Below are 55,160 nucleotides of genomic sequence, written 5' to 3' on the forward strand. Positions count from 1 at the left end.
ATTCCGAAACCCCAATTGCGAAAGCAGTTGGGGTTTTGTTTTGGGCGCTCGAAAATCTCGATCCAGACTGATATCCAGCCTTTCTATGCAATGACCCTGCGCATGGCTATCATGCGTGCCTCATTCTGAGGCGATATGTGCATGCTGACGTTGTTGAAACTTCTGAAAGATGGTCAGTTCCATTCTGGAGAAGCGCTTGGCGCTGCCTTGGGCGTTAGTCGCAGTGCCGTGTGGAAGCAGCTTCAGCATCTTGAGGCAGAATTGAATCTCCCCATTCATAAGGTGCGGGGCCGCGGATATAGATTGGCTGCGCCATTGGTGTTTTTGAATGCGCAGGAGATTTCTCTGGGCGCGGCTTCCTTGGCTTGGCCCGTTCACATTTTCGACTCCATTGATTCCACTAATGCTGAGGCTTTACGTCTTATCGGTGCGGGCAGTGCGGCTCCTTTTGTTGTGCTGGCGGAGCAGCAGACGGCTGGTAGGGGGCGACGAGGCCGCAAATGGGTCAGCCCATTTGCGCAAAACGTTTACTACAGCCTTGTATTGCGTATTGAGGGCGGTCTGCGGCAACTGGAAGGGCTGAGTCTGGTGGTGGGGCTGGCAGTCCTGCAGGCTCTGCGTGAGTCGGGTGTGCGGGGCGCAGCTTTGAAGTGGCCAAACGACGTCCTGGTTGGGCAAAAGAAAATCTCAGGCATCTTGCTGGAGTTGGTGGGAGATCCCGCAGATATCTGTCACGTTGTGCTAGGTATAGGTATCAATGTGAATATGCAGAAGGCTGTAGAGGTTGATCAGCAATGGACTTCGATGCAGCTCGAGGCTGGCTCTCCTGTGGATCGTAATCACCTGGTGGCGCGTCTGGGTTTGCAACTACAAGCCTACCTAGATCAACACAAGGCTGCGGGTTTTGCAGGGTTGCAAGACGAATGGGAGCAGCATCACGCCTGGCAGGGGAAGTCCGTGTCGCTTATCGCGGGCGTCAATCAGATTGATGGGGTTGTGCTGGGTGTGGATCGTCAGGGCGCCTTGCGTTTGGATGTCGGTGGCGTTGAGAAAATATACAGCGGTGGTGAGTTAAGCCTGAGGTTGCGTGATGATTCTTGAGCTCGACTGTGGAAATAGCTTTATCAAATGGCGTGTTCTTGAGTTGAGTGAGGCAACTGTTCGCGCGGAAGGCATCGCAGGTTCGGATATCGCGCTGATCGAGAGTTTGGTGGCTTTGCCTGGTCTATTGCTCACGCGTTGTCGGTTGGTGAGTGTTCGCGCGCTTGAGGAGACCGATAAGCTGATAGCTGCCTTGGTAGCGGCATTTGGCGTTGCTGTTTCCTGCGCCGCCTCTGCTAAAGAAATGGGCGGAGTGCGCAATGGCTACGACGACTTCCAGCGCCTGGGGATGGATCGATGGCTAGCCATGCTAGGCGCGTTCAAGTTGGCGTCAGGTGCATGCTTGGTACTCGACTTTGGTACAGCGGCGACAGCAGATTTTATTGGTCCGGACGGTGGCCACCTGGGTGGGTTTATTTGCCCGGGTATGCCGCTTATGCGTAATCAACTGCGAACCCATACCCGCAAGATACGCTATGACGACGCGGCCGCTGAGCGGGCGCTGGAGCGTCTCTCTCCTGGTCGAACAACCGTAGAGGCTGTCGAGCGTGGTTGTACGCTCATGCTTAGAGGGTTCGTGCTGACCCAGCTCGAGTTGGCGCGAGGCTATTGGGGGGAGGATTTCACGGTCTTCCTCACTGGAGGCGATGCCGACCTGGTCAGGGATGCTGCGCCTCAGGCTCGGTTGGTCCCGGACCTGGTGTTTGTTGGTTTGGCGATGGCGTGTCCTTTGTCTTGAGGTGATTATGCGCTGGCTGTTTTTACTTTTACTGGTTCTCAATGTTTTCTATTACGTCTGGCATCAGCAAGAGGCGCCATTGCGGGCCAAGGATGTCACGCCCTTGAGTCTCCATCGGGGAACGCAGCAAGACATTCGCCTCTTGAGTGAGTCGGCAGACACTGTGGCTCGGCGCGATCGGGCGAGGCCGGCCGAGGCGCAAAATACCTGCTTATACATCGGTGGTTTCTCGGATCGACGCCAAGCCTCCTCTCTCGAGCAGAGGCTTACGAGCCTGGATATCAAGGTCAAGGTCCAGTTGCTGAACGCACCGGACGCCTCGGGTTATTGGTTGCGCGTAGCCCCTGAGAGCCGTCGCCTGGCTGACGATCTGCCCTTTGAAAGCCTTGCTAATGAATTCAATGAGTTAAAACATAAAATAATGCTGTGCGAAGGCATTGCAACTCTCGAATAGTTTGCATAGAATGGCGCCCGCTTCGCAGTGAAGACCTTTAAGGGCTACAGTGCAAAGCTACCGTCAATGCAGCTAACCTCATAATTTAAATGAGAAAATGCTTGACAGAAGGTCGGCGTGATGTAAAATGCCGGCTCGCTTAGGAGGGGTTCCCGAGCGGCCAAAGGGATCAGACTGTAAATCTGACGTCTACGACTTCGAAGGTTCGAATCCTTCCCCCTCCACCATTTTTAGCGTGAGCTGCAAGCTCCGCGGGTATAGTTTAGTGGTAGAACCTCAGCCTTCCAAGCTGATGATGCGGGTTCGATTCCCGCTACCCGCTCCAAGTTTGCAGGTTGTGCAAGGTGTTTCGCTCTTGTAGCTCAGTTGGTAGAGCACACCCTTGGTAAGGGTGAGGTCAGCGGTTCAAATCCGCTCAAGAGCTCCATATAACAAGGCAGATATGAAAATATCTGCCTTTGTTTTAACAGCTGCCTCGGCTTGAATGTTGTTCGATGTTTCAGGTCTTGTGGGGTTGGTTGTTGTAAAGTCTTTTTCAGGCCTGCATAATGGTCGGCCTGATTTTGTTTTAGGTCAGTAGCTCAATTGGCAGAGCGACGGTCTCCAAAACCGTAGGTTGGGGGTTCGATTCCCTCCTGACCTGCCAGATTCACGTGGTGTGTCTGGCTTTCTTTTCACAGGATCTTCATAGATGACTCCTAAGGCTGAAGCTCAAAGCTCTCGTTTCGATCTGGTAAAGTGGCTCGCTGTAGTCGCCTTGGTGGTCGTAGGCGTTGTTGGCAATCAGTACTATTCTGCTTCGCCGATCCTGTACCGTGTACTCGCTTTGCTTGCCCTTGCTGCTGTAGCTGCCTTTGTAGGCCTGCAGACTGCCAAAGGCAAGTCCTTCGCGGTACTGGTTAAGGAAGCACGCACCGAAATCCGTAAAGTCGTTTGGCCGACTCGCCAAGAAACCACGCAGACCACATTGATTGTCGTGGCTGTTGTTCTGGTTATGGCGTTGCTGTTGTGGGGGCTTGATTCCCTGCTCGGCTGGCTTGTTTCCTTGATTGTTGGCTAAGGGTGTCCCGTGGCTAAGCGTTGGTACGTTGTGCATGCTTACTCGGGTTACGAGAAGCATGTTATGCGCTCTTTGCTGGAGCGCGTAAAGCTGGCAGGCATGGAAGATGGCTTCGGCGAAATTCTGGTTCCCACTGAAGAAGTGGTTGAAATGCGGAATGGGCAGAAGCGCAAAAGCGAACGCAAGTTCTTCCCTGGCTACGTGCTGGTACAGATGGACATGAACGAAGGTACTTGGCACTTGGTCAAGGATACCCCTCGCGTCATGGGCTTCATTGGCGGTACTGCCGATAAGCCTGCTCCGATCACCGACAAAGAGGCGGAAGCAATTCTGCGTCGTGTTGCTGACGGTAGCGACAAGCCCAAGCCGAAGACGTTGTTCGAGCCGGGTGAGGTTGTTCGCGTTACAGACGGTCCGTTCGCTGATTTCAATGGTACGGTCGAAGAAGTTAACTACGAAAAGAGCCGGATCCAAGTGGCGGTGCTCATTTTCGGTCGCTCTACTCCGGTAGAGTTGGAGTTCAGCCAGGTCGAGAAGGTCTAGCTGGGCAAGCATCCCAACCCCGCAGCCTTGGCTGTGGGGTTTTGTCGTCACTGGGATAAACGCGCAAGTAACCGGGGAGCCTTTCGAGGCGTTTGAACCCGTAATTGGAGTGCCTCATGGCCAAGAAGATTACCGCTTACATCAAGCTGCAAGTGAAGGCCGCTCAGGCCAACCCTAGCCCACCCGTCGGTCCAGCTCTGGGTCAGCACGGCGTGAATATCATGGAATTCTGCAAGGCCTTCAACGCCCGTACTCAGGGTCTTGAGCCAGGTCTGCCGACTCCAGTGATCATCACTGTATACAGCGACCGTAGCTTCACCTTCGAAACCAAGTCGACCCCGGCTTCGGTTTTGCTGAAGAAAGCTGCCGGTCTGACTAGCGGTTCCGCTCGTCCTAACACCGTTAAGGTTGGCACTGTAACCCGTGCTCAGCTGGAAGAAATCGCGAAAACCAAAAACGCGGATCTGACTGCAGCTGATATGGATGCAGCCGTGCGTACCATCGCCGGTTCTGCTCGTAGCATGGGCCTTAACGTGGAGGGTGTGTAATGGCTAAGCTGACCAAGCGCCAAAAGGCTATCGCCGGCAAAATCGAAGCAGGCAAGTCCTACAACTTCGTAGACGCTGCTGCCCTGCTGACCGAGCTGTCGACTGTCAAGTTCAGCGAGTCTGTTGACGTTGCTGTAAACCTGGGTGTTGACCCACGTAAATCCGACCAGGTCGTTCGTAGCGCTACTGTGCTGCCACACGGCACTGGCAAGACTGTACGTGTTGCTGTCTTCACCCAGGGCCCAGCTGCTGAAGCTGCTCTGGCCGCTGGTGCTGATCGCGTTGGCATGGACGACCTGGCTGCCGAAATGAAAGGCGGCGACCTGAACTATGACGTCGTAATTGCTTCCCCGGATGCAATGCGCGTTGTAGGTCAGTTGGGTCAGATCCTCGGTCCACGTGGTCTGATGCCTAACCCTAAAGTCGGCACCGTAACGCCAGACGTAGCTACCGCGGTTAAAAACGCCAAGGCTGGTCAGGTTCGTTATCGCACCGACAAAAACGGCATCATTCACACCTCCGTTGGCAAAGTCGGCTTCGATGCCGTCAAGCTGAAGGAAAACGTTGAAGCCCTGATCGCTGATCTGAAGCGTATCAAGCCTGCTTCCTCGAAAGGTATCTACGTCAAGCGCGTTACCCTGAGCACCACTATGGGCCCAGGTCTGGTCATCGACCAAGGCTCGCTGGACGTATAAGACATAAATTGGCGCAAGTAATTGCGCCAATTGAAAGATTGGGGTCCCTGCCTGGCGGGGGCTATCCAAGACCGTAGGCGACGCAAGTCTTAAACCAACAAGCCTACGCAGATGGTGCTCCCGGTTCCTTACCGAATCAGACACCAAAACGACATCAGGCCTAGGCCAGATGAAACGGTAACAAGCAGGAGTTAAACCCGTGGCAATTAATCTCGAAGACAAGAAGGCCATCGTCGCTGAAGTCAACGAGGCTGCCAAAGCTGCTCTGTCCGCTGTCGTGGCTGATGCCCGTGGTGTGACAGTAGGCGCTATGACCGGACTCCGTAAAGAGGCTCGTGAAGCTGGCGTATACGTACGTGTTGTACGTAACACCCTGCTCAAGCGCGCCGTTGCTGACACTGAATACAGTGTTCTCAACGACGTGTTCACCGGCCCGACTCTGATCGCGTTCTCTAAAGATCATCCAGGCGCTGCTGCCCGTTTGTTCAAAGAATTCGCCAAGAGTCAGGATAAGTTCGAGATCAAGGCAGCTGCGTTCGAGGGCAAGTTCCTCGCAGCTAACCAAATCGACGTACTGGCAACACTGCCGACCCGTAACGAAGCTATTTCGCAGCTGATGAGCGTGATTCAAGGCGCTACCAGCAAGCTGGCTCGTACTCTGGCTGCAGTTCGCGAGCAAAAAGAAGCTGCCGCAGCCTAAGGCTGAGCAAATTCTCTCGCGTATTTTTGTTTATTTCGATGGCCGCGTAGGCCGTCCCCCAATTCAGGAAATACAGCAATGTCTATCTCCCAAGACGATATCCTCAACGCCGTAGCTGAAATGTCGGTTCTGCAGGTTGTTGAGCTGATCAAAGCTTTCGAAGAAAAATTCGGCGTTTCCGCTGCCGCTGCTTCCGCTGGCCCAGCTGTTGCTGCTGTCGCTGCTGAAGAGCAAACCGAATTCAACGTCATGCTGCTGGAAGCTGGCGAGAAGAAAGTAAACGTGATCAAGGCAGTACGTGAACTGACCGGTCTGGGCCTGAAAGAAGCCAAGGCTGTAGTTGACGGCGCTCCTGCCCAGGTTCTGGAAGCTGTGTCGAAAGACGCCGCTGACAAAGCCAAAGCTACTCTGGAAGAAGCAGGCGCTAAAGTCGAGCTGAAGTAAGCATCGACCTTGCGTCTCCAGCCCAAGCGTTAAGCTGAAGGCTGATGGCTGGTGGCTCTTGCCACCGGCCTTTTTCCGTTCTTGGCTGTCGACTCGGTCGCCGCCATTAACGCGCTGTAGCCACCCGAAGCGGTGGTGCAAACCATGGGGTTTGCAAGATTTTCTGGCTGCTCCCGTCGGAGGGGCCAAACAAGCAGGTGACCAAGCTGGGGAACGCTGATGGCTTACTCATATACTGAGAAAAAACGTATCCGCAAGGACTTTAGCAAGTTGCCGGACGTCATGGATGTCCCGTACCTTCTGGCTATCCAGCTGGATTCGTATCGTGAATTCTTGCAGGCGGGAGCGACCAAAGATCAGTTCCGCGACGTGGGCCTGCATGCGGCCTTCAAATCCGTTTTCCCGATCATCAGCTACTCCGGCAATGCTGCGCTGGAGTACGTCGGTTATCGCCTGGGCGAACCGGCATTTGATGTCAAAGAATGCGTGTTGCGTGGCGTTACGTACGCCGTACCTTTGCGGGTAAAAGTCCGTCTGATCATTTTCGACAAAGAATCGTCGAACAAAGCGATCAAGGACATCAAAGAGCAAGAAGTCTACATGGGCGAAATCCCACTGATGACTGAAAACGGTACCTTCGTAATCAACGGTACCGAGCGTGTAATCGTTTCCCAGCTGCACCGTTCCCCGGGCGTGTTCTTCGACCACGACCGCGGCAAGACGCACAGCTCCGGCAAACTCCTGTACTCCGCGCGGATCATTCCGTACCGCGGTTCGTGGTTGGACTTCGAGTTCGACCCGAAAGACTGCGTGTTCGTGCGTATCGACCGTCGTCGCAAGCTGCCGGCCTCGGTATTGCTGCGCGCGCTCGGTTACACCACTGAGCAAGTGCTGGATGCTTTCTATACCACCAACGTATTCAGCCTGAAGGATGAAACCCTCAAGCTGGAACTGATCGCTTCGCGTCTGCGTGGTGAAATTGCTGTCCTGGACATCCAGGACGAAAAAGGCAAGGTCATCGTTGAGGCTGGCCGTCGTATCACTGCGCGCCACATCAACCAGATCGAAAAAGCCGGTATCAAAGAGCTGGAAGTGCCACTGGACTACGTCCTGGGTCGCACTACCGCCAAGGTCATCGTTCACCCGGCTACAGGCGAAATCCTGGCTGAGTGCAACACCGAGCTGAACACCGAGATCCTGGCCAAGATCGCCAAGGCCCAGGTTGTTCGCATCGAGACCCTGTACACCAACGATATCGACTGCGGTCCGTTCATCTCCGACACACTGAAGATCGACTCCACCAGCAACCAATTGGAAGCGCTGGTCGAGATCTATCGCATGATGCGTCCTGGTGAGCCACCAACCAAAGACGCTGCCGAAACCCTGTTCAACAACCTGTTCTTCAGCCCTGAGCGCTATGACCTGTCTGCGGTCGGCCGGATGAAGTTCAACCGTCGTATCGGTCGTACCGAGATCGAAGGTTCGGGCGTGCTGTGCAAGGAAGACATCGTCGCGGTATTGAAGACCCTGGTCGACATCCGTAACGGCAAAGGCATCGTCGATGACATCGACCACCTGGGTAACCGCCGTGTTCGCTGCGTAGGCGAAATGGCCGAGAACCAGTTCCGCGTTGGCCTGGTACGTGTTGAGCGTGCGGTCAAAGAGCGTCTGTCGATGGCTGAAAGCGAAGGCCTGATGCCGCAAGACTTGATCAACGCCAAGCCAGTGGCTGCGGCGGTGAAAGAGTTCTTCGGTTCCAGCCAGCTTTCGCAGTTCATGGACCAGAACAACCCGCTCTCCGAGATCACCCACAAGCGCCGTGTTTCTGCACTGGGCCCGGGCGGTCTGACCCGTGAGCGTGCTGGCTTTGAAGTTCGTGACGTACACCCGACGCACTACGGTCGTGTTTGCCCGATCGAAACGCCGGAAGGTCCGAACATCGGTCTGATCAACTCCCTGGCTGCCTATGCGCGCACCAACCAGTACGGCTTCCTCGAAAGCCCGTACCGTGTGGTGAAAGACGCCCTGGTTACCGACGAGATCGTATTCCTGTCCGCCATCGAAGAAGCTGATCACGTGATCGCTCAGGCTTCGGCCACGATGAACGACAAGAAAGTCCTGGTCGACGAGCTGGTAGCTGTTCGTCACTTGAACGAGTTCACCGTCAAGGCGCCGGAAGACGTTACCTTGATGGACGTATCGCCCAAGCAGGTAGTTTCTGTTGCAGCGTCGCTGATCCCGTTCCTGGAACACGATGACGCCAACCGTGCGTTGATGGGTTCCAACATGCAGCGTCAAGCTGTACCGACCCTGCGTGCTGACAAGCCGCTGGTAGGTACCGGCATGGAGCGCAACGTGGCGCGTGACTCCGGCGTTTGCGTCGTGGCTCGTCGTGGCGGTGTGATCGACTCCGTTGATGCCAGCCGTATCGTGGTTCGTGTTGCCGATGACGAAGTAGAAACTGGCGAAGCCGGTGTCGACATCTACAACCTGACCAAATACACCCGCTCGAACCAGAACACCTGCATCAACCAGCGTCCGCTGGTGAGCAAGGGTGATCGCGTTCAGCGTAGCGACATCATGGCCGACGGCCCGTCCACCGACATGGGTGAACTGGCTCTGGGTCAGAACATGCGCATCGCGTTCATGGCATGGAACGGCTTCAACTTCGAAGACTCCATCTGCCTGTCCGAGCGTGTGGTTCAAGAAGACCGCTTCACCACGATCCACATTCAGGAACTGACCTGTGTGGCACGTGATACCAAGCTTGGGCCTGAGGAAATCACTGCAGACATCCCGAACGTGGGTGAAGCTGCACTGAACAAGCTGGACGAAGCCGGTATCGTTTATGTAGGTGCTGAAGTTGGCGCTGGCGACATCCTGGTCGGTAAGGTCACTCCGAAAGGCGAGACCCAACTGACGCCGGAAGAGAAGCTGCTGCGTGCCATCTTCGGTGAAAAAGCCAGCGACGTTAAAGACACCTCCCTGCGTGTACCTACCGGTACCAAGGGTACTGTCATCGACGTACAGGTCTTCACCCGTGACGGCGTTGAGCGTGATGCTCGTGCACTGTCCATCGAGAAGACCCAGCTCGACGAGATCCGCAAGGATCTGAACGAAGAGTTCCGTATCGTTGAAGGCGCGACCTTCGAACGTCTGCGTTCCGCTTTGGTAGGCCACAAGGCTGAAGGCGGCGCAGGCCTGAAGAAAGGTCAGGACATCACCGACGAAATCCTCGACGGTCTTGAGCACGGCCAGTGGTTCAAACTGCGCATGGCTGAAGATGCTCTGAACGAGCAGCTCGAGAAGGCCCAGGCCTATATCGTTGATCGCCGCCGTCTGCTGGACGACAAGTTCGAAGACAAGAAGCGCAAACTGCAGCAGGGCGATGACCTGGCTCCAGGTGTGCTGAAAATCGTCAAGGTTTACCTGGCAATCCGTCGCCGCATCCAGCCGGGCGACAAGATGGCCGGTCGTCACGGTAACAAGGGTGTGGTCTCCGTGATCATGCCGGTTGAAGACATGCCGCACGATGCCAATGGCACCCCGGTCGACGTCGTCCTCAACCCGTTGGGCGTACCTTCGCGTATGAACGTTGGCCAGATCCTTGAAACCCACCTGGGCCTCGCGGCCAAAGGTCTGGGCGAGAAGATCAACCGTATGATCGAAGAGCAGCGCAAGGTCGCAGACCTGCGTAAGTTCCTGCACGAGATCTACAACGAGATCGGCGGTCGCAACGAAGAGCTGGACACCTTCTCCGACCAGGAAATCCTGGATCTGGCGAAGAACCTGCGCGGCGGCGTTCCAATGGCTACCCCGGTGTTCGACGGTGCCAAGGAAAGCGAAATCAAGGCCATGCTGAAACTGGCAGACCTGCCAGAAAGCGGCCAGATGCAGCTGTTCGACGGCCGTACCGGCAACAAGTTCGAGCGCCCGGTTACTGTTGGCTACATGTACATGCTGAAGCTGAACCACTTGGTAGACGACAAGATGCACGCTCGTTCTACCGGTTCGTACAGCCTGGTTACCCAGCAGCCGCTGGGTGGTAAGGCTCAGTTCGGTGGTCAGCGTTTCGGGGAGATGGAGGTCTGGGCACTGGAAGCATACGGTGCTGCATACACTCTGCAAGAAATGCTCACAGTGAAGTCGGACGATGTGAACGGTCGTACCAAGATGTACAAAAACATCGTGGACGGCGATCACCGTATGGAGCCGGGCATGCCCGAGTCCTTCAACGTGTTGATCAAAGAAATTCGTTCCCTCGGCATCGATATCGATCTGGAAACCGAATAACACGTGACGCGAATCGAGAGCGGGGCTGCTTAGCCCGCTCTCTGCTCCGCCAGGAGGAAAGGCCTTGAAAGACCTACTGAATTTGCTGAAAAACCAGGGTCAAGTCGAAGAGTTCGACGCCATCCGTATTGGATTGGCATCGCCTGAGATGATCCGTTCGTGGTCGTTCGGTGAAGTTAAAAAGCCGGAAACCATCAACTACCGTACGTTCAAACCTGAGCGTGACGGCCTGTTCTGCGCCAAGATCTTTGGCCCGGTAAAGGATTACGAGTGCCTGTGCGGTAAGTACAAGCGCTTGAAGCACCGTGGTGTGATCTGCGAGAAGTGTGGCGTTGAAGTCGCACTGGCCAAGGTTCGTCGTGAGCGCATGGCGCACATCGAACTGGCTTCGCCGGTTGCCCACATCTGGTTCCTGAAATCGCTGCCGTCCCGTATCGGCTTGCTGATGGACATGACCCTGCGTGATATCGAACGTGTTCTCTACTTCGAGAGCTATGTCGTTATCGACCCAGGCATGACCACCCTTGAAAAAGGTCAGCTGCTGAACGACGAGCAGTACTTCGAAGCGCTGGAAGAGTTCGGCGACGATTTCGATGCCCGCATGGGTGCCGAAGCTGTCCGCGAACTGCTGCACGCTATCGACCTGGAGCACGAGATTGGTCGTCTGCGCGAAGAGATTCCGCAAACCAACTCCGAAACCAAGATCAAGAAGCTGTCCAAGCGTCTGAAGTTGATGGAAGCCTTCCAGGGTTCCGGCAACTTGCCAGAGTGGATGGTGCTGACCGTTCTGCCGGTTCTGCCGCCAGACCTGCGTCCGCTGGTACCGTTGGACGGTGGTCGTTTCGCGACGTCCGACCTCAACGACCTGTACCGCCGCGTGATCAACCGTAACAACCGCTTGAAGCGCCTGCTTGATCTGTCCGCTCCGGACATCATCGTGCGCAACGAAAAGCGTATGTTGCAAGAAGCGGTCGATGCCCTGCTCGACAACGGTCGTCGTGGCCGCGCTATCACCGGTTCCAACAAGCGTCCTCTGAAATCCCTGGCTGACATGATCAAGGGTAAGCAAGGTCGTTTCCGTCAGAACTTGCTCGGTAAGCGTGTTGACTACTCCGGTCGTTCGGTAATTACCGTAGGCCCGACCCTGCGTCTGCACCAGTGCGGTCTGCCTAAGAAGATGGCACTCGAGCTGTTCAAGCCGTTCATCTTCGGTAAGCTGGAAATGCGCGGTCTCGCGACCACCATCAAAGCGGCCAAGAAAATGGTCGAGCGCGAACTGCCAGAGGTTTGGGACGTTCTCGCTGAAGTGATTCGCGAACACCCGGTTCTCCTCAACCGTGCACCGACCCTTCACCGTCTGGGTATCCAGGCGTTTGAACCTGTACTGATCGAAGGTAAGGCTATCCAGCTGCACCCTCTGGTCTGTGCTGCGTACAACGCCGACTTCGACGGCGACCAAATGGCCGTGCACGTACCGCTGACACTGGAAGCCCAGTTGGAAGCGCGTGCGTTGATGATGTCGACCAACAACATCCTGTCGCCAGCCAACGGTGAGCCAATCATCGTTCCGTCGCAGGACGTTGTATTGGGTCTGTACTACATGACCCGTGAAGCGATCAACGCCAAGGGCGAAGGTCGTGTGTTCGCTGACCTGCAAGAAGTTGACCGTGTGTTCCGTGCCGGCGAAGCCGCACTGCACGCCAAGGTCAAGGTGCGGATCCACGAAACCGTCAACGACCGTGACGGCGGCAGCGTGAGCAACACCCGTATCGTCGACACCACTGTCGGCCGTGCGCTGTTGTACCAGGTTGTGCCAAAAGGTCTGTCTTACGACGTCGTCAACCTGCCGATGAAGAAAAAGGCGATCTCCAAGCTGATCAACCAGTGCTACCGCGTGGTTGGTTTGAAAGAGACCGTTATCTTCGCTGACCAGTTGATGTACACAGGTTTCGCTTACTCGACTATCTCCGGCGTTTCCATCGGCGTTAACGACTTCGTTATCCCGGATGAAAAAGCTCGCATCATCAGTGCTGCCACTGACGAAGTGAAAGAGATCGAGAGCCAGTACGCCTCCGGCCTGGTAACCCAGGGCGAGAAGTACAACAAGGTGATCGACCTTTGGTCCAAGGCGAACGACGAAGTTTCCAAGGCGATGATGGCAAACCTCTCGAAAGAGAAAGTCATCGACCGTCACGGCGACGAAGTTGACCAGGAATCCTTCAACTCGATGTACATGATGGCCGACTCGGGCGCACGGGGTTCTGCTGCGCAGATCCGTCAGCTCGCCGGTATGCGTGGCCTGATGGCCAAGCCGGACGGCTCCATCATCGAAACGCCGATTACTGCGAACTTCCGTGAAGGTTTGAGCGTACTCCAGTACTTCATCTCCACTCACGGTGCTCGTAAGGGTCTTGCGGATACCGCGTTGAAAACCGCTAACTCCGGTTACCTGACTCGTCGTCTGGTAGACGTTGCACAAGATCTGGTTGTAACCGAGATCGATTGCGGCACCGAGCACGGCCTGCTGATGACTCCGCACATTGAAGGCGGTGACGTTGTAGAGCCACTGGGTGAGCGCGTATTGGGTCGTGTGATTGCCCGTGACGTGTTCAAGCCAGGTACCGAGGAAGTTATCGTTCCTGCCGGCACCCTGGTTGACGAGAAGTGGGTCGAGTTCATCGAACTCAACAGCATCGACGAAGTGATCGTTCGCTCGCCGATCAGCTGCGAAACCCGCTACGGCATCTGCGCCAAGTGCTACGGCCGTGACTTGGCTCGTGGTCACCAGGTGAACATCGGTGAAGCGGTCGGCGTTATCGCTGCCCAGTCCATCGGTGAGCCGGGTACCCAGCTGACCATGCGTACGTTCCACATCGGTGGTGCGGCAAGCCGGACCTCCGCAGCCGACAGTGTTCAGGTTAAGAATGGCGGTACCGTCCGCCTGCACAACCTCAAGCACGTTGAGCGAGTGGATGGTCACCTGGTTGCTGTGTCCCGTTCCGGTGAGCTGGCCATCGCTGATGACTACGGTCGTGAGCGCGAGCGTTACAAGCTGCCGTACGGTGCTGTGATTTCGGTTAAAGAAGGTGACAAGGTCGACGCTGGCGCAATCGTGGCCAAGTGGGATCCGCACACTCACCCGATCGTTACCGAAATGAAAGGTACCGTGACCTACGTGGGCATGGAAGAAGGCATCACGATCAAGCGTCAGACTGACGAATTGACCGGTATGACCAACATTGAAGTACTCGACGCCAAAGATCGTCCAGCTGCCGGTAAGGACATCCGTCCTGCCGTGAAGATGGTCGATGACAACGGCAAGGATCTGTTGCTGCCAGGCACTGACGTAATCGCTCAGTACTTCCTGCCAGCCAACGCCCTGGTCGGTGTAGCGGATGGTGCGAAGATCGCGATCGGTGATGTTATCGCGCGTATCCCGCAAGAAACTTCGAAGACCCGTGACATCACCGGTGGTCTGCCGCGTGTTGCCGACTTGTTTGAAGCTCGTCGTCCGAAAGAAGCGTCGATTCTGGCTGAAGTCAGCGGTACCATCGCGTTCGGTAAAGAGACCAAGGGCAAGCGCCGTCTGGTCATTACTCCGAACGACGGTAGCGATCCGTACGAAGAGCTGATTCCGAAGTGGCGTCACCTGAACGTGTTCGAAGGCGAACAGGTAAACCGCGGCGAAGTTATCTCCGACGGTCCGAGCGATCCACACGACATCCTGCGTCTGCTGGGTGTAAGTGCGCTGGCCAAGTACATCGTTAACGAGATCCAGGACGTTTACCGTCTGCAAGGCGTGAAGATCAACGACAAGCACATCGAGACCATCCTGCGTCAGATGCTGCGTAAAGTTGAAATCGCTGAATCCGGCGATTCCAGTTTCATCAAGGGCGACCAGATGGAACTGACTCACGTACTGGTAGAAAACGAGCGCCTGGCGAACGAAGAGAAATTTGTCTCCAAGTTCACTCGCGTGCTGCTGGGTATCACCAAGGCGTCGTTGTCCACTGAGTCGTTCATCTCGGCGGCCTCCTTCCAGGAGACCACTCGCGTACTGACCGAAGCAGCGGTAACCGGCAAGCGCGATTACCTGCGCGGCCTGAAAGAAAACGTAGTCGTGGGTCGTCTGATCCCGGCAGGTACCGGTTTGGCTTACCACAGCGAGCGTAAGCGTCGCCGTGATGCTGACAAGCCGTTGCGCGTAAGCGCCAGTGAAGTGGAAGCTGCACTGACCGAAGCGCTGAACTCAAGCGGTAACTGAGTTCTGCGATAGATGAGTCTGGGCCCTGACACTCCCATTCGTCGGATCGAGGCATTTTTGCCCCGGTTCGACGCGAGGGGAGGTCGGGGCCTTGCCTTGACTGGGGACAAGATCCTCTTTAGACTCTTGTACCCCTAAATTTGGCGGGAATTCGTTCCTGCCATTTTGCTTTTCTTGCAAGACAATAGCGTCGCAAGACAACAGTGGAGCTAGTAGATGGCAACTATCAACCAGCTGGTACGTCAGCCGCGTAAGCGTATCGTCGAGAAATCCGACGTACCTGCGCTGCAGAACTGCCCGCAACGTCGTGGCGTATGCACCCGTGTGTATACCACCACGCCGAAAAAACCTAACTCGGCACTGCGTAAAGTATGCCGTGTGCGTCTGACCAACGGTTTCGAGGTTTCCTCGTACATCGGCGGTGAAGGCCACAACCTGCAAGAGCACAGCGTGGTACTGATCCGCGGCGGTCGTGTAAAAGACTTGCCAGGTGTTCGTTATCACACCGTACGCGGTTCTTTGGATACTTCCGGCGTTAAAGGTCGTAACCAGGGTCGTTCGAAGTACGGTACCAAGAAGCCTAAGTAGTAGCGGCTTTTTGTAAACCTGAATCATCTTATTTTCTGAGTCGATAAGAGTAAGGTCGGAGGCGTCCCGAAAGGGCACCGATTCCGAGCGAACCTGAAGACCGTTTGAGGGCTTATCCATGCCAAGAAGACGCGTAGCAGCCAAGCGCGAAGTGCTTGACGATCCAAAATACGGAAGCCAAATCCTGGCCAAGTTCATGAACCACGTGATGGAAAGCGGCAAGAAAGCCGTTGCCGAGCGTATCGTTTATGGCGCGCTGGAAAAGGTTAAAGAACGCAAGAACAGCGACCCCCTGGAAATCTTCGAGAAAGCTCTCGACGCCATCGCTCCGCTGGTCGAAGTGAAGTCGCGCCGTGTAGGCGGTGCTACTTACCAGGTTCCGGTTGAAGTTCGCCCGTCCCGTCGTAACGCTCTGGCAATGCGCTGGTTGGTAGACTTCGCCCGTAAGCGTGGCGAGAAGTCTATGGCTCTGCGTTTGGCCGGCGAACTGTTGGACGCTGCTGAAGGTAAAGGTGCTGCTGTTAAGAAGCGTGAAGACGTGCACCGTATGGCTGAAGCCAACAAAGCTTTCTCGCACTACCGCTTCTAATTTTAGCTTCACTAATTTTGCGAGGGCTTTATGGCTCGTACTACTCCGATTAGCCGCTACCGTAACATCGGTATCGTCGCTCACGTGGATGCTGGTAAAACCACCACCACCGAGCGCGTACTGTTTTACACCGGCAAAAGTCACAAAATGGGCGAGGTGCATGACGGCGCCGCGACCACAGACTGGATGGTTCAGGAGCAGGAGCGTGGTATTACCATTACTTCTGCTGCTATTACCGCCTTCTGGAAAGGTTCCGAGAAGCAGTACAAAGACGAGCATCGCTTCAACGTAATCGATACCCCGGGCCACGTAGACTTCACCATTGAAGTTGAACGTTCCCTGCGCGTACTCGATGGCGCTGTCGTTGTGTTCTGCGGTACCTCGGGCGTTGAGCCTCAGTCGGAAACCGTATGGCGTCAAGCCAACAAGTACGGCGTTCCACGTCTTGTTTATGTAAACAAGATGGACCGTGCTGGTGCCAACTTCCTGCGCGTGATCGGTCAGATCAAGCAGCGTCTGGGTCACACTCCGGTGCCTATCCAGTTGGCTATCGGTTCCGAAGACAACTTCCAGGGTCAGATCGATCTGATCAACATGGAAGCTGTTTACTGGAATGATTCCGACAAAGGTATGGTTCCTGTTCGTAAGCCTATCCCTGAAGAGCTTCAGGAGCTGGCTGACGAGTGGCGCAACAACATGGTTGAGGCTGCCGCCGAAGCCAGCGAAGAGCTGATGAACAAGTACCTCGAAGGTGAAGAACTCACCAACGTGGAAATCAAGGCCGCTCTGCGTCAGCGTACTATCGCTGGTGAGATCGTCTTGGCTGTTTGCGGTTCCTCGTTCAAGAACAAGGGTGTTCCCCTGGTTCTCGACGCCGTTATCGACTACCTGCCTGCTCCAACCGACATTCCTGCTATCAAGGGTTCCAACCCTGATAACGAGGAAGAAGAAATGGAGCGTCACGCCGATGACAACGAGCCGTTCTCGGCTCTGGCGTTCAAGATCGCTACCGACCCATTCGTGGGTACTTTGACCTTCGTCCGCGTTTACTCGGGCGTGTTGGCCTCCGGCGACGGCGTGATCAACTCGGTTAAAGGCAAGAAAGAGCGCGTGGGTCGTATGGTGCAAATGCACGCAAACGCCCGTGAAGAGATCAAGGAAGTACGCGCTGGTGACATCGCGGCCCTGATCGGCATGAAGGACGTCACCACTGGTGAGACTTTGTGCGACGCTGCCAAGCCAATCATCCTGGTTCGCATGGACTTCCCGGAGCCGGTTATTTCGGTTGCCGTAGAGCCTAAGACCAAGGATGACCAGGAAAAAATGGGTATCGCTCTGGGCAAGCTTGCTCAGGAAGATCCATCTTTCCGCGTCAAGACTGATGAAGAGACTGGTCAAACGATCATCTCCGGCATGGGCGAGCTGCACCTGGACATCCTGGTTGACCGGATGCGCCGTGAGTTCAACGTCGAAGCCAACATCGGTAAGCCTCAGGTTTCCTATCGTGAGCGCATCACGAAGAACTGTGAAATCGAAGGCAAGTTCGTTCGTCAGTCCGGCGGTCGTGGTCAGTTCGGTCACTGCTGGATCCGTTTTGCTCCTGCTGACGAAGGTCAGGAAGGTCTGCAATTCGTGAACGAAGTAGTAGGCGGTGTTGTTCCTAAGGAATACATCCCTGCTATCCAGAAGGGTATCGAAGAGCAGATGAAGAACGGTGTTGTTGCCGGCTATCCGCTGATCGGCCTGAAAGCAACCGTTTTTGACGGTTCTTACCACGACGTCGACTCCAACGAGATGGCGTTTAAGGTGGCTGCTTCCATGGCAACCAAGCAACTGGCCCAGAAGGGCGGTGGTGAGTTGCTTGAGCCAATCATGGCGGTAGAAGTTGTTACACCTGAAGACTATATGGGTGATGTCATGGGCGACCTTAACCGTCGTCGCGGCATGATCTTGGGTATGGAAGACACGGTTTCCGGCAAAGTGATTCGCGCCGAGGTTCCGTTGGGCGAGATGTTCGGTTATGCGACCGACGTTCGTTCCATGTCTCAGGGTCGCGCAAGCTACTCTATGGAATTCAAAAAATACAACACAGCTCCGGCGCACATCGCTGAAACTGTATCCAAAAAACAAGGCTGATTCAGTCCTTTAGGCAAGGAGTTAATTGTCGTGGCTAAAGAAAAATTTGATCGTTCCCTACCGCACGTCAACGTTGGCACCATCGGTCACGTTGACCACGGTAAAACCACTCTGACTGCTGCTCTGACTCGCGTTTGCTCCGAAGTATTCGGTTCCGCAATCGTTGATTTCGATAAAATCGACAGCGCGCCAGAAGAGAAAGCTCGTGGTATCACCATCAACACCGCGCACGTTGAATACAACTCGCTGATCCGTCACTACGCTCACGTTGACTGCCCAGGTCACGCTGACTATGTGAAGAACATGATCACCGGTGCTGCCCAGATGGACGGCGCAATCCTGGTTTGCTCGGCCGCTGATGGTCCGATGCCACAAACCCGTGAGCACATCCTGCTGTCCCGTCAGGTAGGCGTTCCGTACATCGTGGTTTACCTGAACAAGGCTGACCTGGTAGACGACGCTGAGCTGCTGGAACTGGTTGAGATGGAAGTGCGCGATCTGCTGAGCACTTACGACTTCCCAGGCGACGACACTCCGATCATCATCGGTTCTGCTCGTATGGCTCTGGAAGGCAAAGACGACAACGAAATGGGCACCACGTCCGTTCGTAAACTGGTTGAGACTCTGGACAGCTACATCCCAGATCCAGTCCGTGTTATCGACAAGCCGTTCCTGATGCCAATCGAAGACGTATTCTCGATCTCTGGTCGCGGTACTGTTGTAACTGGTCGTATCGAGCGCGGTATCGTCAAGGTTCAAGATCCACTGGAAATCGTTGGTCTGCGTGACACTACCGTCACCACCTGCACCGGTGTTGAAATGTTCCGTAAGCTGCTCGACGAAGGTCGTGCTGGCGAGAACTGCGGCGTTCTGCTTCGTGGTACCAAGCGTGACGACGTTGAGCGTGGCCAGGTTCTGGTCAAGCCAGGTTCGGTTAAGCCGCACACCAAGTTCGAAGCTGAAGTGTACGTGCTGAGCAAAGAAGAAGGCGGTCGTCACACTCCGTTCTTCAAAGGCTACCGTCCACAGTTCTACTTCCGTACTACTGACGTGACTGGTAACTGCGAACTGCCGGAAGGCGTAGAAATGGTAATGCCAGGCGACAACATCAAAATGGTTGTCACCCTGATCAAAACCATCGCTATGGAAGACGGTCTGCGTTTCGCAATCCGTGAAGGCGGCCGTACCGTTGGTGCTGGCGTTGTAGCTAAAATCATCGAGTAATCTCTCTTTTGAGTGAGCTTTGATGTTTTGAGAAAGCCCCCGCTTAGCGGGGGCTTTTTTATTGGGTTGACACCTATCTAGGGCGTCTATAGAATTGCGCCTCCTTTTAACGGGCGTATTGCGCCCGGTGGGAATAGCAGCCGGAGTCTGAAATCCAATGCAAAATCAGCAAATCCGTATCAGGTTGAAGGCTTTTGACCATCGCCTGATCGACCAATCCACCCAGGAAATCGTGGAAACCGCGAAACGTACTGGTGCTCAAGTGCGTGGTCCAATTCCACTGCCTACCCGTAAAGAGCGGTTCACCGTTCTGGTCTCCCCGCACGTCAACAAAGACGCGCGTGACCAGTACGAGATCCGTACTCATAAGCGCGTACTGGACATCGTCCAGCCAACGGATAAAACCGTTGATGCACTTATGAAGCTCGATCTGGCGGCCGGTGTGGAAGTACAGATCAGCCTCGGCTAAGACTTGGGTCTTAGTCGTGTAACGCTCTGAAATGGGCGGCCATAGCGGGTGAAAGCCCCGTACACTCATGAGGTTTACAACATGACTATTGGTGTAGTCGGTCGTAAATGCGGTATGACCCGTATTTTCACCGAAGAAGGTGTCTCCATTCCGGTCACGGTCATTGAGATCGAACCGAATCGCGTCACCCAGTTCAAAACTGAAGAGACCGATGGCTATCGTGCAGTGCAAGTCACTGTCGGCGAGCGTCGTGCTTCGCGCGTGACTGCTGCTCAAGCAGGTCACTTCGCTAAAGCAAACGTTGCAGCTGGTCGTACTGTCATGGAGTTCCGTCTTGAAGACGGCGACTACCAGGCTGGCGATCTGATCAACGCTGAAATCTTCGCCGCTGGTCAACTGGTCGATGTGACCGGTCAGTCCAAAGGTAAAGGCTTCCAGGGTACGATCAAGCGTTGGAATTTCCGTGGTCAAGACAACACTCACGGTAACTCCGTTTCCCACCGCGTCCCGGGCTCTATTGGCCAGTGCCAGACTCCTGGTCGTGTATTCAAGGGCAAAAAAATGTCCGGTCATATGGGCGCTGAGCGCGTGACCGTGCAGTCCCTCGAAGTAGTGCGCGTCGACGCTGAACGCAATCTGTTGTTGGTCAAGGGTGCTGTTCCTGGCGCTACTGGCGGCAACCTGGTTGTACGTCCAGCGGCCAAGGCTCGCGGTTAAGGGGAAGCTGACATGCAATTAAATGTAAATGACGCTCAAGCGATCGAAGTTTCCGAACTGACATTTGGCGGCGAATTCAACGAGACGCTCGTTCACCAAGCAGTCGTGGCCTACATGGCCGGCGGCCGTCAAGGTAGCAAGCAGCAAAAGACCCGTTCCGACGTACGTGGTGGCGGTAAGCGCCCTTGGCGTCAGAAAGGCACTGGCCGTGCTCGTGCCGGTACTATCCGTAGCCCAATCTGGCGTGGCGGCGGTACCACTTTCGCAGCTCGTCCACAGGATCACTCTCAGAAGCTCAACAAGAAGATGTACCGCGCAGCACTGCGCTCCATCCTTGCTGAACTCGTGCGTACTGATCGTCTGGTCGTGGTTCAGGACTTCGCTGTTGAAAGTCCAAAAACCAAAGATCTGCTGGGCAAACTGAACAACATGAGCCTGACCGACGTTTTGATCGTGTCCGAAGCTGTTGATCAGAACCTGTACCTGGCTGCTCGCAACCTGCCACACGTTGATGTACGTGACGTGCAAGGTTCCGATCCAGTTAGTCTGATCGCATACGACAAGGTGTTGATCACCGTGTCGGCCGTGAAGAAATTCGAGGAGCTGCTGGGATGAACCAGGAACGCGTATTTAAAGTTCTGCTTGGCCCGCACGTTTCCGAAAAGGCTACGGTTCTGGCTGACAAGAAAGGCCAGTTCGTTTTCAAGGTTGCAACTGACGCAACCAAGCTGGAAATCAAGAAGGCCGTCGAAAGCCTGTTCAGCGTGAAAGTAGAGCGTGTTACTACCCTGAATGTTCTGGGTAAGAGCAAGCGCACTGCTCGCGGTCTGGGCAAGCGTAATGACTGGAAGAAGGCAGTTATCTCCCTTCAGCCAGGCCAAGATCTCGATTTCAGCAGCAGTGCTGAGTAAGGAAGGGGTGCATCATGGCAATCGTTAAATGCAAACCGACTTCCCCTGGCCGCCGTTTTGTGGTCAAGGTGGTCAACCAGGAGCTGCATAAAGGCGCTCCTCACGCACCGCTGCTCGAGAAAAAATCGAAGTCTGGTGGTCGTAACAACAATGGTCGCATTACCACTCGTCACATCGGTGGTGGCCATAAGCAGCATTATCGTCTGGTCGACTTCCGTCGCAACGACAAAGATGGCATCGCTGCCACTGTCGAGCGTATCGAATACGATCCAAACCGTACTGCTCACATCGCTCTGCTGCTGTACGCAGATGGCGAGCGTCGCTACATCATCGCCCCTAAAGGCGTGAGTGCTGGCGACCAGCTGATCGCAGGTGCTCTGGCACCGATCAAGCCGGGCAACGCTCTGCAACTGCGTAACATTCCAGTTGGTAGCACCGTACACGGCATCGAATTGAAGCCAGGTAAAGGCGCACAGATCGCTCGTTCCGCTGGTGCTTCGGCTCAGCTGATCGCTCGTGAAGGTGTCTACGTGACCCTGCGTCTGCGTTCTGGTGAGATGCGTAAAGTACTGGCTGAATGCCGTGCGACCCTGGGCGAAGTCTCGAACTCCGAGCACAGCCTGCGTTCGTTGGGTAAAGCTGGTGCCAAACGCTGGCGTGGCGTTCGCCCAACCGTTCGTGGTGTTGCCATGAACCCGGTTGACCACCCACACGGTGGTGGTGAAGGTCGTACCTCTGGTGGTCGTCATCCGGTATCGCCATGGGGCTTCCCGACTAAGGGCGCGAAGACTCGTGGTAATAAGCGTACCGACAAAATGATCGTCCGTCGTCGCAAGTAAATAGAGGGATACGACAGTGCCACGTTCTCTGAAAAAAGGTCCTTTTATTGATCTTCACCTACTGAAGAAGATCGAAGTGGCGGCGGAAAAGAACGATCGCAAACCAGTTAAAACCTGGTCGCGTCGTTCGATGATCCTGCCACAAATGGTCGGTTTGACCATCGCAGTACACAACGGTCGTCAACACGTCCCAGTTCTCGTTAACGAAGACATGGTCGGCCACAAACTGGGCGAGTTTGCCGGTACCCGCACTTATCGTGGGCACGTGGCAGACAAGAAAGCCAAGCGTTAAGGGGTTAGGAAATGGAAGTAGCCGCTAAGTTGTCGGGCGCTCGAATCTCCGCCCAGAAAGCCCGCTTGGTCGCCGACCAGATCCGCGGGAAGAAGGTGGGCGAAGCGCTCAACCTGTTGGCTTTCAGCAGTAAGAAAGCCGCCGAGATCATGAAGAAAGTGCTGGAGTCGGCCGTAGCCAACGCCGAGCATAACGAAGGCGCAGACGTTGATGACCTGAAGGTCAGCACCGTTTTCGTCAACGAAGGGCGTTCGCTGAAGCGCATCATGCCACGTGCCAAAGGCCGTGCTGATCGCATCGTCAAGCGGTCTTGCCATATCACTGTCAAGGTTGCTGACAAGTAACGGAGTCGAAGAGATGGGTCAGAAAGTACATCCCATTGGCATTCGCCTGGGAATCGTCAAGGAGCACACCTCCGTCTGGTACGCAGACGGTCGGACTTATGCGGACTATTTGTTCGCTGATCTGAAGGTGCGTGAGTATCTCCAAGACAAACTAAAAAGCGCGTCCGTAAGCCGTATCGATATCCATCGTCCGGCCCAAACTGCACGTATCACCATCCACACCGCTCGTCCAGGTATCGTTATCGGGAAGAAAGGTGAAGATGTTGAGAAACTGCGTCAGGACCTGACCAAGCAAATGGGTGTGCCTGTGCACATCAATATCGAAGAGATCCGCAAGCCGGAGCTCGACGGTATGCTGGTTGCGCAGAGCGTAGCTCAGCAGCTGGAGCGTCGCGTAATGTTCCGTCGCGCTATGAAGCGCGCCGTACAGAACGCCATGCGCATTGGTGCCAAAGGCATCAAAATCCAAGTGAGCGGTCGTCTCGGCGGTGCTGAAATCGCACGTACTGAATGGTATCGCGAAGGTCGTGTGCCACTGCACACCCTGCGTGCCGACATCGACTATGCCAACTACGAAGCTCACACCACTTACGGTGTGATCGGTGTAAAGGTTTGGATCTTCAAAGGCGAAGTAATTGGTGGTCGCCAAGAAGAACTGAAACCACAAGCACCAGCGCCTCGTAAAAAAGCTGCTAAGTAAGGGGTACGCCAAATGTTGCAACCTAAGCGTACGAAGTTCCGCAAGCAGATGACAGGCCACAACCGTGGTCTGGCTCAGCGCGGTAGCAAAGTCAGCTTCGGCGAGTTCGCGTTGAAGTCTGTAGCTCGTGGTCGTCTCACCGCTCGTCAGATCGAGTCAGCGCGTCGTGCTCTGACCCGTCACGTAAAACGTGGCGGCAAGATCTGGATCCGTGTATTCCCGGACAAGCCGATCTCCAAAAAACCTCTCGAGGTTCGGATGGGTAAAGGTAAGGGTAACGTGGAATACTGGGTAGCCCAGATTCAGCCAGGCAAAGTCCTGTATGAAATCGAGGGTGTTTCTGAAGAGCTGGCGCGTGAGGCTTTCGCCCTGGCTGCTGCAAAGCTGCCGCTCGCCACCTCCTTTGTTAAACGGACGGTGATGTGATGAAAGCGAATGAACTTCGTGAAAAATCCGCACAGCAGCTGAACGAGCAACTGCTCGGCCTGCTGCGCGACCAGTTCAATCTGCGTATGCAGAAAGCAACTGGCCAGTTGGGGCAGTCTCATCTGCTCTCGCAAGTTAAGCGTGACATCGCTCGCGTGAAGACTGTGCTCAACCAGCAGGCAGGTAAGTGATCATGGCTGAAGCCGAAAAGACTGTCCGTACGCTGACTGGCCGTGTTGTCAGCGACAAGATGGACAAAACCATCACCGTTTTGATCGAGCGTCGCGTTAAGCACCCGATCTACGGTAAATACGTTAAGCGTTCGACTAAGCTGCACGCGCACGACGAAACCAATCAGTGCCACATCGGCGACAAAGTCACTATTCGTGAAACTCGTCCGATGGCCAAGACCAAGTCTTGGGCACTGGTTGATGTTCTCGAACGCGCTGTGGAAGTCTAAGGACTAGGGGTCGGAGAAATTATATGATTCAGACTCAATCCATGCTCGATGTGGCCGATAACAGCGGCGCTCGCCGTGTTATGTGCATCAAGGTGCTGGGTGGCTCCCATCGTCGTTACGCTGGTATCGGTGACATCATCAAAGTTACCGTGAAGGAAGCAATTCCTCGCGGTAAGGTGAAAAAAGGCCAAGTGATGACTGCTGTTGTAGTCCGCACTCGTCACGGCGTACGTCGTGCTGATGGCTCCATTATCCGCTTTGATGGCAACGCTGCTGTTCTTCTGAACAACAAGCAAGAGCCGATCGGCACCCGTATCTTTGGGCCAGTGACCCGTGAACTTCGTACTGAGAAGTTCATGAAGATCGTCTCGCTCGCCCCAGAAGTGCTGTAAGGAGATCCGACATGCAAAAGATTCGTCGTGACGACGAGATCATCGTGATCGCCGGCAAAGACAAAGGTAAGCGCGGTAAGGTGCTTAAGGTTCTCGCTAATAACCGTCTGGTTATCGGTGGTCTGAACCTGGTCAAGCGTCATACCAAGCCTAACCCGATGTCGGGCGTGCAGGGCGGTATCGTCGAGAAAGAAGCTCCGCTGGATGCTTCTAACGTCGCCATCTTCAACGGCGAAACCAACAAGGCTGACCGCGTTGGTTTCAAAGTAGAAGACGGTAAGAAAATTCGTGTCTTCAAGTCGACCCAAAAAGCGGTTGATGCTTGAACACTGCTAGGTAGATTAGACCATGGCACGACTACAAGAGATTTACCGGAAGGAAATCGCCCCTAAGCTTAAGGAAGAACTTAAGCTCGGGAACGTGATGGAAGTTCCGCGCGTTACCAAAATCACCCTGAACATGGGTCTGGGCGAAGCGATCGGCGACAAAAAAGTCATCGAGCACGCTGTTGCCGACCTGGAAAAGATCACCGGTCAAAAAGTCGTTGTGACTTACGCTCGGAAATCCATCGCTGGCTTTAAAGTCCGTGAAGGTTGGCCGATCGGCGTCAAAGTGACTCTGCGCCGTGAGCGTATGTACGAATTCCTGGATCGTCTGCTGTCGATCTCCCTGCCTCGGGTTCGCGACTTCCGCGGCCTGAATGCCAAGTCCTTCGATGGTCGTGGTAACTACAGCATGGGCGTGAAAGAGCAGATCATCTTCCCGGAAATCGACTACGACAAGATCGATGCTCTCCGCGGTCTGGACATCACCCTGACCACCACTGCCAAGAACGATGATGAAGGTCGCGCCCTGCTGCGTGCTTTCAAATTCCCGTTCCGCAACTGATTGGAGTAGGACCATGGCCAAGATGAGCATGAAAAACCGCGAGCTGAAGCGTCAGCTCACGGTTGCCAAGTACGCCAAGAAGCGTGCAGCACTGAAAGCAATCATCGTTGATCTGAACGCAAGTCCAGAAGCACGTTGGGAAGCTACAGTTGCTCTGCAGAAGCAGCCACGTGACGCAAGCGCTTCGCGCATGCGTAACCGCTGCCGCCTGACCGGTCGTCCACACGGCGTTTACCGCAAGTTCGGCCTCGGCCGTAACAAACTGCGTGAAGCGGCAATGCGTGGTGACGTACCAGGTCTGGTTAAAGCCAGCTGGTAAGTACTTTCAACGTCCAGGTGGTCGGAATCGCAAGATACTGACCGCCGGTGACCTTGAATCTGGATCAAGCCCCTTTTGGGGCTTGTTTCATTTCTGGAGTATGTCTAAAATACGCGGCTCGCCTGAGCCCGTGTTTTTTGTGCTCGGAGATTCTCGGCGACATATGTAGCCGCAAGGCTAATTTTTTTGTATTAGGAGCGTCTAGCCCATGAGTATGCAGGACCCGTTAGCGGACATGCTAACTCGTATCCGTAATGCCCAGATGGCTGAAAAGTCCGTCGTAAGCATGCCATCTTCCAAGTTGAAGGTAGCTGTTGCCAAAGTCCTGAAAGACGAAGGCTACATTGCGGGTTATCAGATCAGCAGCGAAATCAAACCACTGCTGTCCATCGAGCTGAAGTACTTCGAAGGCCGTTCGGTCATCGAGGAAGTGAAGCGCGTTAGCCGTCCAGGCCTGCGTCAGTACAAGTCCGCTGAAGATCTGCCGAAAGTTCGTGGCGGTCTGGGCGTGTCTATCGTCTCCACCAACAAAGGTGTGATGACGGATCGTGCTGCGCGCGCTGCCGGTGTCGGCGGCGAAGTTCTTTGCACTGTGTTCTAAGGGGGGATAAGCATGTCTCGCGTCGCTAAGAACCCCGTTAAGCTGCCAGCCGGTGTCGAAGTCAAATTCGCAGGCCAACAGCTTTCGGTGAAGGGTGCCAAGGGTACTCTTGAACTGAACATCCATTCGTCCGTTGAGATCGTTGAGGAAGCTGGTGAGCTGCGTTTCGCTGCTCGCAATGGCGATCAACAAACTCGCGCAATGGCCGGTACCACGCGTGCGTTGGTAAACAACATGGTCCAAGGCGTAAGCCAAGGCTTCGAGCGTAAGCTCCAGCTGGTCGGTGTTGGTTACAAAGCGCAAGCAAAAGGCACGGTTTTGAACCTTGCCCTTGGCTTCTCGCACCCAGTGGATTACGAACTGCCAGCGGGCATCACTGCTGAGACTCCTAGCCAGACCGATATCCTGATCAAGGGCATCGATAAGCAGCTGGTAGGTCAAGTGGCCGCTGAGATCCGCGACTTCCGTCCACCAGAGCCGTACAAAGGCAAAGGTGTGCGCTACGCGGACGAAGTCGTCCGTCGTAAAGAAGCCAAGAAGAAGTAGGGCATAGCAAATGACCGACAAAAAAGTTACTCGACTGCGTCGCGCTCGCAAAGCACGCCTGAAAATGCACGAACTCGAAGTCGTGCGTCTCTGCGTGTTCCGCTCGTCGCAGCACATCTACGCCCAGGTCATCTCGGCCGACGGCAACAAAGTCCTGGCAAGCGCCTCGACTTTGGATAAAGAACTGCGTGATGGTGCCACTGGCAACATCGACGCGGCCACAAAGGTTGGCCAGCTGGTCGCTACGCGTGCTAAGGCCGCTGGCGTCTCGCAAGTGGCTTTCGACCGCTCTGGCTTCAAGTACCACGGTCGCGTGAAAGCGCTGGCTGATGCTGCTCGTGAAGCTGGGCTGGAGTTCTAAGTTATGTCAAATAACGACCAAAAGCGCGACGAAGGCTACATTGAGAAGCTGGTTCAAGTTAACCGCGTAGCCAAAACCGTTAAAGGCGGCCGTATCTTCACTTTCACCGCGTTGACCGTGGTAGGTGATGGTAAAGGGCGTGTTGGCTTCGGCCGTGGCAAGTCACGTGAAGTGCCTGCTGCGATCCAGAAGGCAATGGAAGCTGCTCGTCGCAACATGATCCAAGTTGATCTGAACGGCACCACTCTGCAGTACGCAATGAAGTCCGCTCACGGCGCTTCGAAGGTGTACATGCAGCCTGCTTCTGAAGGTACCGGTATCATCGCTGGCGGCGCTATGCGTGCTGTCCTCGAAGTTGCTGGCGTTCAGAACGTTCTGGCCAAGTGCTACGGCTCGACTAACCCAGTAAACGTGGTTCACGCCACTTTCAAGGGTCTGAAGGCTATGCAATCTCCTGAGTCCATCGCTGCCAAGCGTGGTCTGACTGTCAAGGAGATCTTCTGATCATGGCTACCGTTAAAGTAACGCTGATCAAAAGCATGACCGGCCGCATCCCTAACCACAAATTGTGCGTTAAAGGTTTGGGTCTGCGTCGCATCGGTCACACTGTAGAAGTCCAGGATACTCCCGAGAATCGCGGGATGATCAACAAGGCTTACTACATGCTGCGTGTAGAGGGTTAATCGATGAAACTCAATGATCTGAGTCCAGCGCCGGGTTCCCGTCGCGAAAAGCATCGTCCGGGCCGTGGTATCGGTAGTGGTTTGGGTAAGACCGGTGGCCGTGGCCACAAGGGTCAAACCTCCCGCTCCGGTGGCACCATTGCTCCAGGCTTTGAAGGCGGTCAACAGCCGCTGCATCGTCGCCTGCCTAAGTTCGGTTTCGTATCCCTGAAAGCCATGGACCGCGCAGAAGTGCGTCTGTCCGAGCTGGCTAAAGTGGAAGGCGACATCGTTACTGTGCAGACCCTGAAAGATGCCAACGTGATCAACGTCAACGTACAGCGTGTGAAAATCATGCTGTCCGGTGAAGTGACTCGCGCTGTCACTATCGGCAAGGGAATCGGCGCCACCAAAGGTGCGCGTTCGGCTATCGAAGCAGCTGGCGGCAAGTTCGAGGAATAAATGGCTAAGCAAGGTGCTCTCTCAGCGCTCGGCAAAGGCGGTATGTCTGAACTTTGGGCTCGTCTGCGTTTTCTGTTCCTGGCGATTATCGTCTACCGAATAGGCGCACACATCCCGGTTCCAGGTATCAACCCGGACCGACTCGCAGACCTGTTTCGACAGAATGAGGGGACCATTCTTAGCTTGTTCAACATGTTTTCCGGCGGCGCGCTGGAGCGGATGAGCATCTTTGCACTGGGGATCATGCCGTACATTTCGGCATCGATCATCATGCAACTGATGACAGCCGTCAGCCCGCAGCTGGAGCAGTTGAAGAAGGAAGGTGAAGCTGGCCGTCGCAAGATTAGCCAGTACACCCGCTACGGCACTGTCGTCCTCGCCCTGGTTCAAGCTATCGGCATGTCCGTTGGCCTGGCCGGGCAGGGCGTTGCGTTCACTGGTGACTTTGGCTTCCATTTCGTCGCAGTATCCACGTTTGTGGCTGGTGCGATGTTCATGATGTGGCTGGGTGAGCAGATTACTGAGCGTGGTGTTGGCAACGGTATCTCGATGTTGATTTTCGCAGGTATCGTCGCCGGTCTTCCGAGAGCAATCGGGCAGTCTTTCGAGTCTGCGCGTCAGGGTGATATCAATATCTTCGCCTTGGTTGCCATCGGTTTGCTGGCAGTAGCGATTATCGGTTTTGTGGTGTTCATTGAGCGTGGCCAGCGTCGTATTGCTGTTCACTACGCCAAGCGTCAGCAGGGCCGTAAGGTCTTTGCTGCGCAGACCAGCCACTTGCCGCTGAAAGTGAATATGGCCGGTGTTATTCCGGCAATTTTCGCGAGCAGCATCTTGCTGTTTCCGGCTTCGTTGGGTACCTGGTTTGGTCAGTCTGAAAATATGGGCTGGCTGCAGGACCTCTCTCAGTCGATCGCTCCTGGTCAGCCGTTGAATATTCTGCTGTTTAGTGCAGGGATTATTTTCTTCTGCTTCTTCTATACGGCGTTGATGTTCAATCCGAAAGACGTAGCGGAAAACCTGAAGAAGTCCGGTGCCTTTATTCCGGGCATCCGTCCAGGTGAGCAGTCGGCACGCTACATTGATGGCGTTCTGACTCGTTTGACCCTGTTCGGTGCTCTATATATGACGGCCGTGTGCCTGTTGCCCCAGTTCCTGGTGGTTGCAGCAAACGTTCCGTTCTACCTTGGCGGGACCTCGTTGCTGATCGTGGTCGTGGTTGTGATGGACTTCATGTCCCAAGTACAATCGCACCTCGTTTCGCACCAGTACGAATCCCTGATGAAGAAAGCCAACCTGAAGGGCTACGGCAGCGGCATGTTGCGCTGAGTACCCCATAAGGTTCGAGGAGTTGGTGATGAAAGTTCGTGCATCGGTGAAAAAGCTGTGCCGTAACTGCAAGATTATTCGCCGCGAAGGTGTTGTTCGAGTAATTTGCAGCGCGGAACCGCGTCACAAACAGCGCCAAGGCTGAGTGTGATCCGCTTGAAGCCCGGCAGCTAGTGCGCTGCCGGGTTGATTATTTGTTATTACAGCGATATTATCTCGCGCCCTATTTCTTGGCTTCCGGGGCGTAGGTAGCTGTCAATTGGAGTCCCACTGAATGGCCCGTATTGCAGGCGTTAACATTCCAGATAACAAGCACACTGTTATCTCGCTGACCTACATCTATGGTGTTGGTCGCACTACTGCGCAGAAAATTTGCGCAGTCGCTGGGGTAAACCCAGCCGCTAAGATCAAGGATCTGAGCGACGAGCAGATTGAACAGCTGCGTGGCGAAGTGGCGAAGTTCACCACTGAAGGTGACCTGCGTCGCGAAATCAACATGAAAATCAAGCGTTTGATGGACCTCGGTTGCTATCGCGGTCTGCGTCATCGTCGTGGTCTTCCAGTACGCGGTCAGCGTACCAAGACTAACGCGCGTACCCGTAAAGGTCCGCGTAAGCCGATCCGCAAGTAATCGCCCCAGCGAATCGACAGGAAAATTATCATGGCAAAACCTGCTGCTCGTCCTCGTAAAAAAGTTAAAAAGACAGTGGTTGATGGCATCGCCCACATCCATGCATCTTTTAACAACACCATCGTGACCATCACCGACCGTCAAGGTAACGCGCTTTCTTGGGCTACCTCCGGTGGTTCGGGTTTCCGCGGTTCCCGCAAGTCCACCCCGTTTGCTGCTCAAGTAGCTGCTGAACGTGCTGGTCAAGCTGCGCTGGAATATGGCCTGAAAAACCTCGACGTTAACGTCAAGGGTCCAGGTCCAGGTCGTGAGTCTGCTGTCCGTGCTTTGAACGGCTGTGGCTATAAGATCGCCAGCATCACCGACGTGACGCCAATCCCGCACAACGGGTGCCGTCCGCCGAAGAAGCGCCGCGTGTAATCCAGGAGATTGTAAAGAATGGCTCGTTACATTGGTCCAAAATGCAAACTCGCTCGTCGCGAAGGCACCGATCTCTTCCTGAAGAGCGGCGTGCGCGCGATCGAATCGAAGTGCAACATTGAAGCAGCACCTGGTATCCACGGCCAACGCCGCGGTCGCCAGTCCGACTACGGCACCCAACTGCGTGAAAAGCAGAAGGTCCGTCGTATCTACGGCGTTCTCGAGCGTCAGTTCAGCGGCTACTACAAAGAAGCTGCTGGCAAGAAAGGTGCAACCGGTGAAAACCTGCTGCAACTGCTCGAATGCCGTCTGGACAACGTTGTATACCGTATGGGCTTTGGTTCGACTCGTGCCGAATCCCGTCAGCTGGTATCGCACAAGTCGATCAGCGTTAACGGTCAGACCGTAAACGTTCCGTCCTACCAGGTTCGTGCTGGTGACGTGGTCGCAGTTCGCGAGAAAGCAAAAAACCAACTTCGCATTGTCCAAGCTCTCGATCTGTGTGCCCAACGTGGCCGCGTAGAATGGGTAGAAGTAGACACTGAGAAGAAGTCGGGCGTTTTCAAGAACGTTCCTGCTCGCAGTGATCTGTCCGCCGACATCAACGAAAGCCTGATTGTCGAGCTCTACTCCAAGTAAGGGCTAGAAAATAGGTGCATCCATGCAGATTTCGGTAAATGAGTTCCTGACACCCCGCCACATTGATGTGCAGGTTGTCAGTCCAACCCGCGCCAAAATTACTCTCGAGCCTCTCGAGCGTGGTTTTGGCCACACCCTGGGCAACGCGCTGCGCCGCATCCTGTTGTCCTCAATGCCCGGCTGTGCAGTAGTCGAGGCCGAGATTGACGGTGTGCTCCACGAGTACAGCGCCATCGAAGGTGTACAGGAAGACGTAATTGAAATCCTGTTGAACCTTAAAGGTCTGGCTATCAAGCTGCACGGCCGTGACGAAGTTACGCTGACCTTGTCGAAGAAGGGTTCGGGGGTGGTTACCGCTGCCGATATTCAGCTGGATCATGATGTCGAGATCGTTAACCCCGATCACGTAATCGCTAACCTGGCGTCTAACGGCGCCCTGAACATGAAGCTCACTGTAGCTCGTGGTCGTGGTTATGAACCGGCCGACTCGCGTCAGAGCGATGAAGACGAAAGCCGCAGCATTGGTCGCTTGCAGCTTGACTCTTCGTTCAGCCCGGTTCGCCGTATCGCATACGTGGTGGAAAACGCCCGTGTCGAGCAGCGTACTAACCTGGACAAGCTGGTTATTGATCTGGAAACCAACGGTACCCTGGATCCTGAAGAGGCTATCCGCCGCGCTGCAACCATTCTGCAACAGCAGTTGGCTGCGTTCGTCGACCTCAAAGGTGACAGCGAACCAGTGGTAATCGAGCAGGAAGACGAGATCGATCCGATCCTGCTTCGCCCGGTTGACGATCTGGAACTGACTGTACGTTCGGCTAACTGCCTTAAGGCGGAAAACATTTACTACATCGGTGACCTGATCCAGCGCACCGAAGTAGAACTGTTGAAGACTCCGAACCTGGGCAAGAAATCCTTGACTGAAATCAAGGACGTTCTGGCCTCCCGCGGTCTGTCCCTCGGCATGCGCCTCGACAACTGGCCGCCTGCAAGTCTTAAGAAGGACGACAAGGCGACTGCCTGATCGTCGTAATCACCGAACGTGAGTTTGGTAAGGAATGAACCATGCGTCATCGTAAAAGTGGTCGTCACCTGAGCCGTACCAGCTCGCACCGCAAGGCCATGTTCCAAAACATGGCGGTGTCGCTGTTCGAGCACGAGCTGATCAAAACTACACTGCCGAAAGCTAAAGAACTGCGTCGCGTTGCTGAGCCGCTGATCACTTTGGCCAAGACAGACAGCCTGGCTAACCGCCGTCTGGCTTTCGACCGTACTCGTTCGAAAGCTATCGTTGGTAAGCTCTTCAACGACCTGGGCAAGCGTTACGCTACCCGTGAGGGTGGCTACCTGCGCATCCTCAAGTGCGGTTTCCGCGCTGGCGACAACGCGCCTATGGCGTACGTCGAGTTGGTTGATCGTGCTACTGCCGGCGAAGCTGTAAGCGCCGAGTAAGACGACAAGCTGCAACGAAAAACCGGGCCTAGTGCCCGGTTTTTTGTGCGCGTAACAAAAGCGCGCTGCGTACAAGAATCCTCAAGCGACACGCTTCACTATGAGCGTTGGGTATGTTGGTAGTTATTTTCTATTGATGCCTACAATTTAATGAATTTGTAGGTGCCATGTGGATGGTCAATACTCCCTCCAAGCCGATTAGCCGGCAGTTCCAAGTCCGACCTGAGGAAGATTGCGCATGAGCCAGAATAAAGTCCTTACCACCGCCAGCGGCGCACCCGTTGCGGACAACCAGAACTCACGTTCCGCCGGCCCACGTGGCCCCTTGTTGCTCGACGATTTCCACCTGATCGAGAAGCTCGCTCACTTCAACCGTGAAAATATCCCTGAGCGTCGCGTGCACGCCAAAGGTTCGGGCGCCTACGGTACCTTCACTGTAACTAAAGACATTACCCAGTACACCAGCGCCAAGTTGTTCGAGTCCGTTGGCAAGCAGACGCCTACGTTCCTGCGTTTTTCTACCGTAGGCGGTGAGCGTGGTTCGGCTGACACTGAGCGCGATCCACGTGGCTTCGCCTTGAAGTTCTACACCGAGGAAGGCAACTGGGACATCGTCGGTAACAACACCCCTGTGTTCTTTATCCGTGACCCGCTGAAATTCCCGGACTTTATCCACACCCAGAAGCGTCTGCCCCAAAGCAATCTGAAAAGCGCACAAATGATGTGGGATTTCTGGTCGCATTCCCCGGAGGCGCTGCACCAGGTCACCATTCTGTTTTCAGACCGTGGCATTCCAGACGGCTACCGTCACATGCATGGCTTCGGCAGCCACACTTACAGTCTGATCAACGCCCAGGGCGAGCGTCATTGGGTGAAGTGGCACTACAAGACCAAGCAAGGCATCAAGAACCTGGCGCCGGCCGAGGCTGCCCGCTTGGCGGGTACCGACCCTGACTACGCCCAGCGTGATCTGTTTGGTGCAATCGAACGCGGTGATTTCCCCAAGTGGCGCGTCTGCATCCAGATCATGACTGAGGCTCAAGCAAACGCTCATTACGAGAACCCGTTTGACGTGACCAAGACCTGGTCGCAAAAAGAATTCCCTTTGATTGAAGTGGGTGAGTTGGAGCTCAATCGTAATCCGCAGAACTACTTCGCCGAAGTCGAGCAGGCCGCATTTGGCCCAAGCAATATGGTCCCAGGCGTTGGCCTGTCGCCGGACCGCATGCTGCAAGGCCGGGTCTTCGCCTACGCTGATGCGCACCGCTACCGTGTGGGCACCAACCACCAGCAACTGCCGGTGAACGCGCCACGTAGCCCGGTTAACAGCTACCAGCGTGACGGCTCCATGGCTTTCGGTAGTAACGGCGGTGCGGCTCCGAACTACGAGCCAAACAGCTATGCCGATGCACCGAAACAAGCCCCGCAGTATGCAGAGCCGGCACTGGCCCTGAGCGGCGCCGCTGATCGCTACGATCATCGTGAAGACACGGACTACTACAGCCACGCCGGTGCGCTGTTCCGTCTGATGAATGATGAGCAGAAAGCCCTGCTCACCAATAACATCGCCGGTGCTATGGGTGGCGTTTCCAGCGACGTGGTCCAGCGTCAACTGCAGCACTTCTATAAGGCTGACCCGGCTTATGGAGAAGCAATCGCAAAGGCACTGGGTGTATCGCTTAACTGACTCTAAACGATAAGCAGAACCGCCCTCATTTGGGCGGTTTTTGCGTTATTTCAGCTACTTTTCTCCGGAAATCTTCACTTTTCTGCCGTTTGTCCCGTGACCTTCAAGTCAGCATGGTTCAAACTACAGTCTTTCAAGCAGGGAGATGTAGGGCGATGCAAGGTCACCCCGACGTAATCGATTACCTCAACACGTTGCTGACGGGCGAACTGGCAGCTCGTGACCAATATTTCATCCATTCGCGTATGTACGAAGACTGGGGCTTTACTGAGCTCTACGAGCGTATCAACCACGAGATGGAAGAAGAAGCACAGCACGCTGACGCCCTGATGCGCCGTATCCTGATGCTCGAAGGCACGCCGCGTATGCGTCCTGATGATCTGGACGTGGGTACCACAGTGCCTGACATGCTCGCTGCCGATCTTCGCCTTGAGTACAAGGTCCGTGCCGCACTCTGCAAGGGCATCGAGCTTTGCGAGCAGCACAACGACTATGTCACCCGGGAAATACTGCGGGTGCAGTTGAATGACACCGAAGAAGATCACACCTACTGGCTGGAAAAGCAGTTGGGCCTGATCAAGCTGATCGGCCTGGAGAATTACCTGCAATCGCAGTTCTGATTCCCGGCTATAAAAAGCCCCTGTCACCGCAAAGTGACAGGGGCTTTTTATTGGACGATGAAAAGATCAGGCCCGATCGCGTTCCAGCAATGGTTTCAGGTAGTAACCGGTGTGCGACTGAGGCATTTCGGAAACCTGCTCCGGCGTGCCCACTGCGATGATCTGGCCACCCTTCGAGCCACCTTCCGGCCCCAGGTCTACCAGCCAGTCGGCCGTCTTGATCACATCAAGGTTGTGCTCGATCACCACCACGGTATTGCCGTGGTCCCGCAAGCGGTGGAGTACGTCCAGCAACTGCTGGATATCCGCAAAGTGCAGGCCAGTGGTCGGCTCATCGAGGATGTACAAGGTTTTGCCAGTATCGCGCTTGGACAGCTCGCGAGACAGCTTGACCCGTTGCGCCTCGCCACCTGACAGCGTGGTCGCGGACTGCCCCAGCTTGATGTACGACAGGCCCACATCCATCAGCGTCTGCAGTTTGCGCGCCAACGCCGGCACTGCGTCGAAGAACTCGCGAGCTTCCTCGATGGTCATTTCCAGGGTCTCGTGAATGCTCTTGCCCTTGTACTTGATCTCCAGGGTCTCGCGGTTGTAGCGCTTGCTCTTGCACACATCGCACGGCACGTAGATGTCCGGCAAGAAGTGCATCTCCACCTTGATCAGGCCATCGCCCTGGCACGCTTCACAGCGCCCGCCCTTGACGTTGAACGAGAACCGGCCTGGCCCATAACCTCGTGAGCGCGACTCTGGCACGCCAGCGAACAACTCACGGATAGGCGTAAACAGCCCGGTGTAGGTGGCTGGGTTTGAACGCGGCGTACGCCCAATCGGGCTCTGGTCGATATCGACCACCTTGTCCAGATGCTCCAGGCCCTTGATGCTGTCGTGGGCCGCTGCTTCCAGGGTGGTCGCGCCGTTAAGGGCGGTGGCACTCAGGGGGAACAGGGTGTTGTTGATCAGCGTCGACTTGCCCGAACCGGAAACACCGGTCACGCAGGTCAGCAGGCCCAGCGGAATCTCCAGGTCGACATTGCGCAGGTTGTTGCCGCGCGCGCCCTTGAGATGCAGCGCCATCTTCTTGTTACGCGGCGTTCGCTTGGCGGGCACTTCAATCTTCACACGGCCGGACAAGTATTTGCCGGTCAGTGAGTCAGGATGTGCCATCACCTCGGCAGGCGTGCCTTCAGCAACGATATGGCCGCCATGCACGCCCGCGCCGGGGCCGATATCGACCACGTAGTCCGCCAGGCGGATAGCGTCTTCATCATGCTCGACCACGATTACGGTATTGCCGATATCGCGCAGGTGTTTGAGCGTGCCCAGCAGGCGGTCGTTATCGCGTTGGTGCAAGCCAATCGACGGCTCGTCGAGGATATACAGCACGCCCACAAGACCGGCGCCAATCTGGCTGGCCAGGCGAATGCGCTGTGCCTCACCGCCGGACAAGGTGTCGGCGCTGCGGTCCAGCGACAGATAGTCCAAGCCCACGTTAACCAGGAACTGCAATCGCTCGCGAATCTCTTTGAGGATCTTGTCGGCAATTTCCCCGCGACGACCGGTCAGCTTCAGCACGCCAAAGTATTCACAGGCATCGCCGATCGGCAGGTTGGTCACTGCCGGCAGGGTCTTCTCGCCTACCCATACATGCCGGGCTTCACGGCGCAGACGCGTGCCACGGCAATCCGGGCAAGGCTGTGTGCTGAGGAATTTCGCCAACTCCTCGCGCACGCTCGCCGATTCGGTTTCGCGGTAGCGGCGTTCCAGGTTCGGCACGATGCCTTCGAACGGGTGCGAGCGCTTGACGATATCGCCACGGTCGTTCAGGTACTTGAAGTCGACGTTCTGAGAACCGCTGCCATTGAGAATGACCTTCTGCTGGTCTGCCGGCAATTGGTTGAACGGCACTTCCAGGCTGAACTTGTAGTGGGACGCCAGCGACCCAAGCATCTGGAAGTAGTAGACGTTACGCCTGTCCCAGCCGCGTATCGCACCCTCGGCCAAGGTCAGTTCGCCATTGACCAGGCGCTTGATATCGAAAAACTGCTTCACACCCAGGCCGTCGCAGGTCGGGCAGGCGCCGGCCGGGTTGTTGAAGGAAAACAGCTTGGGTTCCAGCTCACTGATGGCATGGCCACAAATCGGGCAGGCGAAACGCGCGGAGAAGATGATCTCTTCGCCCGGCTCGTCATCCATCGGCGCTACCAGGGCAATGCCATCGGCCAGCTTCAGCGCGGTTTCGAACGATTCCGCCAAACGCTGCTGCAGGTCGGCGCGCACCTTGAATCGGTCCACCACCACATCAATGGAGTGCTTTTTCTGCTTGTCCAGCTTCGGCGCTTCATCCAGCTCGTAGAGCTTGCCGTTGATGCGCGCTCGCACGAAGCCCTGGGCCCGCAGCTCTTCGAAGACCGACAGGTGTTCACCCTTGCGCTCGCGAATGACGGGCGCCAGCAGCATCAGCTTGGCGCCTTCGGGCTGGGCCAGCACCAGGTCGACCATCTGGCTGACGGTCTGGGCTTCCAGGGGGATATCGTGGTCCGGGCAACGGGGGATACCCACGCGTGCGTAGAGCAGGCGCAGGTAGTCGTAGATCTCGGTAATGGTACCCACGGTAGAGCGCGGGTTGTGGGACGTGGACTTCTGCTCGATGGAAATAGCCGGCGACAGGCCTTCAATGGTGTCGACATCGGGCTTTTCCATCATCGACAGGAACTGCCGGGCGTAGGCCGACAGCGATTCCACATAGCGACGCTGACCTTCGGCATACAGCGTGTCGAACGCCAGGGACGATTTGCCGGAGCCGGACAAGCCGGTGATGACGATCAGTTTGTCCCGGGGCAGGGTCAGGTCGATGTTCTTCAGGTTGTGGGTTCTAGCCCCACGAATCAGGATCTTGTCCAAGATGGCCTCGCACGGCGGGCGTAAATGATGCCGGAGTATACGGCTAAAGACTGGATGAATATACACTGTCAAAACGCCGCTTGCAGCCTTACATGAAAGCTGCGCGGCAAAGCGCCGCATATACCCTCTCAATCGATGGGACTGGTAGAATCGCCGCCGGTTCACACGAGGTTTTTCCATGCACGATCCCCACAGCGAACGCATGAGTAGCGGCGAGACCCGAGCGGCAAGCGGGCTGGCCCTGGTGTTCGCCTTCCGTATGCTGGGCATGTTTATGGTGTTGCCGGTGCTGGCCACCTATGGGATGGATCTCGCAGGCGCCACCCCCGCCTTGATCGGCCTGGCGATTGGCGCCTATGGCCTGACCCAGGCGATTTTCCAGATTCCGTTCGGGATTATTTCCGACCGCATTGGCCGTCGCCCGGTGATCTATCTCGGGCTGATCGTATTCGCCCTTGGCAGTGTGCTCGCGGCCCAGTCCGATTCGATCTGGGGCGTGATCGCCGGGCGCATCCTGCAGGGCGCCGGTGCGATCTCCGCCGCCGTGATGGCGCTGCTCTCGGACCTGACCCGCGAACAACACCGCACCAAGGCCATGGCGATGATCGGCATGACCATCGGCCTGTCGTTTGCCGTGGCCATGGTGGTCGGCCCCTTGCTCACGCGCGCGTTCGGCTTGCATGGGCTGTTCCTGGCCACGGGCGGCATGGCGTTGTTCGGCATCCTGATTGTGGCGTTTATGGTGCCGCGCTCCACCGGCACCCTGGCGCACCGTGAATCGGGCGTTGCACGCAAGGCGTTGCTGCCGACGCTCAAGCACCCGGACCTGCTGCGCCTGGATTTAGGTATCTTCGTATTACACGCCATGCTGATGTGCAGCTTCGTCGCCTTGCCCCTGGCCCTGGTGGAAAAAGCCGGGCTGCCCAAGGAGCAGCACTGGTGGGTCTACCTCACTGCGTTGTTGATTTCGTTCTTCGCCATGATCCCGTTCATCATCTATGGCGAGAAGAAACGCAAAATGAAACGAGTTTTACTCGGCGCCGTCGCGACATTGATGCTCACTGAACTATTCTTCTGGCAGTTCGGCGACAGCCTGCGCGCACTGGTGATCGGCACGGTGGTGTTTTTCACCGCGTTCAACCTGCTCGAGGCGTCGTTGCCGTCACTGATCAGTAAAGTTTCACCGGCAGGCGGCAAGGGCACGGCCATGGGGGTGTATTCCACCAGCCAGTTCCTGGGCTCCGCGTTGGGCGGTATCATGGGCGGCTGGATGTTCCAGCATGGCGGTTTGTCGGTTGTGTTCCTTGGATGCGCCGCGCTGGCTGCACTTTGGCTGGTCTTTGCTGTTACCATGCGCGAACCTCCCTACGTCACCAGCCTGCGTTTGCCGCTATCGCCCGAGGCGATCCGCGAAGCCGGCCTGGTCGAGCGCCTGAAGGCCGTGGTAGGGGTAACGGATGCAGTGGTGGTCGCTGAAGAGGCGGCCATTTACATCAAATTGGACACCGAATTATTGGATCGCGCGACGCTCGAGCAACTGGTCAACCCAGTGCCGACAGCGCGCCCAGCCTAGGAGAACGTTATGGCCCGTGGGGTTAACAAAGTCATATTGGTCGGTACTTGCGGCCAGGATCCCGAAGTTCGCTACTTGCCTAACGGTAATGCTGTGACCAACCTGAGCCTGGCGACCAGCGAACAGTGGACCGACAAGCAGACCAACGAGCGCAAAGAGAAAACCGAGTGGCACCGCGTGTCGTTGTTCGGCAAGGTCGCAGAGATCGCCGGTGAATACCTGCGCAAAGGTTCGCAGGTGTACATCGAAGGCAAACTGCAAACCCGTGAGTGGGAAAAAGACGGCATCAAGCGTTACACCACCGAAATCGTGGTCGACATGCAAGGCACCATGCAACTGCTGGGCGGCCGTCCACAGGGCGACCAACAGGGCCAGGGCGGCATGTCCAACTCGGCACCGCGCCCACAGCAGTCGCGTCCGCAGCCAAGCCAGCAGCCACAGCGTGAGTCGCGCCCAGCGCCACAACAGGCTGCTCCGCAACCGGCTCCGGATTTCGACAGTTTTGATGACGATATCCCGTTCTAAGGTCCAAGACCGACCCTGAACAAACAAAACCCCCGATAGCGAAAGCATCGGGGGTTTTTTATGGGCAATGCCCAGGTGTCGGTGCACGGGATGCCTTTGTGCAAACAGCACACCAACCCCAGCATTTGTTCTCATGGCTCACAAGATTTAGGCTGTCGCCACCTCTAGCAAGAAGGAAAGCTGTGATGACCTGGTCCGCCAAGCAGTACACGATGTTCGAACAGCAGCGCACTCGCCCCGTCCGTGACCTGGTGGCGGCCATTCCCAACACCGACGTGAACACCGCCGTCGACCTGGGTTGCGGGCCGGGGAACTCCACCGAAGTACTGGCCGAGCGTTTCCCCCAAGCGCACGTCACGGGCATGGACAGCTCCGATGACATGTTGCTGGACGCCCGCAAGCGCCTGCCCAGGTTGAACTTCGAGCTGGCAGACATCGGCGCCTGGCATCCGGCGCAACGCTTGGATGTGATCCTGGCCAATGCCTCGCTGCAATGGCTGCCCGATCACGCCACGCTGTACCCGCACTTGGTCCACCAACTGAACCCAGGCGGTACGCTGGCGGTGCAAACCCCGGACAACCTTGACGAGCCCGCCCATCGCCTGGCCCGTGAAGTTGCGGCCGATGGCCCATGGGCGGCCAAGATTGGGGCGGTCAAACACAATGAACGGCACACCGCCAGTTACTACTACGAACTGCTGAGCAAGCATTGCAGTACCGTGGATGTGTGGCGCACCACCTATCAGCACCCGTTGGCGGACCACGGGGCGGTGGTGGAGTGGTTCAAGGCTTCGGCATTGCGGCCTTTTCTTGCGCCGTTGACCGACGATGAAAAAGCCGCCTTCCTGCAGCAATACCAGGCGCGAATTACCCAGGCTTATCCAGCCCTGGCCGATGGCACGGTGTTGTTGCCTTTTCCGCGGCTGTTCATCATTGCCACGCGCTAAAGCGATCAGCCCGGGTGGCGGTCACGCGGCCGCTGCTTGGGCCTTCAAATATTCCTCTGCCGACACCACACCCGCATAGCCAAAGGCCAGGGAGGCCATGTACGCGCCGTGCACCTGCGCCGCCGGAATCACCTGGCCGTTGAATTCCTGGTCGCGGGTCGCGCAGGCATCATGAATCACCGTAACCTTGTAGCCCAGGTCCGCCGCTGCCCGCACCACGGCGTCAACGCACATATGGCTCATGCTACCCACCACCACCACGTCGGTGATGCTGCGCCTTTCCAGCAGTTCGCGCAGGTTGGTTTGGCGAAACGCATTCACGAAGTGTTTGAGCACCACCGGTTCATCGCCCTCGTTGAGCACCTTGGCATGCAAATGCGCGCCTTCGGAGCCCGGTGTGAAGAACGGTGCGTCGTCGCCAGCGAACTCATGCCGTACATGAATCACCGCATCGCCTGCTTGCCGAAACGCCTGTAGCACCTGCGCTGCCTTGTCCGCTGCGGCTTCCACGCCGTCGAGCGGCCACTTGCCCTGGGGGAAGTAGTCGTTCTGGATATCGATTAGGATGAGCGCCTGCTTGACCATGTGTGTTGCCTCGTGATGGGTTGATGGGCCTAGTATCTTATCTGGCGGCCGCGCCGAGGATTGGCTGCACCGACAATAACAGGGGGAAAACTGACAATGGCCGCGCAACGCAGCACTGTCGAGCTGGGTGTGTTGATCTACCAGGGCGCGCAACTCGCCGCAGTCCACGGGCTGACCGACCTGTTCGGGGTCGCTAACCGCATCGCCGCCGAGCATGAATCTGCGCAACTGCCGCTGCTGCGGGTCAGCCACTGGCAGGTAGATGCCCGCGGCATGCCCGCGCGCACGTTCGACAGCCACCCAGGCCCCGACCAACCGATGATGGCCGTGTTGGTGCCGCCCTCGATTGCCGAGTTCACCGAAGACCAGGCGCCGCCTGCACTGCTGCAATGGCTGCGCCAGCAACATGCAGCCGGCACCGTGCTGGGCGGTGTGTGCATCGGTTCGATCATGCTGGCGCGCAGCGGCTTGTTGGATGGTCGCAGCGCCACCACCCACTGGTCCTCCGCGAAGTCTTTTGCGGCCAGTTACCCGGCGGTGCGCCTGGAAGCGGATAAACCCATTGTCGATGACGGCGACTTGATCACTTCCGCGGGGCTGATGGCTTGGTCCGAACTGGGCCTGCGCCTGGTCGACCGGCTGATGGGCCCGAGCGTTGCGGCCGATACGGCGCGTTTTCTGGTGATCGAACACAGCGCCAGCGCCAGCCAATGTGGTAGCAACTTTGCGCCGCTTCTCAGGCACGGTGATGGTGCAGTCCTCAAGGTCCAGCATTGGCTGCAAGCCAGTGGCGCGGTGGATGTGTCCGTGGCGGCGATGGCGCAGGAGGCCAACCTGGAGGAGCGTACCTTCCTGCGGCGCTTTCGCAACGCCACCGGGTTGAAACCCACCGAGTACTGCCAGCACCTGCGTGTCGGTAAGGCACGGCAGATGCTGGAGTTCACCAACGGCACGATCGATCACATTGCCTGGACCGTGGGCTATCAGGACCCCAGCGCCTTTCGCGCCATTTTCAAGAAAATCACCGGCTTGTCCCCCAGCGATTACCGCAACCGCTTTGGGGTTTGAATCGTGCAGAACGCCGCAGGGTTAACTTAGGGTCGTGCAGAATAAAACAGGCTAACGGCCATCACTTCTTGCGCAACTGATTGATTTTACGGCCATCCCCGCAAACCCTATGTTGGCCTGATCCATGCAGCCCTCCTGCTACACAACGGCTGATAGAAAGGGGAACGCATGACCCCCATAAGTCGCAACAAGAAGCTAGTGGTTGCCCACTCCATGCGAGAAGGCGCGCCCTTGCATGAAATCGAAACCAACCGCGCCCTCGCACGCTGGCTGGCGCAGATCCTGGGGCTCAAGTTCGGTGGCAGTTACGACCCGGCCCTGCATGCGGGTCGGGAATTGTATCTGCTGCCCACGCAAACCCTGGTCGGGCCCGCCCAAGCGCGCCTGCTCAATATCGAGGGGCCACAAGATCTGTGGGGCGGCTATGTCGATCACGCTTTCATCTGCACCAAAGCCATCAGTCACGGCCTGCTGAGTCCTGAGGCCAAGGCGCCCGAAGGCTGGTCGCCGACATTCTGCGAGCGTGTGCGTGACGTGGTGTTGGACGGCGTGAGTGTGTTCGCCCTTGAGGACGCGCGGCCTGCCGCGACCCGCTTGCTCTACAGCGGCCCGATTCGTCTGAAACCCGTAAATGCCTGTGCAGGGCGGGGGCAGGAAGTTATCCACAGCCTGGATGAGTTCGACGCGATAGTGGCGCGCCCGGAAGCGGCCGGAATGTTCAATCAAGGCGTGGTGCTGGAACAAGACCTGCACGAGGTGGTCACCCATAGTGTGGGCCAGAGTTTTATCGGCGATCACCTCTTCAGCTACTGCGGCGAGCAGCACCTGACGCAAGACGGGCTGGGGGAAGAGGTCTACGGCGGTTCCGATCTGCTGGTCGTCCCCGGTGATTATGCAGCGCTGCTCAAACTGAATCTGCCTGAAGACGTGCATAAGGCTATCGAACAGGCGCTGGTGTTCGACCGTGCTGCGAATGAGGCCTACCCAGGCTTCTTCGCCTCGCGCCGCAACTACGACATCGCCCAAGGCCTGGACAGCACAGGCCAGCGCCGCAGTGGCGTGCTCGAACAATCCTGGCGCATGGGCGGGGCCAGCAGCGCGGAAGTCGCGGCGCTGCAGAGCTTTATCAACCATCCGGGCCTCAAGGCCATCCGTGTGTCCTCGGTAGAAACCTATATAGACCAAGCGCTGCCGGCGGATGCCATCGAGGTATACCGAGGCCCGGCCGAAAACAGCGACTTTCTACTCAAGTATGTGACGGTCAAGACTTATGACGGCTAGAAGCGAGAGCATCAGCATTGATATAGACGACGAACAAATGAGCGGGACCTTCCTCAGCCCCAAGTCCAAAGTGCCCGGTGTGTTGTTCGTGCACGGTTGGGGCGGTAGCCAGGAGCGCGACCTGGAGCGGGCCAAAGGTATCGCAGGCCTTGGGTGTGTGTGCCTGACCTTCGACCTGCGTGGTCATGCTGGCACCGGCATCCCCTTGTCCCGCGTCACCCGCGAAGACAACCTGCGCGACCTGCTGGCCGCTTATGACCGCCTGCTGTCCCACCCGGCGATCGACACCTCGGCGGTGGCGGTGGTAGGCACCAGTTATGGCGGCTACCTGGCAGCGATCCTCACCTCATTGCGCCCGGTGCGTTGGCTGGCGCTGCGAGTGCCGGCGCTGTACCGCGACCAGGAATGGCTCAAGCCCAAGCGCGACTTGGACAAAGCCGACCTGATGGATTACCGCGGCACCCTCGTGCACGCCGAAACCAACCGGGCCCTGCATGCCTGCGCGCAATTTACCGGCGATGTGCTGATTGTCGAGTCGGAAACCGACGACCATGTGCCCCACGCCACCATCATGAGTTACCGCGCGGCGTGCCAGCAGACCCACTCCCTGACCCACCGCATCATCGACGGCGCCGACCATTCCCTGAGCGACCCGGTGTCGCAACAGGCGTATACCTCGATACTGGTGGACTGGATTACCGAGATGGTGGTGGGGGAGCGGTTGAGCATCATTCAGGCCCGATAGTCGTTGTCCTCGTGATCGCTATCGCGGGCAAGCCCGGCTCCCACTTTGGAATGCATTCCCCTGTGGGAGCCGGGCTTGCCCGCGATAGCGATTCAACAGTCACCACCGTCTCATCAGGCTGTCTTCTTCACCCGCAACGCCTTGGCCTTGGCCTCCACCCCCAGATACATCACCAGTGCAATCAACAACGGGCAAATAAAATAAATTGCCCGGTACGCGATCAGCCCCGCCAGCAAACTCCCCCGCGACGCCTCATGTTGCAATAGCGCAATGAACACTGCCTCCAACACCCCCAACCCGGCCGGGATATGGGTGACCACCCCGGCAATCGCACTGATCAACAGCACCCCCAGCACTAACGGGTAATCCAGTTTGGCCGGCAGCAAGGTGAATATCACTGCGGCCATCAACGACCAGTTCAACGCACCCAGAGCCAGCTGCAAACAGGCCATGCGCAGCGACGGCAAGTTGATCTCGATACCGCGAATCGACCACGCGCGCTTTTTAGAAAACCGGCACGCCGCCAGGTAGCCCAGGCTCGCGAGCACCAATAACACCCCGACCCCTTGCAAGGCGCCGCTGCTGAGCTTCCAGCCTGGCGGCAGGGTCACCAACCCGCTGCTGAACACCACCCCGGCCAACACCATATAGCCGAACCAATTGGTGGCCAGGCTCAGGCCGAGGATCTTGGCGATATTGCTGGTGCTCACGCCCAGGCGCGAATACAGCCGGTACCGCATGGCAATGCCGCCGACCCAAGCGCTGAGGTTGAGGTTGAACGCGTAGCTGATGATGCCCACCGGCAATATCTGCTTCCAGCGCAGCGGCTGGCGAATGTAGGTGCGGCCGATCAGGTCAAAACAGGCGTAGACAATGAAACTGCACAGCGTCAGCGCGCCGGCGATGAACAATGTGCGCAGCTTGAACTCGCTCAGGGTCTGGAACACTTCGCTCCAGTCGATGCGCCGGGCGAGCAGGGTAAACAACACGATCAGCAGCACGAAGAACGCAATCGTCAGCGGTTTCTTCCAGCGCTTGAACCCAGAGGCTTGCGCTTGGGGGCGGGCTTCAGACGTCATGGGGCGCGGCCTCAAAAGGTTTCAAGCGCGGTTTGTGGGCCGGCAACCAACTGGCCAGTACCGGGAAATGGCGCATCACATGAAACACCAGGAAACCCACGGTCAAGCGCCAGAGCCACAGGCGTGGTTTGCGCTTTTCCGGCATGGTCTGGCAATGATTGTGGGCGAGGGCTTCCAGGCGTTCGTAGAGCTGTTGATTGAAAGCCCGGTCGCGAATCAGCACGTTGGCTTCCAGGTTCAATGCCAGGCTCAGTGGGTCCAGGTTGCTGGAGCCGACGGTGCTCCATTCGTCATCCACCAACGCCACCTTGCCGTGCAGCGGGCGTTGGCAGTATTCGTGGATCACCACGCCGTCCTTGAGCAAGTAGTCATAGAGCATTCGCGCAGCCAGTTTCGCCAACAGCACGTCGGGCTGGCCCTGCATGATCAACTGCACCTGCACGCCACGGCGTGCCGCGTTACGGATCTCACGAAGCAGGCGGTAGCCGGGGAAGAAGTACGCGTTGGCGATCACCACCCGCTGCCGGGCCTGGCTCAAGGCGTGGATATACGCTTCTTCGATGTCGTCACGATGCTGGATGTTGTCGCGATAAATCAGGCGTACCAGGCCATCGCCTGGCTCGTTCGTCCAGGGCGAAGGCCGTTGTTGGCGCCGCCGCCAACCGCGACGGCTGCGCACCTGGCGGCCACTTTGGGCGAGGGCGAAATGGTGGAGGTCGGCCACAGCCGGGCCGATCACCTGTACTGAGTAATCCTGCTTGGCTTCGGGGCCGAAATCCGCCAGGTGATCGGCAGAAAAATTGATCCCGCCGATAAACGCCACGCGGGCGTCCACCACGACGATCTTGCGATGCAGGCGGCGAAACCAGTTAGTGCGTATGCCAAGGGTCTTGGGCGCCGGGTCGAACATCTGCACCATTACCCCGGCCTCGGCCAACTCCCGCAGGAAGCCCGGGCTCAGTTCGCCGCAGCCAAAACCGTCGAGGCTGACCACCACCTTCACCCCGCGCTTGGCCGCCTCGATGAGGATGCTGTGCAGCTCAACGCCGACCTTGTCTTCAAAGAGGATAAAGGTCTCCAGCAGGATCTCGCGCTCGGCGCCGCGCAACGCCTCGAATACGGCAGGAAAATACGCCTCGCCGTTCTCCAGCAATTGCACCTGGTTGCCGCTCTGCCAGCCGTAATCCAGATCCCGCGCCTTGCTGTCGTCTGGCGGTTGGTCTGTGGCGATATGGTCTACCGCAACGTTCATAGCTCCACCTCCACCGACAGCGGCACATGGTCTGAGAGATGGGACCAAGGCCGAGTGGTGAGCACGCGCGGGTTGTGCACCGTCAGGTTGCGCACATAAATACGGTCCAGCGGCAGTAGCGGCAGGCGTGCTGGGAAGGTGCGCGCCGGTTTACCGAGGGTGTGCATGAACACTTCCTGCAAACCGCTTTGGCTCAGGTCGGCCTTTTGCCGCCAGTCGTTGAAGTCGCCAGCGACCACCAACGGCGCATCAGCCGGAATCTCGCTGATACGTTGTTCCAGCAACCGCAACTGCTGTTGGCGATGCCCCTCGCGCAAGCCCAGGTGGATGCAGATCGCGTGCACCTGCTGACCGCTGCCCGGCAGGCGCAGCACGCAATGCAGCAGGCCGCGGTTTTCATGGCCGCTTTGCGATATGTCGAGGTTGTCATAGCGGATGATCTGAAATTTGGACAGCAGTGCATTGCCATGGTCGCCATGGGGGTACACCGCATTGCGGCCATAGGCAAACTGCGGCCAGATGCTGTCAGCGAGAAATTCATACTGCGGCATTTTTGGCCAGTCGCTGTAGCGCTGTGGATGGCGTTCGTGGGTGCCATGAATTTCCTGCAAGAACACCATGTCTGCGCCCACACTGCGCACCGCTTCACGCAGCTCGGGCAAGATGAAGCGGCGATTCAGCGCGGTGAAACCCTTGTGGATATTGACCGTCAGCACTGTAAAGCGGGTGATGGCGGTGGTCGGCGGGGTGGGGATCAGCTCTGGATGTGTCATGGCAATACTCCTGGTTCCGGCAGCCGGCCAGGTTCGGTGAGCAGGTGTTGGTCCAGCCCGAAACGTTGCAGCAATTGGCGTGCATCGAAGGGGGCGCGAACTTTGATGTCGTTGTCGAAAAAGCAGAACACATCGCGCTGTTTACGCCTGCGGGGCGTGTGGTGCGGGTCGACCAGGTGTGCATCGGCAGGCTGCTTGCCGTGGGCCCAGCGCTCGATGCGGTCACCCCAGCGCTGGAGCGCTTCGGCGCTATAGCCACTGGCGTATAACTGCTTGTCGCCGTGCAAGCGCAGGTACATGAAGTTGGCGGTCACGTCTTCCATGTATGGCCACTTGCCTGCGGTGTCTGCGACCACCAGGGCCACCCCGTGTTTATCCAGCATCTGGATGAACTCCGGCACGGCAAAACTCGTGTTGCGAATCTCCACGGCATGGCGCAACGGCTTCTTGGCATAGGCCTTCATGCTCGCCTTGCCGTTAAGGCGCGGCTCATGCTGGCGCGCGAGGGCGGCGGCCTGCTGGGTATCGGTAGGTAATTCAGCCAAAAAGGTTTCGAACAGCGTGGCGTCGAATTTGAAGCTGGGCGGAAACTGCCAGAGGATTGGGCCGAGTTTTTCTTTGAGTTCCAGCACCCCGGAAGCGAAGAAATTCGCCATCGGCTTGTGCACGTCCCGCAGGCGCAGGATGTGCGTGATGAAACGGGGCGCCTTGACACTGAACATGAAACCTTCAGGCGTATCGGCATACCACTCGGCATAGCGCTTAGGGGTTTGCAGCGCGTAGAACGAGCCGTTGATTTCGATGCTGTTGACGGCGCGTGACGCAAACTGCAACTCGCGTTTCTGGGTCAGCCCTTCGGGGTAGAAGTCCCCGCGCCAGGGCGTGTAGCGCCAGCCGGAAATGCCGATGTGAATCGCCGCCATGTGTGCTCCCGTGGTTGGTGGGTGAGGTGACCTCCGTTATGGGATGACTGCGCTATTTGGCTGAAAGTTTCCACATTCCTACAGGCGGTACAGGGTAGGAAAAGATCGGAGGGCATCGCCCATGCGGGGAACGATCAAGGCCTAAACCCGTCAGTTCCTTACAGACCCTGCTGAAGGAGCTCGCTGTTTTGCTGAATCTAAAGACTGCATTACTGCTCGGCGCGCTGCTGCTTTGCGGTAACGGCGCACTGCAAGCCGCAGCGACGGCACCCGCTGCCGAGACGCCGGCCAAGCCGGAATTGCTGGTGCAAGGCGGGCTACTCGGGGCCATCAGTTCCAGCATTGATGACGTGCAAGACAAGCTCGACCTCAACCAGAACCTCATTGACGCCTGGCGCCTGCGGGCCGACCGCGCCGCAGACGAAGTAGGGCGCCTGGTGGACCAGACCACCGCTCGCTCGCCGTGGAGCGTGGCCGGCGATTTCCTGCTGTTGTCTGGCGTGTGGGCCGGTGCCTTTGCTGTGCTGACGATGCTGGGGCGCCTGGTTGTGAAACGCGCGAGCCGCCGCCCATTCCTTGCGCGGCGTCAACGGCTGCAAGGCTTGCTGGGCTATGTGGTGCCCTACACGATTCCAGCGCTGATCTGCCTGCCGCTGACCCTTTATGTCAGTCACTTTTTAGCCGCGTCTGTCGGTCGCGCCCTGGCGCTGTGTTTTGCCTACGCCACCAGCAGTGGCATCTTTTCCACCTCGTTGCTGCTGTGCGTCATTGTGATGTTTAACGTCGGGCACAAGCGGCCTGCGGTGCAGATCATTCGTGACTATTGCCCCAAGCCGCTGTTCCTGATCGGCTTTCTCGCGGCCCTCAGCGATGCGCTGACCAGCCCGCAAATCGCTCGGCAACTGGGCGGCAATATCACCAGCAGCATCGCCGTGTTTACCGGCCTGTTTGCCGCGGTCATCTTTGGCGTGCTGGTGGTCCGCCTGCGTCGGCCGGTGGCCCATTTGATCCGCAATCGGCCGCTGGCCCAGCGCCTCAAACATCCAGCATTGCAACAATCGTTGCGGGTGTTTTCCGGGCTCTGGTACTGGCCGATTCTGTTGATGGTGCTGGTCTCGGCGGTCAACCTGATTGGCGCCGGTGACGATAACCAAGAGGCCCTGCGCTGCGCACTGCTCACCACCTTGTTACTGATCGGCACGGTGTTTCTCAGCACCGTGTTGCAACACCTGTTCAAGTCCCGCAGCCAGGTATCGATCCAGCGCAGCAGCGCCTACAAGGAACGCTTCCTGAGTTTGCTGCACGCGATTTTGCGCATCGTCATGGCCATCGCGTTTATCGAGATACTCGGGCGTATCTGGGGTGTTTCGCTGTTCGAATTCGCCCAGCGCAACTCGGTGGGCCGGGCCATCAGTGACTCCCTCAGCAGCATCGGCCTGATCCTGTTGGTGACCTGGCTGTTCTGGGTGGTGCTCGATACGGCGATCCAGGAAGCCCTCAAGCCACCGGTGAGCAAACGCTCCAGTCGCCAGCCCAGTACCCGGGTCAAAACCATCCTGCCGCTGCTGCGCAATGCGGTGAAGATCATCCTGGTGGTGATCTGCGCGATCACCACCATGGCCAACCTGGGCATCAATGTCGCGCCGTTGCTGGCGGGCGCCGGGGTGGTGGGCCTGGCCATCGGTTTCGGGTCACAGCAACTGGTGCAGGACGTGATCACCGGCCTGTTCATCATTATCGAAGACACCCTGTCCATCGGCGATTGGGTGGTGCTCGACTCCGGCCACGCCGGCACCGTCGAAGGCCTGACCATCCGCACCCTGCGCCTGCGCGACGGCAAGGGCTTTGTGCATTCTGTGCCGTTCGGGCAGATCAAGGCGGTCACCAACCAGTCCCGTCAGTTCGCCTATGCGTTCTTCTCCGTGCAGTTCACCTACGACACCGACGTGGACAAGGCCGTGGAGCTGATCCGCGAAGCCGGCCAGTCGATCCGCGACGATGTGTTCCTCAAGTACAACCTGCAAGGGCCGTTGGAGGTGTTCGGGGTAGACAAGATGGACCTCAATGGCGTGGTGCTCACTGCGCAGTTCCGCACGGTTTCGGGTGGCCAGTACGCGGTCAGCCGTGCGTTTAACCAGCGCCTGAAAAAGCTTGTGGATAACTGTGAGGCGGTGCACTTCGCCCAGACTTATCCACAGCAGCTCTTGCTCGCACCGCGCGCGGCGCTGAAACAGGAGGCCGCCGAACCCGACGTCAAGACACTTAATCCGTGACGGTTGCGCTACAAGCCCGCAAAATGCAACGATTCTGGCAATGACCTACGACAGGGCACACACGCCTGTCGATAATAACCATCGTTCCAAACAGACCGGGCCTGCTCAATCTATGCGAATGCGCCTTATGTTACTGGGCGGCGGGAATGCCCTCGGGCAGGCGCTGATTCGCCTCGGTGCGGAGGAAGACATCGGTTTCCTCGCCCCCAAACCGCCCCAAGACGGCTGGGATGCCGCAAGTCTCACCCAATTGCTCGACGACACCCGTCCCGATGCCTTGATCAACCTCGCCTACTATTTCGACTGGTTCCAGGCCGAAGCCGTGAGCGAGTCCCGCTTGGCCGCCCAGGAATTCGCCATCGAACGCCTGGCCGAGCTGTGCCAGCATCACAGCATCACCCTGCTGCAACCGTCCAGCTACCGCGTATTCGATGGCTCCCGCGCCACCGCCTACAGCGAGAAAGACGAGCCGGTGCCCCTGGGCCTGCGCGGTCAGGCGTTGTGGCGTATCGAACAAAGCGTGCGCGCCACATGCCCGCAGCATGTACTGCTGCGGTTTGGCTGGTTGCTCGATGACAGCGCCGATGGCACGCTCGGGCGCTTCCTGGCCCGGGCCGAGAGCGCCGACGAGCTACTGATGGCCGACGACCGCCGGGGTAACCCGACGCCGGTGGACGATGCAGCACGGGTGATCATCTCGGTGCTCAAGCAACTCGATTGCGCTGCGCCGCTGTGGGGCACTTACCACTACGCCGGCCACGAGGCGACGACGCCGTTGGCGCTGGGCCAGGCGATTCTCACTGAAGCGCGCAACTTCCATCCGCTCGCCATCGAGTCCCCCACCGCCCAGGCTCACGCAGCGCGGCCGGATGCGGCGGATGAACCGCAGCATGCGGTGTTGGCCTGCAAGAAAATCCTGCATACCTTTGGTATCAAACCACGGGCATGGCGGGCAGGCTTGCCGGCGCTTCTGGATAGCTTCTACCGCCATAGCTGACACCCCCAAAACCAAAAGTGGGAGGGGACTTATGTGGGAGCTGGCTTGCCTGCGATAGCATCACCTGGGTATCACTGATACACCGAGGTGTCTGCATCGCGGGCAAGCCCGGCTCCCACATAAGCCCCCTCCCACATGGGTTATGCGGTGTGGCTTAACCGGACTTAGAACTTGTAGCCGATACCCACCATGTAAACCATCGGGTCTACATCCACATTGACCTTGGCCCGAGTGCCTTGGCCCAGCGCGTTGTTATCCACAGTCGCTTTGGTGCTGATGTCGATGTAGCGCGCCTGGGCGTTGATCATCCACTTGTCGTTGATCATGTAGTCGGCGCCGATCTGCGCGGCCCAGCCCCAGGAGTTTTCGGCCTTGAAGTTGCTGAAACCGGCCTGTTCGGCACGGCTGCCCACGTGTTCGTCGTAGATCCAGGTGTAGTTGATACCGGCGCCCACATACGGCTGGAACGCAGACTTATGATCCAGCGGGTAGTACACGACGCTCAAGGTCGGCGGCAGGTGTTTGAGCGTGCCGAGCTTGCCGTTGGCGGCACCGAGGGCGGTGTTCTTGATCTTCACGTCGTGCTCGAACGGCGTGGCCGCGAGCAATTCGATGCCGACGTGGTCGGTGATCATGTAGGCGAAGTTCAAGCCCAATTGGGTGTCGCTGCTCATGGTCGCCTTGCCGCCCAGGTTGGTACCGGCCAGCGGGCCCTGGTCAACCTTGACGCTGCCGCTGTCGGCCTTCGGGTTCACGGTAATAGCACCGGCACGAACCAGAATATCGCCCGCCTGGTGAGCGTGAGCGACGGGGGCGACGAGGGCGAGCGCGAAGAGGGACGCGCCGAGCAGAGACTTGTTCATGGGAGCTCCAAAGGACGTTTAAAAGTTGTACGTCCAATGGTAAAGATCGTTCCGTTCGGTCTTTTGACTCAGCTCAATGAAAGGGTGATCAGTCACTTTCGGCACTGATCTAAACCTGTGGGAGCTTCAGTGTGTTGCTGGTGGGGGTTATTCCTCCAGCTCGTACATATAAATCTTCTGGGCATCCATCTGGTAACCCGCGTCGGCCAATTCGCTGGACGATGGCTTGACCTGCATCGCGCCTTCGATCCAGTACGGTTGATACAGCTCATCGAGCTTCACCCCCACCTCGCTTTTCACATGCACGATCTGGTTCGACGGCGGTGGCGGCACATGGATGCAGGCGCCGAAATACGGCACCAGCAGAAACTCCGTAGTGCGGCCTTCTTCGCTGACTTCCAGCGGCACGATATACCCTGGCAGGCGAATATGCTGGCCATCCAGGCTCTGTACCACCGGCGCGTTGGGCATGTCCTGCTTGGCCGCCGGCGCGGCTTCGGCGGACAAGGCATCGGCCATGTTCGACAGGTCGTGCAGCGGCTTCATATTGGGCACTTCTGGTGGCGCATCCGGCGGGATCATCTCCTGCCAGGACAAATCCCTGGGCTGCTCCTGCGCCCAGGCAGGCACGGCCATCAACAACAACAGGGCAAACAGGGCACGACGCATCGAAGCCTTCCTCATAAACGGATGGACAGGCCATCGGCCAAAGATTGGCGGTAGGCGCGCCACGCGGGCACGCTGCCCATCAACAAGGCGGCTGCCAGGATACCGGCGAGCAACGTCCATTCATATTCGCTCGGCCACGACATCGGCAGGTCCAGGCCGTAATTGGCCTGCAAATAACCCCGCGAGGCGGCGATGCACAGGTACAGCAAACCCAGGCCCGCTACCACGCCGGACAAGGCCAGGGCGAAGGCTTCGAAGATCAGCAGCGTTGCGATGTGCCAAGGCCGCGCGCCCACCGACCGCAGGATCGCCATCTCGCGGCGGCGCTCGTTAAGGCTGGTGAGGATCGCCGTGAGCATGCCGATCAAACCGGTCAGCACCACGAACAGCGAGATCACAAACAAGGCTTTTTCGGCAGTGCCCATCATGCTCCACAACTCTTGCAGCGCGACGCCGGGCAGGATCGCCAGCATGGGCTCGCCACGAAATTCATTGATCTCTCTTTGCAAGGCAAAGGTGGAAATCTTGTTGTTCAGGCCGAGCATGAACGCGGTAATGGCTTGCGGCGTCAGGTCCATATTGCGCGCCTGGTCGGCACTGATGCGGCCTTTGCCCTGGGCCGGCACGCCGTTGTGCCAGTCGATATGGATCGCTTCCATGCCGCCGAGGCTGATATGCAGCGTGCGGTCCACCGGCGTGCCGGTGCGCTTGAGAATGCCGACCACCGTGAACGGTTTGTCGTCATGCTTGACCAGGCTGACCACCGCCACGCCATGGGCCAGCACCAGCTTGTCGCCGAGTTTGTAATGCAGGGCCTCGGCCACTTCGGCGCCGAGCACTACCTCGAACGGGTCGGTGGCGAAGGCGCGGCCGCTGGCCAGCTCGAGGTTTTGCTTGCGCCCGTACTGGTAGTGCTCGAAGTAGGACTCGTTGGTGCCCATCACCCGGTAGCCGCGATGGGAGTCGCCGAGGGAGATCGGGATCGCCCATTTCACTTGTGGGCTGGCGGCGAAGTGCTCGTAGCTGTCCCAACGGATGTTGTTGGTGGCGTTGCCAATGCGGAACACCGAGTACAGCAGCAGGTTGACCGAGCCGGAACGGGCGCCGACGATCAGGTCGGTGCCGCTGATGGTGCTGGCGAAACTGTTGCGCGCCTCGACG

General features: G+C 57.2%; 62 protein-coding genes and 4 tRNA genes (1 of these 66 running past the window's edge). 57 read left to right on the top strand and 9 right to left on the bottom strand.

Annotation, left to right across the window (positions count from 1 at the left end):
• Positions 1 to 141 precede the first annotated feature (141 nt).
• The 49 genes from birA to bfr all read left to right on the top strand — a co-directional run bounded on the left by birA (position 142) and on the right by bfr (position 35,545).
• Positions 142 to 1,101 (top strand): bifunctional biotin--[acetyl-CoA-carboxylase] ligase/biotin operon repressor BirA, encoded by a 960-nt coding sequence (gene birA / locus QK296_RS16740; protein ID WP_094774271.1) that lies wholly within the window; start codon positions 142 to 144, stop codon positions 1,099 to 1,101.
• Positions 1,091 to 1,840 (top strand): pantothenate kinase, encoded by a 750-nt coding sequence (locus tag QK296_RS16745; protein ID WP_169856580.1) that lies wholly within the window; start codon positions 1,091 to 1,093, stop codon positions 1,838 to 1,840. The genes birA and QK296_RS16745 overlap by 11 nt, the downstream gene beginning before the upstream one ends.
• Positions 1,841 to 1,847: 7 nt before the next feature.
• Positions 1,848 to 2,294 carry a hypothetical protein gene (locus QK296_RS16750; protein ID WP_003194660.1) on the top strand — a complete coding sequence of 149 codons (447 nt, stop codon included), beginning with the start codon at positions 1,848 to 1,850 and terminating at the stop codon, positions 2,292 to 2,294.
• Between the two features lie 142 nt (positions 2,295 to 2,436).
• Positions 2,437 to 2,521 (top strand) — tRNA-Tyr (locus QK296_RS16755).
• Between the two features lie 24 nt (positions 2,522 to 2,545).
• Positions 2,546 to 2,619: transfer RNA gene (locus tag QK296_RS16760), tRNA-Gly, on the top strand.
• A 26-nt stretch (positions 2,620 to 2,645) separates the two neighbouring features.
• Positions 2,646 to 2,721 (top strand) — tRNA-Thr (locus QK296_RS16765).
• 143 nt (positions 2,722 to 2,864) lie between these two features.
• A tRNA-Trp gene (locus QK296_RS16770) sits at positions 2,865 to 2,940 on the top strand.
• 45 nt (positions 2,941 to 2,985) lie between these two features.
• Positions 2,986 to 3,354: a preprotein translocase subunit SecE gene (secE, locus tag QK296_RS16775; RefSeq protein ID WP_003194658.1), complete on the top strand. Its 369-nt coding sequence runs from the start codon at positions 2,986 to 2,988 to the stop codon at positions 3,352 to 3,354.
• A 9-nt stretch (positions 3,355 to 3,363) separates the two neighbouring features.
• A complete protein-coding gene (nusG, locus tag QK296_RS16780) occupies positions 3,364 to 3,897 on the top strand; it encodes a transcription termination/antitermination protein NusG (protein ID WP_003176436.1) in 534 nt (177 codons plus the stop codon).
• Positions 3,898 to 4,013: 116 nt separating this feature from the next.
• Positions 4,014 to 4,445: a 50S ribosomal protein L11 gene (gene rplK, locus QK296_RS16785; protein WP_003176435.1), complete on the top strand. Its 432-nt coding sequence runs from the start codon at positions 4,014 to 4,016 to the stop codon at positions 4,443 to 4,445.
• A complete protein-coding gene (gene rplA / locus QK296_RS16790; protein WP_003176434.1) occupies positions 4,445 to 5,140 on the top strand; it encodes a 50S ribosomal protein L1 in 696 nt (231 codons plus the stop codon). The genes rplK and rplA overlap by 1 nt, the downstream gene beginning before the upstream one ends.
• Positions 5,141 to 5,339: 199 nt before the next feature.
• Positions 5,340 to 5,840: a 50S ribosomal protein L10 gene (gene rplJ / locus QK296_RS16795; RefSeq protein ID WP_003176433.1), complete on the top strand. Its 501-nt coding sequence runs from the start codon at positions 5,340 to 5,342 to the stop codon at positions 5,838 to 5,840.
• A gap of 78 nt (positions 5,841 to 5,918) precedes the next feature.
• Positions 5,919 to 6,284 carry a 50S ribosomal protein L7/L12 gene (gene rplL / locus QK296_RS16800; RefSeq protein WP_003176432.1) on the top strand — a complete coding sequence of 122 codons (366 nt, stop codon included), beginning with the start codon at positions 5,919 to 5,921 and terminating at the stop codon, positions 6,282 to 6,284.
• Positions 6,285 to 6,503: 219 nt separating this feature from the next.
• Entirely contained in the window at positions 6,504 to 10,577 is a 4,074-nt protein-coding gene (gene rpoB, locus QK296_RS16805) for a DNA-directed RNA polymerase subunit beta (RefSeq protein ID WP_010206926.1), read from the top strand.
• A 64-nt stretch (positions 10,578 to 10,641) separates the two neighbouring features.
• Positions 10,642 to 14,841, top strand: coding sequence for a DNA-directed RNA polymerase subunit beta' (gene rpoC, locus QK296_RS16810; protein ID WP_003194653.1), 4,200 nt, complete (start codon positions 10,642 to 10,644; stop codon positions 14,839 to 14,841).
• Between the two features lie 216 nt (positions 14,842 to 15,057).
• Entirely contained in the window at positions 15,058 to 15,429 is a 372-nt protein-coding gene (gene rpsL, locus QK296_RS16815) for a 30S ribosomal protein S12 (RefSeq protein ID WP_002555494.1), read from the top strand.
• Between the two features lie 118 nt (positions 15,430 to 15,547).
• The gene (gene rpsG, locus QK296_RS16820; protein ID WP_002555493.1) at positions 15,548 to 16,018 is read left to right on the top strand and encodes a 30S ribosomal protein S7; all 471 of its coding nucleotides are present in this window, start codon (positions 15,548 to 15,550) and stop codon (positions 16,016 to 16,018) included.
• A 30-nt stretch (positions 16,019 to 16,048) separates the two neighbouring features.
• Positions 16,049 to 18,154, top strand: coding sequence for an elongation factor G (gene fusA / locus QK296_RS16825; RefSeq protein ID WP_003194651.1), 2,106 nt, complete (start codon positions 16,049 to 16,051; stop codon positions 18,152 to 18,154).
• A 30-nt stretch (positions 18,155 to 18,184) separates the two neighbouring features.
• Positions 18,185 to 19,378 carry an elongation factor Tu gene (gene tuf / locus QK296_RS16830; RefSeq protein WP_003176426.1) on the top strand — a complete coding sequence of 398 codons (1,194 nt, stop codon included), beginning with the start codon at positions 18,185 to 18,187 and terminating at the stop codon, positions 19,376 to 19,378.
• Positions 19,379 to 19,535: 157 nt separating this feature from the next.
• The gene (gene rpsJ / locus QK296_RS16835) at positions 19,536 to 19,847 is read left to right on the top strand and encodes a 30S ribosomal protein S10 (protein WP_003186070.1); all 312 of its coding nucleotides are present in this window, start codon (positions 19,536 to 19,538) and stop codon (positions 19,845 to 19,847) included.
• 81 nt (positions 19,848 to 19,928) lie between these two features.
• Positions 19,929 to 20,564: a 50S ribosomal protein L3 gene (rplC, locus tag QK296_RS16840; protein WP_003194649.1), complete on the top strand. Its 636-nt coding sequence runs from the start codon at positions 19,929 to 19,931 to the stop codon at positions 20,562 to 20,564.
• Between the two features lie 12 nt (positions 20,565 to 20,576).
• The gene (gene rplD, locus QK296_RS16845) at positions 20,577 to 21,179 is read left to right on the top strand and encodes a 50S ribosomal protein L4 (protein ID WP_003176424.1); all 603 of its coding nucleotides are present in this window, start codon (positions 20,577 to 20,579) and stop codon (positions 21,177 to 21,179) included.
• On the top strand, positions 21,176 to 21,475 hold the full coding sequence (gene rplW / locus QK296_RS16850; RefSeq protein ID WP_002555488.1) for a 50S ribosomal protein L23: 300 nt from the start codon (positions 21,176 to 21,178) through the stop codon (positions 21,473 to 21,475). The genes rplD and rplW overlap by 4 nt, the downstream gene beginning before the upstream one ends.
• Before the next feature lie 14 nt (positions 21,476 to 21,489).
• Positions 21,490 to 22,314: a 50S ribosomal protein L2 gene (gene rplB / locus QK296_RS16855; protein ID WP_003186055.1), complete on the top strand. Its 825-nt coding sequence runs from the start codon at positions 21,490 to 21,492 to the stop codon at positions 22,312 to 22,314.
• Between the two features lie 16 nt (positions 22,315 to 22,330).
• Positions 22,331 to 22,606 carry a 30S ribosomal protein S19 gene (gene rpsS, locus QK296_RS16860; protein WP_002555486.1) on the top strand — a complete coding sequence of 92 codons (276 nt, stop codon included), beginning with the start codon at positions 22,331 to 22,333 and terminating at the stop codon, positions 22,604 to 22,606.
• A gap of 11 nt (positions 22,607 to 22,617) precedes the next feature.
• A complete protein-coding gene (gene rplV / locus QK296_RS16865) occupies positions 22,618 to 22,950 on the top strand; it encodes a 50S ribosomal protein L22 (RefSeq protein ID WP_003103908.1) in 333 nt (110 codons plus the stop codon).
• 13 nt (positions 22,951 to 22,963) lie between these two features.
• Positions 22,964 to 23,650, top strand: coding sequence for a 30S ribosomal protein S3 (gene rpsC, locus QK296_RS16870; protein ID WP_003176422.1), 687 nt, complete (start codon positions 22,964 to 22,966; stop codon positions 23,648 to 23,650).
• Between the two features lie 12 nt (positions 23,651 to 23,662).
• Complete coding sequence (gene rplP / locus QK296_RS16875; protein WP_003176421.1) at positions 23,663 to 24,076, top strand: 50S ribosomal protein L16; 414 nt, start codon at positions 23,663 to 23,665, stop codon at positions 24,074 to 24,076.
• A complete protein-coding gene (rpmC, locus tag QK296_RS16880; RefSeq protein ID WP_002555481.1) occupies positions 24,076 to 24,267 on the top strand; it encodes a 50S ribosomal protein L29 in 192 nt (63 codons plus the stop codon). The genes rplP and rpmC overlap by 1 nt, the downstream gene beginning before the upstream one ends.
• Positions 24,268 to 24,269: 2 nt before the next feature.
• Positions 24,270 to 24,536: a 30S ribosomal protein S17 gene (gene rpsQ / locus QK296_RS16885; protein WP_003194644.1), complete on the top strand. Its 267-nt coding sequence runs from the start codon at positions 24,270 to 24,272 to the stop codon at positions 24,534 to 24,536.
• Positions 24,537 to 24,559: 23 nt separating this feature from the next.
• On the top strand, positions 24,560 to 24,928 hold the full coding sequence (gene rplN / locus QK296_RS16890; protein WP_002555479.1) for a 50S ribosomal protein L14: 369 nt from the start codon (positions 24,560 to 24,562) through the stop codon (positions 24,926 to 24,928).
• A gap of 11 nt (positions 24,929 to 24,939) precedes the next feature.
• Positions 24,940 to 25,254, top strand: a complete 315-nt coding sequence (gene rplX, locus QK296_RS16895; RefSeq protein ID WP_003176416.1) for a 50S ribosomal protein L24 — start codon at positions 24,940 to 24,942, stop codon at positions 25,252 to 25,254.
• Positions 25,255 to 25,276: 22 nt separating this feature from the next.
• On the top strand, positions 25,277 to 25,816 hold the full coding sequence (gene rplE, locus QK296_RS16900; RefSeq protein ID WP_003194642.1) for a 50S ribosomal protein L5: 540 nt from the start codon (positions 25,277 to 25,279) through the stop codon (positions 25,814 to 25,816).
• A 13-nt stretch (positions 25,817 to 25,829) separates the two neighbouring features.
• Positions 25,830 to 26,135 (top strand): 30S ribosomal protein S14, encoded by a 306-nt coding sequence (gene rpsN / locus QK296_RS16905; protein WP_003176414.1) that lies wholly within the window; start codon positions 25,830 to 25,832, stop codon positions 26,133 to 26,135.
• A 208-nt stretch (positions 26,136 to 26,343) separates the two neighbouring features.
• Positions 26,344 to 26,736 (top strand): 30S ribosomal protein S8, encoded by a 393-nt coding sequence (gene rpsH, locus QK296_RS16910; protein WP_003176413.1) that lies wholly within the window; start codon positions 26,344 to 26,346, stop codon positions 26,734 to 26,736.
• Positions 26,737 to 26,748: 12 nt separating this feature from the next.
• Positions 26,749 to 27,282 (top strand): 50S ribosomal protein L6, encoded by a 534-nt coding sequence (gene rplF, locus QK296_RS16915; RefSeq protein WP_003194640.1) that lies wholly within the window; start codon positions 26,749 to 26,751, stop codon positions 27,280 to 27,282.
• A gap of 10 nt (positions 27,283 to 27,292) precedes the next feature.
• Positions 27,293 to 27,643, top strand: a complete 351-nt coding sequence (gene rplR / locus QK296_RS16920) for a 50S ribosomal protein L18 (RefSeq protein WP_003186037.1) — start codon at positions 27,293 to 27,295, stop codon at positions 27,641 to 27,643.
• Between the two features lie 3 nt (positions 27,644 to 27,646).
• Positions 27,647 to 28,147: a 30S ribosomal protein S5 gene (gene rpsE / locus QK296_RS16925; RefSeq protein ID WP_003176409.1), complete on the top strand. Its 501-nt coding sequence runs from the start codon at positions 27,647 to 27,649 to the stop codon at positions 28,145 to 28,147.
• 2 nt (positions 28,148 to 28,149) lie between these two features.
• Complete coding sequence (gene rpmD, locus QK296_RS16930; protein ID WP_003176408.1) at positions 28,150 to 28,326, top strand: 50S ribosomal protein L30; 177 nt, start codon at positions 28,150 to 28,152, stop codon at positions 28,324 to 28,326.
• A gap of 3 nt (positions 28,327 to 28,329) precedes the next feature.
• A complete protein-coding gene (gene rplO, locus QK296_RS16935) occupies positions 28,330 to 28,767 on the top strand; it encodes a 50S ribosomal protein L15 (RefSeq protein ID WP_003176407.1) in 438 nt (145 codons plus the stop codon).
• Positions 28,768 to 30,096 carry a preprotein translocase subunit SecY gene (gene secY / locus QK296_RS16940; RefSeq protein WP_003194637.1) on the top strand — a complete coding sequence of 443 codons (1,329 nt, stop codon included), beginning with the start codon at positions 28,768 to 28,770 and terminating at the stop codon, positions 30,094 to 30,096.
• 28 nt (positions 30,097 to 30,124) lie between these two features.
• Complete coding sequence (rpmJ, locus tag QK296_RS16945; RefSeq protein WP_002555468.1) at positions 30,125 to 30,241, top strand: 50S ribosomal protein L36; 117 nt, start codon at positions 30,125 to 30,127, stop codon at positions 30,239 to 30,241.
• Between the two features lie 129 nt (positions 30,242 to 30,370).
• A complete protein-coding gene (rpsM, locus tag QK296_RS16950; RefSeq protein WP_003194635.1) occupies positions 30,371 to 30,727 on the top strand; it encodes a 30S ribosomal protein S13 in 357 nt (118 codons plus the stop codon).
• Between the two features lie 30 nt (positions 30,728 to 30,757).
• Entirely contained in the window at positions 30,758 to 31,147 is a 390-nt protein-coding gene (gene rpsK, locus QK296_RS16955) for a 30S ribosomal protein S11 (protein WP_002555466.1), read from the top strand.
• An 18-nt stretch (positions 31,148 to 31,165) separates the two neighbouring features.
• On the top strand, positions 31,166 to 31,786 hold the full coding sequence (gene rpsD, locus QK296_RS16960) for a 30S ribosomal protein S4 (protein WP_003176404.1): 621 nt from the start codon (positions 31,166 to 31,168) through the stop codon (positions 31,784 to 31,786).
• 22 nt (positions 31,787 to 31,808) lie between these two features.
• Positions 31,809 to 32,810: a DNA-directed RNA polymerase subunit alpha gene (gene rpoA, locus QK296_RS16965; RefSeq protein ID WP_003176403.1), complete on the top strand. Its 1,002-nt coding sequence runs from the start codon at positions 31,809 to 31,811 to the stop codon at positions 32,808 to 32,810.
• A 41-nt stretch (positions 32,811 to 32,851) separates the two neighbouring features.
• The gene (gene rplQ, locus QK296_RS16970; RefSeq protein ID WP_003176402.1) at positions 32,852 to 33,238 is read left to right on the top strand and encodes a 50S ribosomal protein L17; all 387 of its coding nucleotides are present in this window, start codon (positions 32,852 to 32,854) and stop codon (positions 33,236 to 33,238) included.
• A 238-nt stretch (positions 33,239 to 33,476) separates the two neighbouring features.
• Positions 33,477 to 34,925: a catalase gene (locus QK296_RS16975; RefSeq protein WP_034133879.1), complete on the top strand. Its 1,449-nt coding sequence runs from the start codon at positions 33,477 to 33,479 to the stop codon at positions 34,923 to 34,925.
• A gap of 155 nt (positions 34,926 to 35,080) precedes the next feature.
• A complete protein-coding gene (gene bfr, locus QK296_RS16980) occupies positions 35,081 to 35,545 on the top strand; it encodes a bacterioferritin (protein WP_003176400.1) in 465 nt (154 codons plus the stop codon).
• 66 nt (positions 35,546 to 35,611) lie between these two features.
• Here the strand turns inward: bfr and uvrA are convergent, their stop codons facing one another.
• A complete protein-coding gene (gene uvrA, locus QK296_RS16985; RefSeq protein WP_003194630.1) occupies positions 35,612 to 38,446 on the bottom strand; it encodes an excinuclease ABC subunit UvrA in 2,835 nt (944 codons plus the stop codon).
• Between the two features lie 178 nt (positions 38,447 to 38,624).
• Here uvrA and QK296_RS16990 point away from each other — a divergent pair, with 178 nt between their 5' ends.
• The 3 genes from QK296_RS16990 to tam all read left to right on the top strand — a co-directional run bounded on the left by QK296_RS16990 (position 38,625) and on the right by tam (position 41,491).
• Positions 38,625 to 40,019, top strand: a complete 1,395-nt coding sequence (locus QK296_RS16990; protein WP_034133877.1) for an MFS transporter — start codon at positions 38,625 to 38,627, stop codon at positions 40,017 to 40,019.
• A gap of 9 nt (positions 40,020 to 40,028) precedes the next feature.
• Positions 40,029 to 40,544 (top strand): single-stranded DNA-binding protein, encoded by a 516-nt coding sequence (locus QK296_RS16995; RefSeq protein ID WP_003194626.1) that lies wholly within the window; start codon positions 40,029 to 40,031, stop codon positions 40,542 to 40,544.
• Positions 40,545 to 40,729: 185 nt separating this feature from the next.
• Complete coding sequence (tam, locus tag QK296_RS17000) at positions 40,730 to 41,491, top strand: trans-aconitate 2-methyltransferase (protein ID WP_003194624.1); 762 nt, start codon at positions 40,730 to 40,732, stop codon at positions 41,489 to 41,491.
• Positions 41,492 to 41,512: 21 nt separating this feature from the next.
• Here tam and QK296_RS17005 read toward each other — a convergent pair whose 3' ends face one another.
• The gene (locus tag QK296_RS17005) at positions 41,513 to 42,076 is read right to left on the bottom strand and encodes a cysteine hydrolase family protein (protein ID WP_169856582.1); all 564 of its coding nucleotides are present in this window, start codon (positions 42,074 to 42,076) and stop codon (positions 41,513 to 41,515) included.
• 96 nt (positions 42,077 to 42,172) lie between these two features.
• Here QK296_RS17005 and QK296_RS17010 point away from each other — a divergent pair, with 96 nt between their 5' ends.
• The 3 genes from QK296_RS17010 to QK296_RS17020 all read left to right on the top strand — a co-directional run bounded on the left by QK296_RS17010 (position 42,173) and on the right by QK296_RS17020 (position 45,170).
• Complete coding sequence (locus QK296_RS17010) at positions 42,173 to 43,144, top strand: GlxA family transcriptional regulator (protein ID WP_120248732.1); 972 nt, start codon at positions 42,173 to 42,175, stop codon at positions 43,142 to 43,144.
• Between the two features lie 168 nt (positions 43,145 to 43,312).
• Positions 43,313 to 44,425, top strand: coding sequence for a DUF3182 family protein (locus QK296_RS17015; RefSeq protein ID WP_212614772.1), 1,113 nt, complete (start codon positions 43,313 to 43,315; stop codon positions 44,423 to 44,425).
• The gene (locus QK296_RS17020; RefSeq protein WP_003194616.1) at positions 44,415 to 45,170 is read left to right on the top strand and encodes an alpha/beta fold hydrolase; all 756 of its coding nucleotides are present in this window, start codon (positions 44,415 to 44,417) and stop codon (positions 45,168 to 45,170) included. The genes QK296_RS17015 and QK296_RS17020 overlap by 11 nt, the downstream gene beginning before the upstream one ends.
• Before the next feature lie 113 nt (positions 45,171 to 45,283).
• Here QK296_RS17020 and QK296_RS17025 read toward each other — a convergent pair whose 3' ends face one another.
• From QK296_RS17025 to QK296_RS17040, 4 genes are read right to left on the bottom strand one after another with little or no spacing between them, the layout of a single operon-like run.
• The gene (locus tag QK296_RS17025) at positions 45,284 to 46,249 is read right to left on the bottom strand and encodes a lysylphosphatidylglycerol synthase domain-containing protein (RefSeq protein WP_034133872.1); all 966 of its coding nucleotides are present in this window, start codon (positions 46,247 to 46,249) and stop codon (positions 45,284 to 45,286) included.
• Entirely contained in the window at positions 46,239 to 47,501 is a 1,263-nt protein-coding gene (gene clsB, locus QK296_RS17030; protein ID WP_169856585.1) for a cardiolipin synthase ClsB, read from the bottom strand. Before clsB ends, QK296_RS17025 begins: the two co-directional genes overlap by 11 nt.
• Entirely contained in the window at positions 47,498 to 48,274 is a 777-nt protein-coding gene (locus QK296_RS17035; protein ID WP_169856587.1) for an endonuclease/exonuclease/phosphatase family protein, read from the bottom strand. Before QK296_RS17035 ends, clsB begins: the two co-directional genes overlap by 4 nt.
• A complete protein-coding gene (locus QK296_RS17040; RefSeq protein WP_003194609.1) occupies positions 48,271 to 49,197 on the bottom strand; it encodes a DUF72 domain-containing protein in 927 nt (308 codons plus the stop codon). Before QK296_RS17040 ends, QK296_RS17035 begins: the two co-directional genes overlap by 4 nt.
• Positions 49,198 to 49,385: 188 nt before the next feature.
• Between QK296_RS17040 and QK296_RS17045 the strand changes: the two genes are divergently transcribed.
• Complete coding sequence (locus QK296_RS17045) at positions 49,386 to 51,470, top strand: mechanosensitive ion channel domain-containing protein (RefSeq protein WP_169856589.1); 2,085 nt, start codon at positions 49,386 to 49,388, stop codon at positions 51,468 to 51,470.
• Positions 51,471 to 51,582: 112 nt separating this feature from the next.
• On the top strand, positions 51,583 to 52,467 hold the full coding sequence (locus tag QK296_RS17050) for a sugar nucleotide-binding protein (RefSeq protein ID WP_032900893.1): 885 nt from the start codon (positions 51,583 to 51,585) through the stop codon (positions 52,465 to 52,467).
• 164 nt (positions 52,468 to 52,631) lie between these two features.
• Here QK296_RS17050 and QK296_RS17055 read toward each other — a convergent pair whose 3' ends face one another.
• The 3 genes from QK296_RS17055 to QK296_RS17065 form a co-directional block, all read right to left on the bottom strand.
• On the bottom strand, positions 52,632 to 53,330 hold the full coding sequence (locus QK296_RS17055; RefSeq protein ID WP_003194600.1) for an OmpW family outer membrane protein: 699 nt from the start codon (positions 53,328 to 53,330) through the stop codon (positions 52,632 to 52,634).
• A 147-nt stretch (positions 53,331 to 53,477) separates the two neighbouring features.
• The gene (locus QK296_RS17060; protein ID WP_032900890.1) at positions 53,478 to 53,999 is read right to left on the bottom strand and encodes a DUF3299 domain-containing protein; all 522 of its coding nucleotides are present in this window, start codon (positions 53,997 to 53,999) and stop codon (positions 53,478 to 53,480) included.
• Between the two features lie 11 nt (positions 54,000 to 54,010).
• Positions 54,011 to 55,160 carry the 3' portion of an ABC transporter permease gene (locus QK296_RS17065; protein ID WP_003194597.1) on the bottom strand. Its footprint extends 116 nt past the window's final position, so 1,150 of the gene's 1,266 nt are visible here — the last part of the coding sequence; its start codon lies off the right edge, out of view; its stop codon occupies positions 54,011 to 54,013.

The organism is Pseudomonas sp. AL10 (genome assembly GCF_029960685.1).
GTDB classification, from domain to species: Bacteria; Pseudomonadota; Gammaproteobacteria; order Pseudomonadales; family Pseudomonadaceae; genus Aquipseudomonas; species Aquipseudomonas lactis.

Coding starts and splice junctions, on each gene's coding strand:
- rplO (WP_003176407.1), top strand. CDS start 28,330: ATGAAACTCAATGATCTGAGTCCAGCGCCGGGTTCCCGTCGCGAAAAG.
- rpsH (WP_003176413.1), top strand. CDS start 26,344: ATGAGTATGCAGGACCCGTTAGCGGACATGCTAACTCGTATCCGTAAT.
- rplR (WP_003186037.1), top strand. CDS start 27,293: ATGACCGACAAAAAAGTTACTCGACTGCGTCGCGCTCGCAAAGCACGC.
- rplF (WP_003194640.1), top strand. CDS start 26,749: ATGTCTCGCGTCGCTAAGAACCCCGTTAAGCTGCCAGCCGGTGTCGAA.
- rplL (WP_003176432.1), top strand. CDS start 5,919: ATGTCTATCTCCCAAGACGATATCCTCAACGCCGTAGCTGAAATGTCG.
- tam (WP_003194624.1), top strand. CDS start 40,730: ATGACCTGGTCCGCCAAGCAGTACACGATGTTCGAACAGCAGCGCACT.
- QK296_RS17010 (WP_120248732.1), top strand. CDS start 42,173: ATGGCCGCGCAACGCAGCACTGTCGAGCTGGGTGTGTTGATCTACCAG.
- QK296_RS17015 (WP_212614772.1), top strand. CDS start 43,313: ATGACCCCCATAAGTCGCAACAAGAAGCTAGTGGTTGCCCACTCCATG.
- rpsG (WP_002555493.1), top strand. CDS start 15,548: ATGCCAAGAAGACGCGTAGCAGCCAAGCGCGAAGTGCTTGACGATCCA.
- rplV (WP_003103908.1), top strand. CDS start 22,618: ATGGAAGTAGCCGCTAAGTTGTCGGGCGCTCGAATCTCCGCCCAGAAA.
- QK296_RS17050 (WP_032900893.1), top strand. CDS start 51,583: ATGCGAATGCGCCTTATGTTACTGGGCGGCGGGAATGCCCTCGGGCAG.
- QK296_RS17025 (WP_034133872.1), bottom strand. CDS start 46,249: ATGACGTCTGAAGCCCGCCCCCAAGCGCAAGCCTCTGGGTTCAAGCGC.
- rplN (WP_002555479.1), top strand. CDS start 24,560: ATGATTCAGACTCAATCCATGCTCGATGTGGCCGATAACAGCGGCGCT.
- rpsC (WP_003176422.1), top strand. CDS start 22,964: ATGGGTCAGAAAGTACATCCCATTGGCATTCGCCTGGGAATCGTCAAG.
- QK296_RS16990 (WP_034133877.1), top strand. CDS start 38,625: ATGCACGATCCCCACAGCGAACGCATGAGTAGCGGCGAGACCCGAGCG.
- rpmC (WP_002555481.1), top strand. CDS start 24,076: ATGAAAGCGAATGAACTTCGTGAAAAATCCGCACAGCAGCTGAACGAG.
- bfr (WP_003176400.1), top strand. CDS start 35,081: ATGCAAGGTCACCCCGACGTAATCGATTACCTCAACACGTTGCTGACG.
- rpsN (WP_003176414.1), top strand. CDS start 25,830: ATGGCCAAGATGAGCATGAAAAACCGCGAGCTGAAGCGTCAGCTCACG.
- rplB (WP_003186055.1), top strand. CDS start 21,490: ATGGCAATCGTTAAATGCAAACCGACTTCCCCTGGCCGCCGTTTTGTG.
- rpsK (WP_002555466.1), top strand. CDS start 30,758: ATGGCAAAACCTGCTGCTCGTCCTCGTAAAAAAGTTAAAAAGACAGTG.
- rplD (WP_003176424.1), top strand. CDS start 20,577: ATGCAATTAAATGTAAATGACGCTCAAGCGATCGAAGTTTCCGAACTG.
- QK296_RS16995 (WP_003194626.1), top strand. CDS start 40,029: ATGGCCCGTGGGGTTAACAAAGTCATATTGGTCGGTACTTGCGGCCAG.
- QK296_RS16975 (WP_034133879.1), top strand. CDS start 33,477: ATGAGCCAGAATAAAGTCCTTACCACCGCCAGCGGCGCACCCGTTGCG.
- QK296_RS17040 (WP_003194609.1), bottom strand. CDS start 49,197: ATGGCGGCGATTCACATCGGCATTTCCGGCTGGCGCTACACGCCCTGG.
- QK296_RS17055 (WP_003194600.1), bottom strand. CDS start 53,330: ATGAACAAGTCTCTGCTCGGCGCGTCCCTCTTCGCGCTCGCCCTCGTC.
- QK296_RS17060 (WP_032900890.1), bottom strand. CDS start 53,999: ATGCGTCGTGCCCTGTTTGCCCTGTTGTTGTTGATGGCCGTGCCTGCC.
- rpsD (WP_003176404.1), top strand. CDS start 31,166: ATGGCTCGTTACATTGGTCCAAAATGCAAACTCGCTCGTCGCGAAGGC.
- rpoA (WP_003176403.1), top strand. CDS start 31,809: ATGCAGATTTCGGTAAATGAGTTCCTGACACCCCGCCACATTGATGTG.
- rplP (WP_003176421.1), top strand. CDS start 23,663: ATGTTGCAACCTAAGCGTACGAAGTTCCGCAAGCAGATGACAGGCCAC.
- fusA (WP_003194651.1), top strand. CDS start 16,049: ATGGCTCGTACTACTCCGATTAGCCGCTACCGTAACATCGGTATCGTC.
- QK296_RS16745 (WP_169856580.1), top strand. CDS start 1,091: ATGATTCTTGAGCTCGACTGTGGAAATAGCTTTATCAAATGGCGTGTT.
- QK296_RS17035 (WP_169856587.1), bottom strand. CDS start 48,274: ATGACACATCCAGAGCTGATCCCCACCCCGCCGACCACCGCCATCACC.
- rpmJ (WP_002555468.1), top strand. CDS start 30,125: ATGAAAGTTCGTGCATCGGTGAAAAAGCTGTGCCGTAACTGCAAGATT.
- QK296_RS17005 (WP_169856582.1), bottom strand. CDS start 42,076: ATGGTCAAGCAGGCGCTCATCCTAATCGATATCCAGAACGACTACTTC.
- secY (WP_003194637.1), top strand. CDS start 28,768: ATGGCTAAGCAAGGTGCTCTCTCAGCGCTCGGCAAAGGCGGTATGTCT.
- secE (WP_003194658.1), top strand. CDS start 2,986: ATGACTCCTAAGGCTGAAGCTCAAAGCTCTCGTTTCGATCTGGTAAAG.
- rpsJ (WP_003186070.1), top strand. CDS start 19,536: ATGCAAAATCAGCAAATCCGTATCAGGTTGAAGGCTTTTGACCATCGC.
- rplW (WP_002555488.1), top strand. CDS start 21,176: ATGAACCAGGAACGCGTATTTAAAGTTCTGCTTGGCCCGCACGTTTCC.
- rplA (WP_003176434.1), top strand. CDS start 4,445: ATGGCTAAGCTGACCAAGCGCCAAAAGGCTATCGCCGGCAAAATCGAA.
- birA (WP_094774271.1), top strand. CDS start 142: ATGCTGACGTTGTTGAAACTTCTGAAAGATGGTCAGTTCCATTCTGGA.
- rplX (WP_003176416.1), top strand. CDS start 24,940: ATGCAAAAGATTCGTCGTGACGACGAGATCATCGTGATCGCCGGCAAA.
- QK296_RS16750 (WP_003194660.1), top strand. CDS start 1,848: ATGCGCTGGCTGTTTTTACTTTTACTGGTTCTCAATGTTTTCTATTAC.
- rplE (WP_003194642.1), top strand. CDS start 25,277: ATGGCACGACTACAAGAGATTTACCGGAAGGAAATCGCCCCTAAGCTT.
- QK296_RS17020 (WP_003194616.1), top strand. CDS start 44,415: ATGACGGCTAGAAGCGAGAGCATCAGCATTGATATAGACGACGAACAA.
- rplC (WP_003194649.1), top strand. CDS start 19,929: ATGACTATTGGTGTAGTCGGTCGTAAATGCGGTATGACCCGTATTTTC.
- rpsQ (WP_003194644.1), top strand. CDS start 24,270: ATGGCTGAAGCCGAAAAGACTGTCCGTACGCTGACTGGCCGTGTTGTC.
- rplK (WP_003176435.1), top strand. CDS start 4,014: ATGGCCAAGAAGATTACCGCTTACATCAAGCTGCAAGTGAAGGCCGCT.
- rpsL (WP_002555494.1), top strand. CDS start 15,058: ATGGCAACTATCAACCAGCTGGTACGTCAGCCGCGTAAGCGTATCGTC.
- rpmD (WP_003176408.1), top strand. CDS start 28,150: ATGGCTACCGTTAAAGTAACGCTGATCAAAAGCATGACCGGCCGCATC.
- rplQ (WP_003176402.1), top strand. CDS start 32,852: ATGCGTCATCGTAAAAGTGGTCGTCACCTGAGCCGTACCAGCTCGCAC.
- rpoB (WP_010206926.1), top strand. CDS start 6,504: ATGGCTTACTCATATACTGAGAAAAAACGTATCCGCAAGGACTTTAGC.
- rpsM (WP_003194635.1), top strand. CDS start 30,371: ATGGCCCGTATTGCAGGCGTTAACATTCCAGATAACAAGCACACTGTT.
- clsB (WP_169856585.1), bottom strand. CDS start 47,501: ATGAACGTTGCGGTAGACCATATCGCCACAGACCAACCGCCAGACGAC.
- rpsE (WP_003176409.1), top strand. CDS start 27,647: ATGTCAAATAACGACCAAAAGCGCGACGAAGGCTACATTGAGAAGCTG.